The 57,671-nt window shown below is 23.2% G+C and carries 84 protein-coding genes and 1 pseudogene (1 of these 85 only partly in view); 30 read left to right on the top strand and 55 right to left on the bottom strand.

Annotated elements, in window-relative coordinates:
* Positions 1–46 precede the first annotated feature (46 nt).
* From AC6I4F_RS01170 to AC6I4F_RS01145, 6 genes are all read left to right on the top strand, one after another.
* On the top strand, positions 47–433 hold the full coding sequence (locus AC6I4F_RS01170; protein ID WP_497874007.1) for a hypothetical protein: 387 nt from the start codon (positions 47–49) through the stop codon (positions 431–433).
* Positions 408–1,178, top strand: coding sequence for a hypothetical protein (locus tag AC6I4F_RS01165; protein ID WP_497874006.1), 771 nt, complete (start codon positions 408–410; stop codon positions 1,176–1,178). Before AC6I4F_RS01170 ends, AC6I4F_RS01165 begins: the two co-directional genes overlap by 26 nt.
* Positions 1,147–1,587, top strand: a complete 441-nt coding sequence (locus AC6I4F_RS01160) for a hypothetical protein (protein ID WP_497874005.1) — start codon at positions 1,147–1,149, stop codon at positions 1,585–1,587. The genes AC6I4F_RS01165 and AC6I4F_RS01160 overlap by 32 nt, the downstream gene beginning before the upstream one ends.
* 330 nt (positions 1,588–1,917) lie before the next feature.
* Complete coding sequence (locus AC6I4F_RS01155) at positions 1,918–2,850, top strand: hypothetical protein (RefSeq protein ID WP_497874004.1); 933 nt, start codon at positions 1,918–1,920, stop codon at positions 2,848–2,850.
* A 177-nt stretch (positions 2,851–3,027) separates the two neighbouring features.
* On the top strand, positions 3,028–3,507 hold the full coding sequence (locus AC6I4F_RS01150; RefSeq protein ID WP_497874003.1) for a hypothetical protein: 480 nt from the start codon (positions 3,028–3,030) through the stop codon (positions 3,505–3,507).
* An 82-nt stretch (positions 3,508–3,589) separates the two neighbouring features.
* Positions 3,590–4,828, top strand: a complete 1,239-nt coding sequence (locus tag AC6I4F_RS01145; RefSeq protein ID WP_497874002.1) for an IS256 family transposase — start codon at positions 3,590–3,592, stop codon at positions 4,826–4,828.
* Positions 4,829–5,009: 181 nt separating this feature from the next.
* Here the strand turns inward: AC6I4F_RS01145 and AC6I4F_RS01140 are convergent, their stop codons facing one another.
* The 17 genes from AC6I4F_RS01140 to AC6I4F_RS01060 form a co-directional block, all read right to left on the bottom strand.
* Complete coding sequence (locus AC6I4F_RS01140) at positions 5,010–5,831, bottom strand: IS1595 family transposase (RefSeq protein WP_497874001.1); 822 nt, start codon at positions 5,829–5,831, stop codon at positions 5,010–5,012.
* An 81-nt stretch (positions 5,832–5,912) separates the two neighbouring features.
* Positions 5,913–6,155 (bottom strand): hypothetical protein, encoded by a 243-nt coding sequence (locus tag AC6I4F_RS01135; RefSeq protein WP_497874000.1) that lies wholly within the window; start codon positions 6,153–6,155, stop codon positions 5,913–5,915.
* A gap of 102 nt (positions 6,156–6,257) precedes the next feature.
* The gene (locus AC6I4F_RS01130) at positions 6,258–7,406 is read right to left on the bottom strand and encodes a hypothetical protein (RefSeq protein WP_497873999.1); all 1,149 of its coding nucleotides are present in this window, start codon (positions 7,404–7,406) and stop codon (positions 6,258–6,260) included.
* Positions 7,407–7,769: 363 nt separating this feature from the next.
* Complete coding sequence (locus AC6I4F_RS01125) at positions 7,770–8,684, bottom strand: hypothetical protein (RefSeq protein WP_497873998.1); 915 nt, start codon at positions 8,682–8,684, stop codon at positions 7,770–7,772.
* A complete protein-coding gene (locus tag AC6I4F_RS01120) occupies positions 8,617–9,096 on the bottom strand; it encodes a hypothetical protein (protein ID WP_497873997.1) in 480 nt (159 codons plus the stop codon). The genes AC6I4F_RS01125 and AC6I4F_RS01120 overlap by 68 nt, the downstream gene beginning before the upstream one ends.
* 71 nt (positions 9,097–9,167) lie before the next feature.
* Positions 9,168–10,085 (bottom strand): hypothetical protein, encoded by a 918-nt coding sequence (locus AC6I4F_RS01115; protein ID WP_497873996.1) that lies wholly within the window; start codon positions 10,083–10,085, stop codon positions 9,168–9,170.
* A 111-nt stretch (positions 10,086–10,196) separates the two neighbouring features.
* Entirely contained in the window at positions 10,197–10,646 is a 450-nt protein-coding gene (locus AC6I4F_RS01110) for a hypothetical protein (protein WP_497873995.1), read from the bottom strand.
* A 179-nt stretch (positions 10,647–10,825) separates the two neighbouring features.
* Complete coding sequence (locus AC6I4F_RS01105; RefSeq protein WP_497873994.1) at positions 10,826–11,200, bottom strand: hypothetical protein; 375 nt, start codon at positions 11,198–11,200, stop codon at positions 10,826–10,828.
* On the bottom strand, positions 11,175–11,534 hold the full coding sequence (locus AC6I4F_RS01100; RefSeq protein ID WP_497873993.1) for a hypothetical protein: 360 nt from the start codon (positions 11,532–11,534) through the stop codon (positions 11,175–11,177). Before AC6I4F_RS01100 ends, AC6I4F_RS01105 begins: the two co-directional genes overlap by 26 nt.
* A 116-nt stretch (positions 11,535–11,650) precedes the next feature.
* On the bottom strand, positions 11,651–11,842 hold the full coding sequence (locus tag AC6I4F_RS01095; protein ID WP_497873992.1) for a hypothetical protein: 192 nt from the start codon (positions 11,840–11,842) through the stop codon (positions 11,651–11,653).
* Positions 11,843–12,130: 288 nt separating this feature from the next.
* Positions 12,131–12,286 carry a hypothetical protein gene (locus AC6I4F_RS01090; protein WP_497873991.1) on the bottom strand — a complete coding sequence of 52 codons (156 nt, stop codon included), beginning with the start codon at positions 12,284–12,286 and terminating at the stop codon, positions 12,131–12,133.
* Positions 12,287–12,428: 142 nt separating this feature from the next.
* Positions 12,429–12,689, bottom strand: coding sequence for a hypothetical protein (locus AC6I4F_RS01085; RefSeq protein ID WP_338956747.1), 261 nt, complete (start codon positions 12,687–12,689; stop codon positions 12,429–12,431).
* Positions 12,690–12,723: 34 nt separating this feature from the next.
* Positions 12,724–12,924 (bottom strand): hypothetical protein, encoded by a 201-nt coding sequence (locus AC6I4F_RS01080; RefSeq protein ID WP_338956925.1) that lies wholly within the window; start codon positions 12,922–12,924, stop codon positions 12,724–12,726.
* A gap of 1 nt (position 12,925) precedes the next feature.
* Positions 12,926–13,096 (bottom strand): hypothetical protein, encoded by a 171-nt coding sequence (locus tag AC6I4F_RS01075; protein ID WP_497873990.1) that lies wholly within the window; start codon positions 13,094–13,096, stop codon positions 12,926–12,928.
* Between the two features lie 17 nt (positions 13,097–13,113).
* Positions 13,114–13,242: a hypothetical protein gene (locus AC6I4F_RS01070; protein WP_497873989.1), complete on the bottom strand. Its 129-nt coding sequence runs from the start codon at positions 13,240–13,242 to the stop codon at positions 13,114–13,116.
* Between the two features lie 16 nt (positions 13,243–13,258).
* On the bottom strand, positions 13,259–13,426 hold the full coding sequence (locus tag AC6I4F_RS01065) for a hypothetical protein (RefSeq protein ID WP_497873988.1): 168 nt from the start codon (positions 13,424–13,426) through the stop codon (positions 13,259–13,261).
* Positions 13,427–13,674: 248 nt separating this feature from the next.
* Positions 13,675–14,457, bottom strand: coding sequence for a hypothetical protein (locus AC6I4F_RS01060; RefSeq protein WP_497873987.1), 783 nt, complete (start codon positions 14,455–14,457; stop codon positions 13,675–13,677).
* Positions 14,458–14,577: 120 nt separating this feature from the next.
* Between AC6I4F_RS01060 and AC6I4F_RS01055 the strand changes: the two genes are divergently transcribed.
* Both AC6I4F_RS01055 and AC6I4F_RS01050 read left to right on the top strand, forming a co-directional pair.
* A complete protein-coding gene (locus tag AC6I4F_RS01055; protein ID WP_497873986.1) occupies positions 14,578–15,102 on the top strand; it encodes a transposase in 525 nt (174 codons plus the stop codon).
* Between the two features lie 11 nt (positions 15,103–15,113).
* Positions 15,114–15,440, top strand: a complete 327-nt coding sequence (locus AC6I4F_RS01050) for a transposase (protein WP_497873985.1) — start codon at positions 15,114–15,116, stop codon at positions 15,438–15,440.
* Positions 15,441–15,704: 264 nt separating this feature from the next.
* On the opposite strand, the gene AC6I4F_RS01045 is transcribed toward AC6I4F_RS01050, so the two are convergent.
* The 3 genes from AC6I4F_RS01045 to AC6I4F_RS01035 all read right to left on the bottom strand — a co-directional run bounded on the left by AC6I4F_RS01045 (position 15,705) and on the right by AC6I4F_RS01035 (position 17,162).
* Complete coding sequence (locus tag AC6I4F_RS01045; RefSeq protein ID WP_497873984.1) at positions 15,705–15,908, bottom strand: hypothetical protein; 204 nt, start codon at positions 15,906–15,908, stop codon at positions 15,705–15,707.
* A 24-nt stretch (positions 15,909–15,932) separates the two neighbouring features.
* Complete coding sequence (locus tag AC6I4F_RS01040; protein ID WP_497873983.1) at positions 15,933–16,244, bottom strand: hypothetical protein; 312 nt, start codon at positions 16,242–16,244, stop codon at positions 15,933–15,935.
* A 102-nt stretch (positions 16,245–16,346) separates the two neighbouring features.
* Complete coding sequence (locus tag AC6I4F_RS01035) at positions 16,347–17,162, bottom strand: IS3 family transposase (protein ID WP_497874636.1); 816 nt, start codon at positions 17,160–17,162, stop codon at positions 16,347–16,349.
* Here AC6I4F_RS01035 and AC6I4F_RS01030 point away from each other — a divergent pair.
* Positions 17,145–17,390, top strand: coding sequence for a hypothetical protein (locus AC6I4F_RS01030; RefSeq protein ID WP_497873982.1), 246 nt, complete (start codon positions 17,145–17,147; stop codon positions 17,388–17,390). The two genes, AC6I4F_RS01035 and AC6I4F_RS01030, sit on opposite strands and share 18 nt — an antisense overlap.
* Here the strand turns inward: AC6I4F_RS01030 and AC6I4F_RS01025 are convergent.
* Both AC6I4F_RS01025 and AC6I4F_RS01020 read right to left on the bottom strand, forming a co-directional pair.
* The gene (locus AC6I4F_RS01025; RefSeq protein ID WP_497873981.1) at positions 17,368–18,426 is read right to left on the bottom strand and encodes an IS1595 family transposase; all 1,059 of its coding nucleotides are present in this window, start codon (positions 18,424–18,426) and stop codon (positions 17,368–17,370) included. The genes AC6I4F_RS01030 and AC6I4F_RS01025 overlap by 23 nt on opposite strands.
* A gap of 218 nt (positions 18,427–18,644) precedes the next feature.
* Positions 18,645–19,433: a rolling circle replication-associated protein gene (locus tag AC6I4F_RS01020; protein ID WP_497873980.1), complete on the bottom strand. Its 789-nt coding sequence runs from the start codon at positions 19,431–19,433 to the stop codon at positions 18,645–18,647.
* 393 nt (positions 19,434–19,826) lie between these two features.
* On the opposite strand from AC6I4F_RS01020, the gene AC6I4F_RS01015 reads away from it, so the two are divergent.
* Positions 19,827–19,994, top strand: a complete 168-nt coding sequence (locus AC6I4F_RS01015) for a hypothetical protein (protein WP_497873979.1) — start codon at positions 19,827–19,829, stop codon at positions 19,992–19,994.
* Positions 19,995–20,056: 62 nt separating this feature from the next.
* Here AC6I4F_RS01015 and AC6I4F_RS01010 read toward each other — a convergent pair whose 3' ends face one another.
* The 3 genes from AC6I4F_RS01010 to rsmG all read right to left on the bottom strand — a co-directional run bounded on the left by AC6I4F_RS01010 (position 20,057) and on the right by rsmG (position 22,475).
* Complete coding sequence (locus AC6I4F_RS01010; protein ID WP_497873978.1) at positions 20,057–20,944, bottom strand: ParB/RepB/Spo0J family partition protein; 888 nt, start codon at positions 20,942–20,944, stop codon at positions 20,057–20,059.
* On the bottom strand, positions 20,937–21,701 hold the full coding sequence (locus AC6I4F_RS01005) for a ParA family protein (protein ID WP_497873977.1): 765 nt from the start codon (positions 21,699–21,701) through the stop codon (positions 20,937–20,939). The genes AC6I4F_RS01010 and AC6I4F_RS01005 overlap by 8 nt, the downstream gene beginning before the upstream one ends.
* A 78-nt stretch (positions 21,702–21,779) precedes the next feature.
* Complete coding sequence (rsmG, locus tag AC6I4F_RS01000; RefSeq protein ID WP_497873976.1) at positions 21,780–22,475, bottom strand: 16S rRNA (guanine(527)-N(7))-methyltransferase RsmG; 696 nt, start codon at positions 22,473–22,475, stop codon at positions 21,780–21,782.
* 376 nt (positions 22,476–22,851) lie between these two features.
* Between rsmG and AC6I4F_RS00995 the strand changes: the two genes are divergently transcribed.
* A complete protein-coding gene (locus AC6I4F_RS00995; protein WP_497873975.1) occupies positions 22,852–23,190 on the top strand; it encodes a hypothetical protein in 339 nt (112 codons plus the stop codon).
* A 132-nt stretch (positions 23,191–23,322) separates the two neighbouring features.
* A pseudogene (locus tag AC6I4F_RS00990) lies at positions 23,323–24,449 on the top strand (IS3 family transposase).
* A 202-nt stretch (positions 24,450–24,651) separates the two neighbouring features.
* Here the strand turns inward: AC6I4F_RS00990 and AC6I4F_RS00985 are convergent.
* From AC6I4F_RS00985 to AC6I4F_RS00955, 7 genes are all read right to left on the bottom strand, one after another.
* Positions 24,652–25,566, bottom strand: coding sequence for an ABC transporter permease subunit (locus AC6I4F_RS00985; protein ID WP_497873974.1), 915 nt, complete (start codon positions 25,564–25,566; stop codon positions 24,652–24,654).
* A 102-nt stretch (positions 25,567–25,668) separates the two neighbouring features.
* On the bottom strand, positions 25,669–26,769 hold the full coding sequence (locus AC6I4F_RS00980) for an ABC transporter permease subunit (protein ID WP_497873973.1): 1,101 nt from the start codon (positions 26,767–26,769) through the stop codon (positions 25,669–25,671).
* Between the two features lie 19 nt (positions 26,770–26,788).
* Entirely contained in the window at positions 26,789–27,058 is a 270-nt protein-coding gene (locus AC6I4F_RS00975; RefSeq protein ID WP_497873972.1) for a hypothetical protein, read from the bottom strand.
* A 135-nt stretch (positions 27,059–27,193) separates the two neighbouring features.
* Entirely contained in the window at positions 27,194–27,787 is a 594-nt protein-coding gene (locus AC6I4F_RS00970; RefSeq protein ID WP_497873971.1) for an ATP-binding cassette domain-containing protein, read from the bottom strand.
* Positions 27,787–28,467, bottom strand: coding sequence for an ATP-binding cassette domain-containing protein (locus AC6I4F_RS00965; RefSeq protein ID WP_497873970.1), 681 nt, complete (start codon positions 28,465–28,467; stop codon positions 27,787–27,789). The genes AC6I4F_RS00970 and AC6I4F_RS00965 overlap by 1 nt, the downstream gene beginning before the upstream one ends.
* Positions 28,468–28,469: 2 nt before the next feature.
* Positions 28,470–29,006, bottom strand: coding sequence for a hypothetical protein (locus AC6I4F_RS00960; RefSeq protein WP_497873969.1), 537 nt, complete (start codon positions 29,004–29,006; stop codon positions 28,470–28,472).
* 213 nt (positions 29,007–29,219) lie between these two features.
* The gene (locus AC6I4F_RS00955) at positions 29,220–29,588 is read right to left on the bottom strand and encodes a hypothetical protein (RefSeq protein ID WP_497873968.1); all 369 of its coding nucleotides are present in this window, start codon (positions 29,586–29,588) and stop codon (positions 29,220–29,222) included.
* 776 nt (positions 29,589–30,364) lie between these two features.
* Between AC6I4F_RS00955 and AC6I4F_RS00950 the strand changes: the two genes are divergently transcribed.
* Genes AC6I4F_RS00950 through AC6I4F_RS00940 form a run of 3 tightly spaced genes read left to right on the top strand, consistent with a single transcriptional unit; the run spans position 30,365 to position 31,156 of the window.
* The gene (locus AC6I4F_RS00950) at positions 30,365–30,757 is read left to right on the top strand and encodes an ATP-binding cassette domain-containing protein (RefSeq protein WP_497873967.1); all 393 of its coding nucleotides are present in this window, start codon (positions 30,365–30,367) and stop codon (positions 30,755–30,757) included.
* The gene (locus AC6I4F_RS00945) at positions 30,714–30,938 is read left to right on the top strand and encodes an ATP-binding cassette domain-containing protein (protein WP_497874635.1); all 225 of its coding nucleotides are present in this window, start codon (positions 30,714–30,716) and stop codon (positions 30,936–30,938) included. The genes AC6I4F_RS00950 and AC6I4F_RS00945 overlap by 44 nt, the downstream gene beginning before the upstream one ends.
* Positions 30,920–31,156: a hypothetical protein gene (locus tag AC6I4F_RS00940; RefSeq protein ID WP_497873966.1), complete on the top strand. Its 237-nt coding sequence runs from the start codon at positions 30,920–30,922 to the stop codon at positions 31,154–31,156. The genes AC6I4F_RS00945 and AC6I4F_RS00940 overlap by 19 nt, the downstream gene beginning before the upstream one ends.
* Here the strand turns inward: AC6I4F_RS00940 and AC6I4F_RS00935 are convergent.
* The 10 genes from AC6I4F_RS00935 to AC6I4F_RS00890 all read right to left on the bottom strand — a co-directional run bounded on the left by AC6I4F_RS00935 (position 31,142) and on the right by AC6I4F_RS00890 (position 41,293).
* Positions 31,142–31,417: a hypothetical protein gene (locus tag AC6I4F_RS00935; protein WP_497873965.1), complete on the bottom strand. Its 276-nt coding sequence runs from the start codon at positions 31,415–31,417 to the stop codon at positions 31,142–31,144. The genes AC6I4F_RS00940 and AC6I4F_RS00935 overlap by 15 nt on opposite strands.
* A 172-nt stretch (positions 31,418–31,589) precedes the next feature.
* Positions 31,590–33,473 carry a tRNA uridine-5-carboxymethylaminomethyl(34) synthesis enzyme MnmG gene (gene mnmG / locus AC6I4F_RS00930; RefSeq protein ID WP_497873964.1) on the bottom strand — a complete coding sequence of 628 codons (1,884 nt, stop codon included), beginning with the start codon at positions 33,471–33,473 and terminating at the stop codon, positions 31,590–31,592.
* A gap of 573 nt (positions 33,474–34,046) precedes the next feature.
* Positions 34,047–34,679, bottom strand: coding sequence for an exonuclease domain-containing protein (locus tag AC6I4F_RS00925; RefSeq protein WP_497873963.1), 633 nt, complete (start codon positions 34,677–34,679; stop codon positions 34,047–34,049).
* A gap of 381 nt (positions 34,680–35,060) precedes the next feature.
* On the bottom strand, positions 35,061–35,720 hold the full coding sequence (locus AC6I4F_RS00920) for a hypothetical protein (RefSeq protein WP_497873962.1): 660 nt from the start codon (positions 35,718–35,720) through the stop codon (positions 35,061–35,063).
* Positions 35,721–35,738: 18 nt separating this feature from the next.
* The gene (locus tag AC6I4F_RS00915; RefSeq protein ID WP_497873961.1) at positions 35,739–36,215 is read right to left on the bottom strand and encodes a hypothetical protein; all 477 of its coding nucleotides are present in this window, start codon (positions 36,213–36,215) and stop codon (positions 35,739–35,741) included.
* Positions 36,216–36,595: 380 nt separating this feature from the next.
* Positions 36,596–36,853 (bottom strand): hypothetical protein, encoded by a 258-nt coding sequence (locus AC6I4F_RS00910; RefSeq protein ID WP_497873960.1) that lies wholly within the window; start codon positions 36,851–36,853, stop codon positions 36,596–36,598.
* A 349-nt stretch (positions 36,854–37,202) separates the two neighbouring features.
* Positions 37,203–38,390: a hypothetical protein gene (locus AC6I4F_RS00905; protein WP_497873959.1), complete on the bottom strand. Its 1,188-nt coding sequence runs from the start codon at positions 38,388–38,390 to the stop codon at positions 37,203–37,205.
* Entirely contained in the window at positions 38,368–39,576 is a 1,209-nt protein-coding gene (locus tag AC6I4F_RS00900; RefSeq protein ID WP_497873958.1) for a DNA cytosine methyltransferase, read from the bottom strand. The genes AC6I4F_RS00905 and AC6I4F_RS00900 overlap by 23 nt, the downstream gene beginning before the upstream one ends.
* Positions 39,577–39,688: 112 nt before the next feature.
* On the bottom strand, positions 39,689–40,258 hold the full coding sequence (locus AC6I4F_RS00895; RefSeq protein ID WP_497873957.1) for a GNAT family N-acetyltransferase: 570 nt from the start codon (positions 40,256–40,258) through the stop codon (positions 39,689–39,691).
* A gap of 21 nt (positions 40,259–40,279) precedes the next feature.
* A complete protein-coding gene (locus tag AC6I4F_RS00890; RefSeq protein ID WP_497874804.1) occupies positions 40,280–41,293 on the bottom strand; it encodes a fructose-bisphosphatase class II in 1,014 nt (337 codons plus the stop codon).
* Positions 41,294–41,759: 466 nt separating this feature from the next.
* Between AC6I4F_RS00890 and AC6I4F_RS00885 the strand changes: the two genes are divergently transcribed.
* Genes AC6I4F_RS00885 through AC6I4F_RS00875 form a run of 3 tightly spaced genes read left to right on the top strand, consistent with a single transcriptional unit; the run spans position 41,760 to position 43,450 of the window.
* A complete protein-coding gene (locus tag AC6I4F_RS00885) occupies positions 41,760–42,059 on the top strand; it encodes a hypothetical protein (protein ID WP_497873955.1) in 300 nt (99 codons plus the stop codon).
* A 13-nt stretch (positions 42,060–42,072) separates the two neighbouring features.
* A complete protein-coding gene (locus AC6I4F_RS00880) occupies positions 42,073–42,858 on the top strand; it encodes a rolling circle replication-associated protein (RefSeq protein ID WP_497874634.1) in 786 nt (261 codons plus the stop codon).
* The gene (locus AC6I4F_RS00875) at positions 42,797–43,450 is read left to right on the top strand and encodes an IS1595 family transposase (protein ID WP_497873954.1); all 654 of its coding nucleotides are present in this window, start codon (positions 42,797–42,799) and stop codon (positions 43,448–43,450) included. Before AC6I4F_RS00880 ends, AC6I4F_RS00875 begins: the two co-directional genes overlap by 62 nt.
* Before the next feature lie 682 nt (positions 43,451–44,132).
* Here the strand turns inward: AC6I4F_RS00875 and AC6I4F_RS00870 are convergent.
* The gene (locus AC6I4F_RS00870; protein WP_497873953.1) at positions 44,133–44,348 is read right to left on the bottom strand and encodes a hypothetical protein; all 216 of its coding nucleotides are present in this window, start codon (positions 44,346–44,348) and stop codon (positions 44,133–44,135) included.
* A 421-nt stretch (positions 44,349–44,769) separates the two neighbouring features.
* On the opposite strand from AC6I4F_RS00870, the gene AC6I4F_RS00865 reads away from it, so the two are divergent.
* From AC6I4F_RS00865 to AC6I4F_RS00810, 12 genes are all read left to right on the top strand, one after another.
* Positions 44,770–44,952 (top strand): hypothetical protein, encoded by a 183-nt coding sequence (locus tag AC6I4F_RS00865; protein WP_497873952.1) that lies wholly within the window; start codon positions 44,770–44,772, stop codon positions 44,950–44,952.
* Positions 44,900–45,292, top strand: coding sequence for a hypothetical protein (locus AC6I4F_RS00860; protein WP_497873951.1), 393 nt, complete (start codon positions 44,900–44,902; stop codon positions 45,290–45,292). The genes AC6I4F_RS00865 and AC6I4F_RS00860 overlap by 53 nt, the downstream gene beginning before the upstream one ends.
* A 123-nt stretch (positions 45,293–45,415) precedes the next feature.
* Positions 45,416–45,571 carry a hypothetical protein gene (locus tag AC6I4F_RS00855; RefSeq protein WP_497873950.1) on the top strand — a complete coding sequence of 52 codons (156 nt, stop codon included), beginning with the start codon at positions 45,416–45,418 and terminating at the stop codon, positions 45,569–45,571.
* Positions 45,561–45,752 carry a hypothetical protein gene (locus AC6I4F_RS00850; RefSeq protein WP_497873949.1) on the top strand — a complete coding sequence of 64 codons (192 nt, stop codon included), beginning with the start codon at positions 45,561–45,563 and terminating at the stop codon, positions 45,750–45,752. The genes AC6I4F_RS00855 and AC6I4F_RS00850 overlap by 11 nt, the downstream gene beginning before the upstream one ends.
* 5 nt (positions 45,753–45,757) lie before the next feature.
* Positions 45,758–45,880 (top strand): hypothetical protein, encoded by a 123-nt coding sequence (locus tag AC6I4F_RS00845; RefSeq protein WP_497873948.1) that lies wholly within the window; start codon positions 45,758–45,760, stop codon positions 45,878–45,880.
* 2 nt (positions 45,881–45,882) lie between these two features.
* Positions 45,883–46,059 carry a hypothetical protein gene (locus AC6I4F_RS00840; protein ID WP_497873947.1) on the top strand — a complete coding sequence of 59 codons (177 nt, stop codon included), beginning with the start codon at positions 45,883–45,885 and terminating at the stop codon, positions 46,057–46,059.
* Positions 46,034–46,378, top strand: a complete 345-nt coding sequence (locus AC6I4F_RS00835) for a hypothetical protein (protein ID WP_497873946.1) — start codon at positions 46,034–46,036, stop codon at positions 46,376–46,378. The genes AC6I4F_RS00840 and AC6I4F_RS00835 overlap by 26 nt, the downstream gene beginning before the upstream one ends.
* A gap of 318 nt (positions 46,379–46,696) precedes the next feature.
* A complete protein-coding gene (locus tag AC6I4F_RS00830; protein ID WP_497873945.1) occupies positions 46,697–47,488 on the top strand; it encodes a recombinase RecT in 792 nt (263 codons plus the stop codon).
* Positions 47,489–47,589: 101 nt separating this feature from the next.
* Positions 47,590–47,769, top strand: a complete 180-nt coding sequence (locus AC6I4F_RS00825) for a hypothetical protein (protein WP_497873944.1) — start codon at positions 47,590–47,592, stop codon at positions 47,767–47,769.
* A complete protein-coding gene (locus AC6I4F_RS00820; protein ID WP_497873943.1) occupies positions 47,762–48,262 on the top strand; it encodes a RuvC family protein in 501 nt (166 codons plus the stop codon). Before AC6I4F_RS00825 ends, AC6I4F_RS00820 begins: the two co-directional genes overlap by 8 nt.
* Positions 48,262–48,594 carry a hypothetical protein gene (locus tag AC6I4F_RS00815; protein ID WP_497873942.1) on the top strand — a complete coding sequence of 111 codons (333 nt, stop codon included), beginning with the start codon at positions 48,262–48,264 and terminating at the stop codon, positions 48,592–48,594. The genes AC6I4F_RS00820 and AC6I4F_RS00815 overlap by 1 nt, the downstream gene beginning before the upstream one ends.
* 262 nt (positions 48,595–48,856) lie before the next feature.
* The gene (locus AC6I4F_RS00810; RefSeq protein WP_497873941.1) at positions 48,857–49,126 is read left to right on the top strand and encodes a hypothetical protein; all 270 of its coding nucleotides are present in this window, start codon (positions 48,857–48,859) and stop codon (positions 49,124–49,126) included.
* A gap of 234 nt (positions 49,127–49,360) precedes the next feature.
* Here the strand turns inward: AC6I4F_RS00810 and AC6I4F_RS00805 are convergent, their stop codons facing one another.
* The 12 genes from AC6I4F_RS00805 to AC6I4F_RS00750 all read right to left on the bottom strand — a co-directional run.
* Entirely contained in the window at positions 49,361–49,603 is a 243-nt protein-coding gene (locus AC6I4F_RS00805; RefSeq protein WP_497873940.1) for a hypothetical protein, read from the bottom strand.
* A 130-nt stretch (positions 49,604–49,733) separates the two neighbouring features.
* On the bottom strand, positions 49,734–50,078 hold the full coding sequence (locus AC6I4F_RS00800) for a Panacea domain-containing protein (RefSeq protein ID WP_497873939.1): 345 nt from the start codon (positions 50,076–50,078) through the stop codon (positions 49,734–49,736).
* 494 nt (positions 50,079–50,572) lie between these two features.
* Positions 50,573–50,830 (bottom strand): hypothetical protein, encoded by a 258-nt coding sequence (locus AC6I4F_RS00795; RefSeq protein ID WP_497873938.1) that lies wholly within the window; start codon positions 50,828–50,830, stop codon positions 50,573–50,575.
* A 546-nt stretch (positions 50,831–51,376) separates the two neighbouring features.
* Entirely contained in the window at positions 51,377–52,528 is a 1,152-nt protein-coding gene (locus tag AC6I4F_RS00790) for a hypothetical protein (protein ID WP_497873937.1), read from the bottom strand.
* Positions 52,529–52,600: 72 nt separating this feature from the next.
* Positions 52,601–53,794, bottom strand: a complete 1,194-nt coding sequence (locus AC6I4F_RS00785; protein WP_497873936.1) for a hypothetical protein — start codon at positions 53,792–53,794, stop codon at positions 52,601–52,603.
* Entirely contained in the window at positions 53,721–54,371 is a 651-nt protein-coding gene (locus AC6I4F_RS00780) for a hypothetical protein (protein ID WP_497873935.1), read from the bottom strand. Before AC6I4F_RS00780 ends, AC6I4F_RS00785 begins: the two co-directional genes overlap by 74 nt.
* A gap of 186 nt (positions 54,372–54,557) precedes the next feature.
* Entirely contained in the window at positions 54,558–55,091 is a 534-nt protein-coding gene (locus AC6I4F_RS00775) for a hypothetical protein (RefSeq protein WP_497873934.1), read from the bottom strand.
* On the bottom strand, positions 55,078–55,581 hold the full coding sequence (locus AC6I4F_RS00770; protein ID WP_497873933.1) for a hypothetical protein: 504 nt from the start codon (positions 55,579–55,581) through the stop codon (positions 55,078–55,080). Before AC6I4F_RS00770 ends, AC6I4F_RS00775 begins: the two co-directional genes overlap by 14 nt.
* A gap of 258 nt (positions 55,582–55,839) precedes the next feature.
* A complete protein-coding gene (locus tag AC6I4F_RS00765) occupies positions 55,840–56,217 on the bottom strand; it encodes a hypothetical protein (protein ID WP_497873932.1) in 378 nt (125 codons plus the stop codon).
* A 123-nt stretch (positions 56,218–56,340) separates the two neighbouring features.
* On the bottom strand, positions 56,341–56,556 hold the full coding sequence (locus AC6I4F_RS00760) for a hypothetical protein (RefSeq protein ID WP_497873931.1): 216 nt from the start codon (positions 56,554–56,556) through the stop codon (positions 56,341–56,343).
* A gap of 16 nt (positions 56,557–56,572) precedes the next feature.
* Complete coding sequence (locus AC6I4F_RS00755) at positions 56,573–57,169, bottom strand: hypothetical protein (protein ID WP_497873930.1); 597 nt, start codon at positions 57,167–57,169, stop codon at positions 56,573–56,575.
* Positions 57,170–57,490: 321 nt separating this feature from the next.
* Positions 57,491–57,671: the final stretch of a hypothetical protein gene (locus AC6I4F_RS00750; protein ID WP_497873929.1), read on the bottom strand. 293 nt of this gene lie beyond the right edge of the window; only the last 181 of its 474 coding nucleotides appear in the window; its start codon lies off the right edge, out of view; the stop codon is at positions 57,491–57,493.

Here is a 57,671-nt window from a genome sequence, read left to right as displayed (position 1 = left end):
AATCAAGAGTTGCAAGAGTATTAGAAGCTGAACAAGGTGCTAGTACTTGGTCAAGATACAATATGATGACCAAAGTATTTATGTTAAGATAACATATACTCCAAATCAAATAATTAGATATTTTACTAGCGATACTGTTACTTTAGATGGTTTACAAGAAAAAGTAAGTAAAGAATTACAATTATCTTTAATAGATAATCATAATTTAGGAATTATTCAAGTTAAATTCATGCAAAATTTACCTAAAAAGAATTTCTTTGGTGGAGTTATTGGTGATTATTATCCAGATACAACAGCAATTAAAGGTTTACAAAAATTATTAAATCATAATTTTATTCAATATGGTAAAAAAAATCGGCTTCTTATTCATAATTTAAATCATTGAGTTAAACCTTTAAATTTACGTTTTGAATTTAATTGAAGAAATTGATAAACCTTTAAGTTTTTATATTCAAGGTTTTATGTTTTATTTTAATTATGAGGCTTTTTCTACATTTACTGGTGATTTTGCTTTTAGTTTTTTAGATATTACTGCTCAAGAAATTAATGCAATGACTAAAAGTGATGACCCTAATACTCAAGCATCTGGTGGTGAACTTAAAAAATTAACTGGAGATATGATTTTACAAACAAATTTAAGAAGTTTAGGAAGTACTAGTGGTACACCACCAATTCCCACAATAATGGGTGCGCCAGTTTTAGATAAATATGCAGAATTTATTCAATTTATTATTGATAAAGCATATGAAGGCAGTGGATATAGTCCAGTAAATGATACTACAAGTCAAAAAACTGAAGCAGAAGTATTAATTACTAATTCAAGAGATATGGAAACTACAAGAATTAAAAGAACTTTAAATCAAAGTGATTGAAATGAAATATTTCAAAGATGTTTTATATTAATGGGATTAGATGGCGATAAATCTAAATGAACATTTGAAATTAAAGAAAATACTATTACAGATAGATTAAAATCACTTGAAATTGATGAAGCAGAATTAAGATTAGGAATTACTAATATTAAAAGAATTATTGTTAAGCGTTATGGTGTTAGTGAAGAAGAAGCACAACAAATTATTGATGAAAATAGAAAATATCAAAAAGAAGAAATTGAATTTAATAATACTTTTTTAGGAGAAACTAAAAATGATAACGAAAATAAATCATCAATTAATTAAAACAGTTTGAAAATCAACTGGGGAAATTGAAAAAGATTTTACACAAAATAAAGATTTACAATTTCGTGTATGTCCTTTTACTATTATTTTAGGTGCTATAAATTCAATAGAAACTGGCTATAAACCACCAACTAGTATTTCTAATGATTATACTTCATTTAGTAAAATCTTTACTGGAAGAGAAGCAATACAAGCAGTATGAGACCATTCTCATTATCCTATTCAAAATAAAGATAATCCAGATGAAGCATATAAACAATTACAAATTGGTGATGTATTTTATGGAAATATTTTAAGTGACCAATTAGGTATTACTTATTCAGCAACTACCAATGATAATAGTTTCATTCAAGAACAAGCAATTAAAAATGTAGTTATTAATATTCCAAATGAAAAACAAGAATTTTAGTTTTATTAATAATATTGTTTCAAATTTATATAAGTTATATATGATTCCAGAAATTAATAAAGTTATAAATACTGATAAATCAATTAAAGTTGATAGACAATGATATATTCTTGAAGTTGCTAGTAAAACTTATAATAATAAAAATAAAGAATTAGCATATATTCAATGTACTTTTAGTTCATTAAATGATAAATTAGCACATAGTGGATTAGCAATTAATCAATATGTACAATTAGGTGCCCTTGCTGACCCAGTTGCATTACCAGCATTAGATGAAAATAATAATATTATTTTAGATAGTAATTATTTAACACCATTACCAGTTACTCATTGTCAAATATTTTTTTATGGTTCAGTAAAAGAGGAAGAGATATTGATAATAATCCTATTAATACTAAACAACATAAATATCGACAATTTCCAAGTAAATTATTATTTCCTTGAGAATATCAATGTTCAACTTATGACCCAGTAAGTTTTCAAGCATTAACAGAAACTAATTATGTTTTAACTGTTCAAGGACAATCAACTATGGATGGTTATACAGAATGAAGAAAAGAAGTACTACCATTATATGATGATGGTGCAACTCAACATTATGAAAGTCATTTACTTACTAATTTAGAAAAAACTAAAAATACTAATAAAGTTGATGTTTCAAATAGATTAGTAAATTATTGAGATAATAATTTTTTAAATGGTGCTGAAATTGAAGATTATAATTATGCAACTGCTGGTAATCCATATTTTCAATATTATAATAAAAATAATAAAAAATTTATTGGTAATACTCATTATAATATGAATAATAATAAATTTAAGCAATTAAATACTATAAATGCATTACATTATTTTATTTATAATCCTATTAGCGAAATACATTTAAAAGTTAGAGAAACTATTAAAATTAATCTTAATACTATACCATTATTTGGTTCATTTATGAATGCTTTTGTTGGTAGTTTAGATATTGGTGCAAAGTTAAGTAGTAACTTGTTAATTCCACAATTTAATTATATAAATGGTTTAATATCTGCTGAATTTTATACTTTTTATACAACATTATTATATTCAACACTACCTAGTGGTAATCCTATACCACTTGATATGTTTAGAAATGATACACCAGATTCAATTCAATCAGCATTGGGTTCAGCAAGTCATATGACATCATTTACATTTAATTTAACTGATAAATTATCAATGGCAAGGTTTGATATTAATAATCAATCATTTAATGATATACTGTACAAGAAACAGTAAATTTAGCCCAATTAGATATTAAAAATAAAAATTTAGTTAATTTATTAGCAAAAGATGATATTGATACATCATTATTACAACCACCAGATTTTACTAATACAAATATAATAAAATGAGCAATTGATATGATTGATATTAAAGTTGTAGGTAAAAGTAATTTTAAAATAACATTATAGTATGCCTGATAATAGAAATGGTGCTGTTAATGATAATTTTAGTATTTGAAGTGGTACTTATCAAACAGTTGGTAAAGCAAGTAATAATAGTAGATTAATTCAAAATACATTTATTTTAGCAAATAATACTTTTAAATTTAACCAACCATTTAATTATCCACAATCAATTCATCCAGCACGAATAATAGAGAGAGCGCATTCTATATTTATTGATTTAAGTAATCAAAATAAATATGGAATTAATAATAATATTTCTGAACCATTATCAAGTAAAGATATACATTACTATAGAATGAAACCAAATTGAAGAGAAAATCAAGAAATCGGTAAATTTTTAAACTATATACATATTAATGTTAAAGATTATGGATATGAAAATATTGATAAATTTAAAGATGATTATGAAATTATCACATTTAATTTTAATTTTAATATGAATGCAATATATTCAAATAAATATTTAGGATTAGGTAATGTTTAGTAATCTGTGTAACTTACAAAAATAACTATGTTTAATTAATTCTAGTAAATAAAATTAAATAACTAGAAAGAGTGAGTTACGTATGTCTAAAAAACAAAATATTAATAATAATGATCCAATATCAAAAGCAGTAGATTTATTATTAGAAAATACTGAGGATTTAACAACCGTATTTAAAGAGGGAGGTTTATATAAAGAATTAACAAAAAGATTAGTTGAAAAAATGTTGAATTCTGAAATGCAAAATTATTTAGGATATGAAAAAAATGAACATAATAATAGTGATAATGCTCGCAATGGTATAAATTCAAAAAAATTAATAACCCAACAAGGTAAAATTGAGATTAATGTACCACGAGATCGTAATAGTAATTTTGAGCCAGTAATAGTTGCAAAAAGACAAAGAAGATTTGATGGTTTTGATCAACAAGTTCTTTCATTATATGCCAAAGGCATGACTTTATCAGATATTAGAATGCAGTTACAAGAGTTATATCATGGTGCTGATATTAGTGAAAGTGTTATTAGTCAAATTACTTATGATGTTATTGATGATGTTAAAGCATGACAAAATCGGCCATTAGAAAGTGTTTATCCGATTGTTTATTTTGATTGTATAGTAGTTAAAGTACGACAAGATAAACGAATTATTAACAAATCAGTTTATATAGCACTAGGAGTTGATTTAGAAGGTAAAAAAAATTTTTTAGGTTTATGAATTAGTGAAAATGAAGGTTCTAATTTTTGATTATCTAATTTCACAGAAATGAAAAATCGAGGCTTAAATGATATTCTTATTGCTTGTAGTGACAATTTAACAGGAATGTCAGAAGCAATACAATCAGTTTATCCTAAAACCGAACATCAATTATGCATAGTTCATCAAATTAGAAATAGTTTAAAATATGTTTCATACAAACATAGAAAATCACTAGTTACAGATTTAAAACCAATTTATAGTGCATGTAGTGAAGAACAAGCAATGCAAGCTTTAGAAAATTTTGAAAGTAAATGAAATAAACAATATCCTCAAATTGCTAAATCGTGATATAAAAATTGAGATAATTTAATGGTTTTTATTAGTTATCCTGCAGAAATCAAAAGAGTGATTTATACAACAAATGATATTGAATCTGTTAATAGTCAATTACGAAAAGTTATTATAAATAAAAAAGTTTTTCCAAATGATATGGCAGTTTTCAAAATATTTTACTTAGCAATTGAAAATATAACAAAAAAATGAACAACGCCCATTCAAAATTGAAATACAGCAATTGCTCATTTTATGATAAAATTTGAAGATAGAATTAATCTAAACTAGTAACTTTGTAAAACAAAGATACACAGATTATTAAAAAGCCTCTAGGATTAAATTATACTAATTCTAAAAACTGATTTACACCTATTATTATTAAAGGCTTTTATCCCTTTATGTACTATTTTTAAATTTTATCACATAAATGGAGATAAAAGCCTATCTAGGAAATTATCCCCGCATGTATCTAAATCAAACACAAAATTATAGTTTCAAAACTAGGTATCTTATTGAATTTATATGCAGTTTCTTTTGCATATAAATGAATATTGTGTTTTGAAGCTTTTATGTGTGTTCGGAAAGTTCGTCGGATGTGTTTTCATGCAGATTCAATCTGGTTTGTGTTTACACCTGTTGATGACACATACCCAACTTCATTATTTACGATTTCATGTTTGTGATAGAAGTTTTTGAAACTTCCATATTCTTTCCAAGAATCCGTAAATAGACAACACCAAGTAGAAATGTGTTTCAATGCAAATCATAAAAGGTTTTTCTCATCTGCTTTTTTCAATACTTTCACAATTAGTTTGTTGCTGGTTTTCTCATAAACTCCAACAATCAAGGTTTTATTCAGCAAGGATCTTCCTTGTTTTTTAAAACCTACATGTGAAATATACATTTCATCCATTTGTGCTGTGCCATCATCAATGAACCCTGCATCTTTATTCCAAATTATAGTTATGATTTCATGACCCATTCTTCAAGCTGTTTTATATGTCACACCCAATTCTTTTGCAACATCTGTTGATGGTATACCATGATTTGTGTTTATTCATCTAAAGATGAGATAAAACCAAGATGTCAAAGGTGTTTGTGACTTGTGAAAAATGGTGTCATGAAGAATACTAAATGTTTGATGACATTTCAAACATCTCGTTCTTATCAAATCAGAAACATTCAAACTAGAAGAAGCACACCTGATACATTTCATTACTTTCAACTTCGCTATATATTTCAAACAATCGTTTTCATTTTGAAATATGCTATTGAATTCATTTCAATTCATTTTTTCCTCCACACTAGTACATGTGGGGATAATTTCCTTATTAAATTAAATGATATTGGTAATATTGCTGATAGTGAAGGTTTAAATGCAAGTTTTCAAGATTATAACTCCATTACTTGTAGGATTTCATTGACAATCTTTATCTTCATTTGTAAATGGTGAAGCAATATCTAAAAATTCAGTATCTTCTGCTAAAATATAAACTTTATTATTTTTCTTTTGTGATAAATCAACTGTACTTATTTGTTCTTTTATAGTTAATTTCTGACCAGTAGTAGGGTCTCATGGATAAACACTTACTCTATCACTTAATTTCATAGTCATAGCAGTTGTTGAAACATTAGCACCTAATAATTTACCAATAGTAAAATCATTATCATTTGTAAAAGCATTTAAGGGAATTAAACCACCATTACCAATAATACTTTATAAATTAATTGTAAAAAATGCTGACATAAAACCATTAAAATATAACATTTTTTTATATTGTTGAACATTTTGAGTAATAACTCAACTACTTCAAATACCTAATGTTAAAGCATTTAATAATTTACCAATTAAAGGAATATCACTTAAAGCAAAAGGTAATCATTGATTTGAATCATAAGGCATTTGTATTAAAGGACTAAATACAACTGAATTAAAATTTAATATTGTTGACATATATTTTTGTGTTATTTTACTATAATCAACAGTTGGACTTCCTATAATTAAATGTGTATCTGGGTCTTTATATTTAAAATTACTACTCATATCAACATTATAATTACCCGTTAAATTATTTATATTTCATTCACTATCTCAAAATAATTTAGCTTCTCCTACTGATGTACCATTACTTAATCTTGCTTTATCTTTATCAAAAGAAAGCATACCTTTAAAATCTTTTGTTACAAATAAATTATCTTGAAAATTTAATGAAGTTTTTAATCATTCTGTAAAATTTTTAAAATTAGTAAATCCAGTAGGTTTAGCATCCATAATATTATAAAATGTTGTTTCTGGATGACTACTTGTTGTTATTTTATCATTTATACCAGCAAGTAAACCACCATTATTTTTAATATTAGTTGTATATTTTTCATTATTACCAGCAATAAATAATCTTCTTGAAGCAAATACTTTACTTTCAAATATTTCTTCATTATTTTGTTGTATTGGTTCTTGACCTTGTATTATTGGTCTTCCATAATAATAACAACTTGATAATAATTCTAATCCATAACTTTGTCTATGACTATATCTTACTCCTATATCTTTCATTAAAGTACGATTTAATGTTACTTTTCCTTTTTGAATAGTAGGAAAAGCATAACCACTACCCGGGCTTGCATATTGTACAAAATCAAGTGTATTTTGACCACTACTAATTACTCTATCATTTAAACTACTAAAAGTTAAAACTTGCATACTAAATGCAGCATTATAAGGACTATAATAATTTGTTACATTTGAAATATATAATAATTGTCTATCTTGATTTTTTCCGCTATTACCACCAATATTTTCATTTTCATCATTAAATAAAACAAAAAAATGTAAATAATCATCAATTGTAATATGTTCTTCAAACATTACTAAAGTATATTGTCTTTTAGTTTGTACTGTTTTAAATATTTGATTATTTGGTAAATTACTAAAATCAACACCACTTGTATCATCAATTAAATAAGCATTTCAATAATCACCAATTTTATATTGTTTTGTATAAAATTCATCTTGACCACTAGGTTTATGAGTTATAGGGTCAATAATTCCTTTGTTTTTTTGATATATTTTTGTACTATTTTTTCAAATACAAACAACTGGAGTATTACCAGTTAAAATTAATTCATATTGTCCAAAATCACTTATTTTACTATTAATTGGTTTATAACCAGTTTCACAGTTAAAGGTATAGTACCATTATTTATAATAAATGAAAATATTTTTCAATAACTACATCTCTTTATTAATTGTTGAGTTTGCTTTAATTCTAGATGTGCTTGTTTCATTAATTAAATTTTCATTGCGTTGCTCATTATCATTTGTGTTTTCTCCAATTTCATTATTTATTTTTTTAGTTTCTTTAATAATATGTTTTAATTTATTTTCAGCCATTAAATGGTCAATATTATCATATTCACCAATTGCTTCTTCTTGTGACATTGTGCCATTATTTAATCTTGAATTAATAATTTGGTCTTGTACAATTTGGTGAGTCATAGCAATTGGAATAAATTTAAAACTATAAGGTCTTTCTCTAATTCCATTTCAATAATTTTGACCACTTTCTTTTTTTGAATAAGTAACTAAAATATCAAGTATTCTATAAATATAAGGAGTATAATGTGCAATTTTTGTTTCTGTAGTTTCCATATCATATTTATTATTAAAAATACTTTGAGTTTTATTAGTATAAACATCACTACCATGTTCATCATAATCATAACCAGCACCTTTAAATATTAATTTAGCAGTATTATTAATATCTAATCAATAATTATCAAATTTAGGGTCACCTTGAATAATAACCATACTTGAATTACCATTTTTATTATAAATTTCTACACCAACATCAATAAGAAAATCATCAGCAAATTCACTAATATCAATTTCATTATTTTTTAATTTTAATATTTGTTCTGGTTTTAATTTACCTAATGCTCTAGTTCTATTTAATACTCTTTCTTTTTGTTTTTGTGTAAATGCTTTATTAACATCATGAATTAATTTATAAACATTTTGACAATCTGGATAAGTATTTAATTGTGTTGAATTACCATATAAATTTAAATACGGTAAATTAGTTATTTCTACAATTGGTAAATAATCAAATGAATTTTTTAATTCATATTCTTCAATTTGGTTCAATATCTGGTTTCATTTTAGTTTTTGTAGAACCTAAAATAATTTCTTTTGAACCACTAAATACTTCAACTTTTACTTTTCCATTTTGCATTGTTACTCAAGTTAATTTTGCACTATCACTTTGTTCTTGTTGAAAAAATAATTCTGTTGATTGTTCTTGCTCATTAAATTTAGCAACTCTATACATAAAACTTGGTGTTGGAACAAGTAATGCTAATTCATTATTTTTAGTTAACATTCACATTAAAAATGATTTTCCTAATAAACTTTCTTGTAAACCAAATTTATATAATCTTTCAAATCATTTATCTTTATCTTTTAATTTATTTAAAAAATCTAATAAATTTTTATCTTTACTTTGAAATAATAAACCTTTACCTAATCATAATTTAGTTGATTTTTGAGCAATAATCATAGGTATATCTAAAAATCATTCTACTTTATCAAAAGTATCTAAATATTAATATGGATTATTATTTATCATTTTTATCACTCCTTATTAAATAAATTAAATTTATTTTTATTAATTAATAATTCATTATTTATTTGTTCAATTAATCATTTCATATCATTCATTAATGCATAACAATCACTATCTCAAGTATCATCATGTAAATCTAACATTTGTGGTTCATTATTAATATTATCTAATTTAGTTTTAGATAATCATTGAATTAAATTATATTGAAGTTTAGTATTAGGACAACGTTCTCAATTATAACTAAGAAATTGTTTTATTAATCCAGTAGTAGTAAAATCTATTCTATCTTTTAAAAACATTATTGATTTATCAACTGGTTCAAAATTTAATAATTTCATATTTTTTTTATTTTTTTCTACATTTAAAACATCAATAAATGCTTGAACACCATTACCATAATCAACATAACAAGTAAAACCAGAAAACATAACATGATATTTTTGTGCTTCATGTAAATAATAATCAATAATACTATTTGCTAATTCATAAGTATTTTTAAATTGCATAGTATTATTACTATGATAAAATTCACTTAATTTATGTGCTTTAGTTTTACTTTGATTTAAACATCATAAACTTCCTGCTGTAGGATGACCGTTTGGACTTGTAGCATAACCAATATCTAAACCTGCTCTAAAATAATATGGTTGAAATTCTAATTTAGTATTAACTTTATCTAAAAATCTTGCAAAAATAGCACCAGTTAAAATACTAGGTACACCATAATATCAACTTTGTGCTTTAATAGGGTCTAATACTTTTAATTCTTCTAAATCATTAATCATATCTAATGTCAAATTATGAGCATTTACTTTTCAATTTGAATAATGAAATAATTTAAAAATATTATTATCAAAGACTGATTTAATTTGTTCATTATTTTTTTTCATAATTTCTAAATTAAATGGAACAATATTATTCATATATTCAATAAAATATTGATAAATATTATCTGGATTACAACTTTTTATTTTTATTCTTTTTTTAGCATTACCTAATGCAAATGTAATTGCTTGAAATTCTTGTTGACTAAATTAATTTGCTTCTTCACATCATTTAATTGCTAAATCAAAACCTTTTATTTCACTACGAGAAAGTTCTTTTAAAGGTATTCTATCATTTGAATTACTATATACACCCATAACTCTAATAAATGATTTACTACCTTTAAAACGAAAATCTGCTTGTTTATTTGGATATTTTAGACTAAAATCTTTATAATCATTTAATCCAATTATTAATAAAGCATTATATATTTCTTTAACTAAATCATTAATATCTTTATTTAATTTCCTAAAACAATATATAGCAATTGATTTATTAACTTTAATTGAAATTGCAATTAATATTGCTAATTCTTCTACAATACTATATGTTTTACTTGAATATCTACTTCCACTTAAATTATATTCACTATGAGTAAAATCACTTTTATTTAATAATCAATAACTAATTTCATGTAAATAAGTAAATTCTTTATTCATAATATTATTCCTGTAATTCTTCTAATTTTCATACATTACCTTTTAAATTACCTTTTCCAGTATAAATAGTAATCAATTTTGCATGTTGAACTGATAAAATTACTATATTAGCACTATCATTAATGGTTTGTATTTGTACACCAGCAATTTTTTATGGATGGGTTACGCTTTATTGGACACTAATTACGTAGACAAGTGAACAAAGGACTATTTGGTGGTACTGGTACAACTTTCTCACTTGAAAAAATATTAATTTGACTAAATGAAACCTCCGGTGGAATAGTTAAATTTGTAGTTCCATGAATATCAAAAAATACAGTTAAATGTCTTAAATTTGGAACACGAACCGGCATAGTAACAAAATTATACAAATCTTGCATATAAACATCATTACCAATTTTTCCTTTAAAAACATATTTTGTATCACCAACATAATCTAAAAAACTAAAAGCAAAATCACCAGTAAATGTAGAAAAAGCCTCATAATTAAAATAAAACATAAAACCTTGAATATAAAAACTTAAAGGTTTATCAATTTCTTCAATTAAATTCAAAACGTAAATTTAAAGGTTTAACTCAATGATTTAAATTATGAATAAGAAGCCGATTTTTTTTACCATATTGAATAAAATTATGATTGAACATAATACGGGAAATATCATCTAACTGATATCTCCTAAAAGAATAAACACCAGTTCCAGTATTAAGTGTTGTCTTTTTAACACCTACAACATCACTTTGATATTCAAAATCCAAATCATTATCTACACCACCTATAATTTCACCACTAACTAATTTTAAATCCGGTTGGTCAATGTCAAAATAAGCAGAATTTCATGGAATTGTTGCTCAATCATTAAAATCATTATACTTAACGTGTTTAATCATTTATTTTTTAATATCATAATTAACAACATTAGGGTCATTTGAAACAATTAAAGAAGTTGGTGCTTGAACAGAAGTATTTACAACAAAAAATAATTTAGCAAACTTAAATCACATAATTATTTACCAAAAAAACATCTTAAAACTCACCATAAACCATAAAATATAATAAATCCAATAAAAAACTGTGGCCCATAAACTACTAAATTTCATAAAATAGTAGTAAATTGGTCAACTGGACTTCCTATAAACATAGTTCAGTAATCAACTATACATTTATGAATTTGATTATAAATATCTCAAACACTCATATTTAACACCTACCCAAATAATGACCTAAAAATAAATTTAATACTACGATAAACAAAATTAAAAAATACACCTAATACCAATCAAAAAGTCAAATTAAACAAAATATAAACTTCATCAGTAATATTTGATTGATTTAAAAATATTGAAATATCTTTATTAGAAAATATAAAAATTAAATGCAATATACTATTTACAAAATCACTCATAACTAATTACCAACTCCTCAACCACTAGATGTTCCAGTAAATTTGTTACCACCATCACCACCTTTAAATTTACCTTGTTTTTTATTTTTTTTTTAATTTATCAATACGTTTACTATGAACCTTAGCAATTTTTTTACCAACAAATTTTGAACTGCCTTTAATATTTCTATAACTTTGCTTTACATTCCCAGATGTAGAAACTGGCTGAATATCAATATTTAAAAACTGACATTGCAAACTTTATTAAAAGAATAAAAACAACAAAAGTTCCCAAATTAAAACCTAAATCTGCTATTGGCAAATTTCAAAATTTCATAAAAATTTGTCCAAATAGTTCTAAAACTTTTGAAATAAAAGCAACACCCATAATAAACTACTACTATATTATTTTTAATAATTTTAAAATTAATGAAAAAGTAAAAAGCACTAAAATAATTGCTAACAATGGTGCTGGCATTGAAACTATTTGCTGTGAACTATCACCAAAAATAAAACTTTTAATAACCAAAGACAAATTATGTAAACCAGAAAAATCAGTAATATAACTTTGCAAAATATTTTGCACAATATTATTTAAAGAAGGTAAAAGTTTACCTAATAAAGGAAAAACAAAAATTATTGCAAAAAATAATTTAATCATAACTATTACCTCCTAAAAACAACTTTAATTTTTTCTATCTAAATCCACGAATAATATGTCCAATAAATTCTTTAATAAATACTAAAACCATCATAAATATTGGAATTAAAACCGGTCAATTTGTCATTATTGAATCACCAGCAAATACTCAGTTAAAAACATAACTAAAAGATTCTAATAATTTTTGGCCAATACCTCCAATCATTTCTATTAAAGCACTTAATCCTTTTGGCATACTAATCACCTCCCTCCTCTAACTCTTTTCTTGCTCTTTCTTTACGCTTTTGTTCTTTACAATATCAACAATCTGGGTCAACTACATTGTGTTTTCTATGTTTAAATTTTCAAACTAACTTTTTAATAGTACCTTTAAAAGCCGAAGAAGTACCAAGCACAGCAATTATCACAACTATTCACTTAACGATTATTTTTTACCCCCTAATAAAAAATCATCATAATTCATATTTTCACTTAATTTTTGGTCAAAATTTCTTTTTGCTTTTTTCTTATGCAATTTTTGTCTTGGCATATTTTTTCATTTATCTTTTTTCATAAAATTAATTCACTCCTTATAAAATAAATGTTATTATAGTTTTATTTTGTTCATTATTTCTTAAATTTTCATTATTAATTTCTAATAATTTACTTTGAAATTCTAATGTTTGTTTTAATTCTTTTACTTTATTATTTAAATTTTGAAATTTTCTTTCTAATTTTTGTTTTTGATTTTCTTTCAACTTTTAAATCATTCTTTTTAATAAATTTATTTTCTTTTCTCTTAAAAAATCAATTTGTTATTTTATTTTTAATATTATTTCATGGAATACCAATATAACCCACAACAATACCAATTAAGATAGATACTGGTTTAGTTGAAACAATTCCTAAAAATATAATGCTAGGAATTAATCCTAAAAATATACTAAATGTAATACATCCAGTTAATGCCATAAATTTTAAAATTCATCACATATATATTTTCACTTTAAACACCACCTAGTGTATAAGCATAAGAATAATCTCGATTTAAACTTGCTCTATCTAAATTAATCTCTGACATACTATCATCATTTAAATCAACATCAACCACCATACCGTCATCTGTACTTTGATAATCATTAACACTGCCATTAATTAATCTTGCTCTTTCATCAGTAAATACTTCTTGTAATTCTGTATTATTATGTGTATATCCTAACGGTAACAATAAAGTATTTATAATCTCACTTGCTCCCGCAATAATCGTAGGAATAGCAAAATAATTACTAAAATCATTATTAATACCCATAGCAATACCACTACTAATCAAAAATCCACCAGTAGCCATATTTGCTATCTTTCTTATATTTTGAAATCTATTAGGTATTAATTTAGTTAAACCACTAATAACATTTGCTATACCAAAACTATTTAAAGATATATAAGTATCTCAATCTACAAAAGGATTATCAACTACTGGCTTAGGTGTTGGTATTGGATTAGGAATTGGGGGTTCAGTAGGGCAAGGTGGTCAAAAACATGGTTCATCTCTTAATAAAGAAACTGACTTATCTACATAATGAACAAACTTAGCATAATTAATTAAATCAATTGTTCCTAAACCTAAAAATATCTTTTTATAACTATTAATAACTTTATTTCTAGTAGTTAGTCTTTGATTAATATTCCATATATCAATTCCTAACTTTTTACTAAATAACAAAGAATTAATAGAACCTAATACTGGGTCTTTTAAATATTGACCATAATATGCACTAACTCCAACCATAGCACTTAATGGACTTATTCCAGTTCTTAATATTTTAGTTAAAGTATAATTACTAGTTTGTTATAACTCATTAGGCATAAATAAAACTCCTTACTTTATATACTAATAAGAAGCTTATTTATGAACGAAATTATCCCCACATGTACTAGTGTGGAGGAAAAAATGAATTGAAATGAATTCAATAGCATATTTCAAAATGAAAACGATTGTTTGAAATATATAGCGAAGTTGAAAGTAATGAAATGTATCAGGTGTGCTTCTTCTAGTTTTAATGTTTCTGATTTGAGAAGAATAAGATGTTTGAAATGTCATCAAACATTTAGTATTCTTCATGACACCATTTTTCACAAGTCACAAACACCTTTGACATCTTGGTTTTATCTCATCTTTAGATGAATAAACACAAAGCATGGTATACTATCAACAGATGTTGCAAGGGAATTGGGTGTGACATATAAAACAGCTTGAAGAATGGGTCATGAAATCAGAACTAGAATTTGGAATCAAGATGCAGGGTTCATTGATGATGGCACAGCACAGATGGATGAAATGTATCTTTCACATGTAGGTTTTATTCAACAAGGAAGATCCTTGTTGAATAAAACCTTGATTATTGGAATTTATCAAAAAAAACCAATAATTTAATTGTAAAAGTATTGAAAAACGCAAATAGTAAAAATCTTTTGCAGTTTGCAAGAAACCACATTTCTACTGGGTGTTGTTTGTTTACGGATTCTTGGAAGGGATATGGAAGTTTCAAAAACTTCTATCACAAACATGAAATCGTAAATCATGAAGTTGGGTATGTGTCATCAACAGGTGTAAACACAAACCAGATTGAATCTGCATGAAAACACATCCGACGAACTTTTCGAACACACATAAAAGTTTCAAAACACAATATTCATTTATATGCAAAAGAAGTTGCATATAAATTCAATAAGATACCTAGTTTTGAAACTATAATTTTGTGTTTGATTTAGATACATGTGGGGATAATTTCCTAGATAGGATTTTATCTCCATTTATGTGATAAAATTTAAAAATAGTACATAAAGGGATAAAAGCCTTTATGAATTATAATCTAATCCATTAGGGCTTAATGAAATATATATAATCCATATATAAGCCCCTTATTCAATTTTTACTTATTTCTTTTATTCTCTTTTCTTATTCGTTCCATTTCATTAGCAACTCTATAACACATTTCACAACCATATACTCGCTCATAAGTCCAATCACTACACTTATGTCTCATAATTTAACTTACTTTCTTGTTGTCTCATTGATTTATTTAAAGCAATATCTAATATACAATTTGGACAATAATATTTTCTAGTATATAAGTTTTGTAAAACTCTTTTAGGACAAATAACTTGGTCACAAAGTTTACACATATAAATCGCTAAATGAAATGCTTGTTCACATGAACGATTATCATTTTTAGCCATAATTTAAAATTAACTCCTAACATATTAATAATTATTTAAAATTACCCTTTTAATAAATAAATATTTTCAATTAGAAAATTTTTTAATATTACCGCTTAAATCAAGTTCAAGTGAATAAAAATTACCAACTTTTAAATCAACAATAGATAAACAATTATTAAAATCACTAGCAAATTCCGGATTATATCATTTATCACGTGTTTGACCAGTTGGCACGCTTCTTTGTTTATTTATTTCTACAAACTTCAAAACATCAAACTTTAATGTTTGACCTTTATTATTTTTATCGGTAATAATAGGCCCTTTTTCAATATTAACTAACTGTACTTTAAACATAAAAAAACTTAACCTCCTTAGCAAACGGTTAATTAAAACCAAGTTAAGATGTGGGTAAAACCATCTTAGTTATAAATATACAGATTGGAATGGCAACCTTTTTTAGGACTGTTTTTTGGTAGACATTTGTGCTTGGTGTTTTATGGGGGTTCAGTAGTTTAGAGTGCTGTGGATTCTTATGTTGTTGTATCAATTGATATAATCAAATAATTCTAATTTTAATTGGATTAATGATGTAAAATTTTTATCATTAATAAACTCTGTTTTGAAAGTTTTGAAAGTTGCTTCAGCAACAGCCTTATCATAATGACAACCTTTTTTGCTTAAAGAGCGGGTAATATTGAAGGCTAATAAAAGTTTATCAATAGTTTTATTATTAAATTCATTACCGCGATCGCTATGAAATATTTGAATATTTTTTAAACAACGATTTGAGCACATAAATGCTTGATATAATAATGATGCATCTTTTTTAGTACCTACACTATGTCCAATAATTTCGCGATTGTACAGGTCGATTAATAATCAAATATAGTTTCATTTACCATTAAATTGAACATAAGTTAAATCACTAACAATAACTTCATTTTTAAGCATATTATTAAAGTCTCTATTAACAAGATTAGTAATTTGACTATCATTGACTTTATTATGATAATTTTTGTATGATAATTTAGTGTATTTTGATATTAAATTATGTTTATTCATAATTTTTTTAATTTTTCGTCTTGATAAATTAATTTTCTTTTCTTTTAGAAAAACTTTTAATCTTCTTGTTCCATAAGTTTCTTTATTTTCTTTAAAAGCACTAATAACAACTTCATCATACATATTATTTTGAATTTTATCTTCTTTTTTCTTGAAATTAAAATAATATGTTGATTTAGAGATTTTTAAAAAATGAGACATTGTACGAATTTTATATTTAACTTTATTTTTAGTAATAATTTCTATTTTCTGCCTATTATTAGTGCTGCTTGCTTTAAAATATCATTTTCCGTTCTTAATTGTTTTAATTCTTTTCTTAATTTAATTAAAAATTTTATCTCTTTATGTACTATTTTTAAATTTTATCACATAAATGGAGATAAAATTCTATCTAGGAAATTATCCCCACATGTATCTAAATCAAACACAAAATTATAGTTTCAAAACTAGGTATCTTATTGAATTTATATGCAAAAGAAGCTGTATATAAATGAATATTGTGTTTTGAAACTTTTATGTGTGTTCGGAAAGTTCGTCGGATGTGTTTTCATGCAGATTCAATCTGGTTTGTGTTTACACCTGTTGATGACACATACCCAACTTCATGATTTACGATTTCATGTTTGTGATAGAAGTTTTTGAAAATTCTATATCCCTTCCAAGAATCCGTAAATAGACAACACCCAGTAGAAATGTGTTTCAATGCAAATCATAAAAGGTTTTTCTCATCTGCTTTTTTCAATACTTTCAAAATTAGTTTGTTGCTGGTTTTCTCATAAACTCCAACAATCAAGTTTTTATTCAACAAGGATCTTCCTTGTTTTTTAAAACCTACATGTGAAAGATACATTTCATCTATCTGTGCTGTGCCATCATCAATGAACCCTGCATCTTGATTCCAAATTCTAGTTCTGATTTCATGACCCATTCTTCAAACTGTTTTATATGTCACACCCAATTCCCTTGCAACATCTGTTGATGGTATACCATGCTTTGTGTTTATTCATCTAAAGATGAAATAAAACCAAGATGTCAAAGGTGTTTGTGACTTGTGAAAAATGGTGTCATGAAGAATACTAAATGTTTGATGACATTTCAAACATCTTATTCTTCTAAAATCAGAAACATTCAAAATAGAAGAAGCACACCTGATACATTTTATTACTTTCAACTTCGCTATATATTTCAAACAATCGTTTTCATGTTGAAATATGCTATTGAATTCATTTCAATTCATTTTTTCCTCCACACTAGTACATGTGGGGATAATTTCCTTAATTAATTCATTTTCATCAACAAAACGGTTATCTTTGGTTTTAAAACTGCCTGAATTAGTAAATTGCTTAATTCAATTATAAGTAGCTGCTCTTGTAACATTGTACTCTTTAGCAAGACAAGACACTGACTTACCACTTTGATATAAAGTTACTATTTGTTTTTTTAATTCATTTGAATATGAATTAATATTGGCCATAATTATAATTCCTTTTTTTTAACTAATTTGTTCACTTGTCTACGTAATTAGTGTCCAATAAAGTGTAACCCATCCAGATATTTATATATATTTCAAGTAAAAACAAAAAATGCCAAAATAAAGTAAGGTCTGCTAAGGTAACTTTAAATTATTTTGACAATAACAATTATATATATATATATATATACAAGTAAAAATATAAAAAAATAGTTTTTTTTCTAGTGCAAAACTCTTTTCTTAAAATCTATTATCTCAACTTTATTACCAAAAACTTTATCTACCCAAGTCAAAACATCTTTATCTTTTTGAATTAAATAACCTATTTCACTAGTCCGTAAATAATGTTTATGCGATAAAGCACTTAAATATACATATTTTTCATAATCTTCATAATCTTTAAAATAATCATTTACAACAGTACTTTCGATAATAACCCCAATCATAACAGTTTCACCACTACTATCTCTTTGAGATTTAAAATAAAATACATTTGTAGCATTAAAACTTGCATTAATTATATCTTGAATTCTCATCTTTTTAATACCACGAACTACAATAGGATTTTTACAATTACGACTAAAAGCATATGATTTTATACCTATATCTGCTTGATTTAAAGATTTAACATCATCTAACGCTTTTGTAACATATTTTCCCAAATATTTAATTACAAATTCATTTGTACCTTTCTTAACAACAATTAAATTAATACCTTGTTTCTCAGCATGTGGTCATCAATCAATTATCATACTATAAGGTATTTTGCGATTAAATAATATATGAAAATGAACTGCTCCACGAGTTTGATATTCATAAACATAAAAATGTTTTAATTCACCTAAATATTTAGAAAGTTTAGGGTCATTTCATCATTTCTTTAATTTAAGAAAAAATAAGCGAATATCTTTTTTTGCTTTTCTAATATCTTGCATATTATCTTTATAAGTTAAAGTAAGAAAACTTAACATTTGACTATCATAAAAATTATGTAATGCTTTTTGTATCAAATTAGTTTTAGTACGAGAAGTATTATTTCTTAATTTCTGTTTATTACAAACATAAGATTTACCCCTAATATTTCCAAAATTATTTAAAAAAGAAATAGGCAAAACAACGTTTTTAACATAACAAGCATAAAAAAATCTTTTTGATATAAAAATCTTGTTGAGTATCCATATAAAAAATCTTTAGCAACACTATTATAAAAATAGCAAATTTTATATTTTAATAACAAACAAATCTTAAAATAAAAAAATTATAAAAGCAAACACAAAACAAAAATGATACTTAATTTAATAAATAACATTATAACATCAAATATAATGATAAAAACTTTTACAATAGTATATAATTATAAATAAGTAAGGCTTAAAAATAAATATAACTTTTAGGAGGAAAATATGGAAAAGAAACTTTTAACTTATCCTCATGATATATCAAAAAAATTATTAATCATACTAAGTATAAGTAAAATTGCAATTGGTTTGTCTATCTTATTTGTTTTTATTACAAACTTAATTATCTATATTAATTCAGGATTAATATTTCCTTTTAGAGAAATAACATAAAATAAATTTACAAAATAAAAAATGAGTATAAATGTTTTAAAGCATTTATACTCATTTTAAATTTATATTGATTTTAAAAATTCTAAAATTCGATTTAATTCTTTGTGATTACTATAATTGATGATTAGTTGTTTTTTATTGATTTTTACTTTAGTATCTAAAGTTCTTGATAAAGTATTTTCTAATGCTACTAAATGAAGATCTGACTTTTTATTAACATTTTGTTTTTGATTTAAACTTAATTGTTGCATCTTAATAACATCTTCAACCTTACGAACACTTCATTGTTCACTATATGCCCTTTTAGCAATAGTTACCATTAAATTAAGATTAGTACCTAAACTTAATAATGGTTTAACATGACCCATTGTTAATTCATTGCGTTGAAGCATTTGTAAAATCTCTACTGGCAATTGCAAAATTCGTAAAGTATTAGCAATGTGACTACGTGATTTATTAACTTTTTGTGAGAGTTGTTCTTGAGTTCATTTCATTTTACTAATTAAAGTTTGATATGCCTGTGCTTCTTCAAAAGCATTCAAATCAACACGTTGAATATTTTCAATCAAAGCAAATTCCATTAATTGTTGATCTGTTACTTCAATAGTTACTGCAGAGATCTCTGTTAAACCTGCTAATTTTGCAGCTTTAGTTCTACGTTCACCAGCAACTAATTGAAAAACACCATCTGTTATCGTTTTTTTAACAATAATTGGTTGAATTAAACCATGAACTTTAATTGAATCACTTAGTTCTTTAATTTCTTGTTCATTAAATACTAAACGTGGTTGATATGGATTAGGAATAATTTTAGCAAGAGAAATAGTTTGTGAAAAAGTTTTAGCAATTTCTGGTGAACTTTCAATGTTAGTTATCAAATCATTTAAACCTTCACCAAAAATTGATGCTAAGCCTTTAGCAGAAATACGATTTTTTTTATCATTAGACATTATTTAACACCTCATTCACTAAACTTTGATAAGCAATAGCACCACTGCAACGTGGCCGATAACTAAAAATATTTTTACCATGACTTGGTGCTTCACTTAGGGTTACATTTCTTGGAATATAATTTTTATAAACTTTTTCTCTAAAATTTTTTTGAATTTCTTTGATAACTTCAACAGAAGAAGTTGTTCTAATATTAACCATAGTTAATAAAATGCCTTCAATTTCTAAATTGGGATTAAATAATTGTTGTACTAAACGAATAGTAGATAATAATTGTACCAAACCAACTAATGCATAAAACTCAGCTTGTAACGGAATAATAACTGAATTAGCTGAACCTAAAGCATTACGATTAACTAATCCTAAACTAGGCGGACAGTCAATAATAATAAAATCATATACTTCCTTTACGGGTTCTAATTTTTCTAATAAAATATTTCTTTTATTACGAGATTGCTCTAATAAAAATATTTCGGCTCCCGCCAAAGAAATGGTCGATGGTAATAAATCTACTCCTTGACAAACTTCAGTTTTAATGACTTTTTCCAATGGAACATCATGTACTAAAAAATCATATATATCTTGTTCAACTTTATCAGCAGCAAAACCCATTGAAATAGTAGCACTACCTTGTGGATCCAAATCAATAAGTAACACTTTTTTATTTTTTATACCTAAACCTGCAGCAAGATTAGTAGCAGTAGTTGTTTTTCCAACTCCACCTTTTTGATTAGCAATTGCAATAATTTTGCCCATAATAATTACCTTTCTAAATTAATAGACTAATATTTTATCCTACTAATTAAGTTTAACACTAATTTTAATTAATATTATTTACAAAGGTTTACTTTTAATTTGTTGATAAGGTCTTGGATATTTTAAAGCACATAATTTATATTTTTGAAAATGAAGGATTGTTCTTTGACCATAGTTGTTTGGTAATTGAACAGTAAATTGATTAATTAACTTTGCACCCATTGTGTTAATACTATTTTGTGCCAACGCAAGTTCTTCTTCAACTTTAAGACCCTTATAGGCAATAAATAATCCTTCAACTTTTACTAATCCTAAACATAATTCACTTAAAATATTTAGCGGTGCTAATGCTCTTGCTGTTACAATATCAAATGTTTCACGATATTGATGAGCAAATGCTTCTGCTCTTTGATTAATTATATAAACGTTTTCTAAGTTTAATTCAGTAATTACTGTTTTTAGAAATTGACATTTCTTTGTATTTGATTCAATAATAGTTAATTGTAATTTGGGAAAAAAAATTTTTAAAATTATTCCTGGTATACCAGCACCACTACCAACATCACAAATATTTTGATCATCCAAAGTGATGTTATTACTAATTAAAAGAGCATCATAGAAATGTTTATAATAAACTTCTACTTCTTCAATAATTGTTGTTAAGTTATATTTTTTATTTTCAGCAATTAAAATTTTATAATACCGACTTAATTGTTGTTCCATTATTGGTGTTAAAGTTAAATTAGTTAAACCTATAGTTCAATCTTTATTCATTGCTTACTCCTAAATCAATCTTTTAATAAAATACTTTATTTAAAGTAGACTATAAATATAATGCTTTAAATAATTAAATATAATTTAATTATAATTTTATATTTAATTATAATGTTTTTTTTATTATATGCTTGAAATTTTATCACATAACTACTATCATTCAAAATTTAATGTTATTTTTAATTAATAATTAATTAAATAATTTAAAATGCTTAAAATATCATTTTCGTTGTATTTTCTTTAAACTCAAATATAATTAACACATATAATAATTATTATTAAAAAAATTATAAAAGTTTTTTTTAACTCATTGCTTAATTTAAAGTAAATGAGTTTTTATGTTTTAATTGATACCATTGAAAGGAAAAATAAAAAAATGAAAATTTTACTTAATTTTTCAAACGAACTAACAAAATCTATTAATAATAGTTCATTAAATACAATTATAGAAATTAACAATTGAACAAATACTATCAAAGAATATAAAAATAAACTTGACCAAATATATCAAAATTTTCTAAAATCACAAGAATTATCAAAGGCTTTATTTAATAAATGAATAAATATATATAAACCATATTTCATAAATAGAATGAAAAGAGAAATACTATTTATTAAAACAAATGAAGAAAAAATAAATATAAATCTACAAAATATAAATAAATTGAATAAACACGAAATTGAAATACTCACAAAAAAAGAAGTTCAAAGATAGAAAACTGTAGAAATAGTAATTTTAACACCAAGACAAATACACACTGGAATGGAAACTGGATGGGTTACACTTTATTGGACACTAATTACGTAGACAAGTGAACAAATTAGTTAAAAGAAAGAAATTATAATTATGGCCAATATTAACTCATATTCAGATGAATTTAAAAAACAAATAGTAGTTTTATATCAAAGTGGTAAGTCAGTGTCTTGTCTTGCTAAAGAGTACAATGTTACAAGAGCAGCTACTTATAATTGAATTAAGCAATTTACTAATTCAGGCAGTTTTAAAACCAAAGATAACCGTTCTGTTGAAGAAAATGAATTAATTAAATTAAGAAAAGAATTAAAACAATTAAGAATGGAAAATGATATTTTAAAGCAAGCAGCACTAATAATAGGCAGAAAATAGAAATTATTACTAAAAATAAAGTTAAATATAAAATTCGTACAATGTGTCGTTTTTTAAAAATCTCTAAATCAACATATTATTTTAATTTCAAGAAAAAAAAGATAAAATTCAAAATAATATGTATGATGAAGCTGTTATTAGTGCTTTTAAAGAAAATAAAGAAACTTATGGAACAAGAAGATTAAAAGTTGTTCTAAAAGAAAAGAAAATTAATTTATCAAGACGAAAAATTAAAAAAATTATGAATAAACATAATTTAATATCAAAATACACTAAATTATCATACAAAAATTATCATAATAAAGTCAATGATAGTCAAATTACTAATCTTGTTAATAGAGACTTTAATAATAGGCTTAAAAATGAAGTTATTGTTAGTGATTTAACTTATGTTCAAGTTAATGGTAAATGAAAATATATTTGCTTATTAATCAACCTGTACAATCGCGAAATTATTGAACATAGTGTAGGTACTAAAAAAGATGCATCATTAGTATATCAAGCATTTATGTGCTCAAATCGTTGTTTAAAAAATATTCAAATATTTCATAGCGATCGCGGTAATGAATTTAATAATAAAACTATTGATAAAATTTTATTAGCCTTCAATATTACCCGCTCTTTAAGCAAAAAAAGGTTGTCCTTATGATAACGCTGTTGCTGAAGCAACTTTCAAAACTTTCAAAACAGAATTTATTAATGATAAAAATTTTACATCATTAATCCAATTAAAATTAGAATTATTTGCTTATATCAATTGATACAACAACATAAGAATCCACAGCACTCTAAACTACTTAACCCCCATAAAACACCAAGCACAAATGTCTACCAAAAAACAGTCCTAAAAAAAGTTGCCATTCCAGTTCTGTTCAGCCAATTTCTCAAAACTGTCATTTAAGTTTTTTACCATAATTTAAATTTCCCCTTTTTTCATTGTTTAATAAATTTATTATACACAATAAAAATAAAAAATGAATTTATTAAAAACATTTAAAATATTATATTTATTAAACTGATAAAGGTTTTAAAACATTGTTAGCATATAATTTATTGTCATTTTCTACTTGCTTTAACATAAGGTTGCGCTCAACTTTTTACCAATTCTGTATTAGGGCGAAAAATCATTAATGATACTAATGCTATTAAATATGGAAACATACCTCATAATCAACTTGGAATATTATTACTAATAACTATAAATGTTTGTGAAGCATTTATATACTGATATAAAAAAGAAAAAATAAAACAAATAATAGAAGTTAAAAAAAATCTACTGTGTGCCATCATTCATAAAGCAATTGCCAAAAAACCAATACCAGCAAAATTATTACTATAAATAAAAGTACTTGGAAGTACATAAACAAATAAAGCACCTGAAAAAAAAGCTAAAGAACTAGAAAATAGCGAAATATAAAATCGAGAACGACGAACATGAATATAATTTAAAGCTACTGCGGTTGGATTCTCACCAATTCCTCTAATGTATAATCCAAGCTTAGTCAAAAATAAAATAGCTGCAAAAATATAAATTGCTAAAAAGGTTACCAAAATTGCAATTCAAGAAAATTGATAAATATAAATACTTGCTAATGCATAATTTATTTCTCCAGTAAATGTTAATGGTAAAATTACTGCTAATCCATAACCAAAGTAATTAATAACCATTGATACTAAAAATTGATTAGTTCTAAATAATAAGGTTGCTAAACTATGAATTAAGCCAAATACAATTCCAATGATAATAGTGATAAAAAATGCCAAAATTGCAAATCCACCACCCAAATTATTTTTTAATTGTGAAACAATTATACAATATATGGCAGCACCAGTACACATAATACCATCAAAACCAAAATTAACAATTCCTGCTCTATTATTTAAAATTCCACCTGTACATAACAACAATAATGGACAAGCAAATAATAATGTATTAACTAAAATTGTTGAAAATGAGAGTAACATAATTATTTTTTTCTCCTTTTCCTTTTAAATATTTTATTTTTTTTAAAAATTTTTGAAGATTTTGATTCAACATTAACAATTTTAACATTTTGTTGTTCATTCTTAATTAATTTTTTTTCATATTAACTTCTTTTTTAGTCTTATTAAATATTCTTTAATAGCAATAGAATGAGTTAAGTAATGCCAAATAAAAGGATAAATACCAATAATGTAAATGGTTATTGATAATACTATTATTGCAATTTCTGGATTTTTCAAATACATAAAAGCATTATTTTCAATAGGACTAATAAATAAACTCATAAAAAATGATGAAAATAAAATAACTCCTGGCGTATATCCCGCTAAAGCAGCTACTACTACCGCATAAAATCCTTCTTGAATTGGAGCAGAAAGCGAAGGTAAATTATTATTAACTCCTAAAAAATAAAGATAACCAGCAATTCCTGCTATCGCTCCTGAAATTGGTAAAATTATTAAACCCTGATATTGGGTATTTAATCTGGCATATTTTGCAGCAACGGGGTTTTTAGCAATTGCATTTAATTTAAAACCAAGAGTGCGATTATTAAAAATAATAATTGCGATTAATAAGACAATAATAGCAATAATAATACCAGCAGAAAATGAATTACTAATGCTAAAAGGTCCACTAATTAATGAAAATCTAAGATTAGTAATTTGTGTTGGAATTTTTAAGCTATGATAAACATTACTGGTTATTAAACCTTTATATCCTTCTCAAGCAATAAAATTAAATAAAATAGTGCTAATAATTTCATGAATTTTAAAATAATTTTTTAAAATTGCAACAATTAAACCAACTAAAGCACCAATTAAAACTGCAATTAATAAAAGAAAAGGAGTAATTCATTGACTATGACCAACACTTTTATAAATAGCTACTGCCAATACATATGTTATCATAGCACTAAATAACATTTGACCACTAACTCCAAAGTTATAAATACGATACTTAAAAGTAATAGCTACTGCTAATCCTGTTAATATTAATACACTATATGTTTCAATTAAATTACTAAAACTTACTAAATTAGTTAAAGGATTAATAAAAATAGTTTTCCAAAATGATAATGGATTAACTTGTAAACATAATATTAATAAACTAACAAAAAATAGAGTTATTAGTAATAATAATGCACCCACTAATCAAAAATTTCATTTTTTAATATTTTCCAACATCTTTTAACCCAACCTTGACCTAATATTTTCCGTTTTTTTTATTAATTCAACTAGTAATTTTGACAAATGGTCTTTTCAAATAATTAATTGTTCTGATTATTTTTTTCTTTTTCAAACTTCACTTTGTTTGTGGCAATTGATACATTTTATCAGTTTTAACAATTATTTCATTTGTAATAGGATAATCATTCCATAGTGCTGGATTGTTCATTATTTCAACTTTAACATTTTTATTTTCCAATTTACAAACAAATTGTTTGTGATAAATAAATGCTACTCGTTGACACAATAATTGTAATAAGTACGGATCAGTATCAATAATTAAAATACTTGAACCACTTTCGCGTAACTCTATTATCTTTTTAATAATTAATAACGAAGAATTTTCATCTAAATCAGAAAATGGATTAGATAAAATTAATAATTATGGTTGCTCTTCAATACTTCTTGCTAATACAAATTTCTGTATTTCTCCTTTTGATAATTTATTAATTTTAATAAAAATATTATTATCGTTAAATATTTGATATTTTTTAATAATTTCTCGTACCTTTTTATTAACAACGGCTGTTTTGACAACTCCGGATTTAGTTACATATTTTTCTTTATTATAATTTAAAAAGGTAAAATTTTCAAATAAAGTGGCATCAGGAATTATAGCAGTATTACTATAATTTCCAGATATTCAATCAATTCCTAAATTACTAATTTCTTGCGGTTTAAAATAAGTTACTTCTTGTTCTTGAAAAAAAATGCGTCCTGTTTGCGTTTTAATCATACGTACTATACTTTCAAGTAAAACCTCGCTATAAAGGTTTTCATAATCATAAATACCATATATTTCACCAGGGCGAATTGCAAATTCAATTTTATGAAAATTTGAAATATTAGGTTTATTCAAAGAAAGATTATCAATATAAAGCATTGGTACTGAATTTATCGATTTTTGTTTTTTATAATTAAAAATCTTACCTCAATAATTAGTTGTAAACAATTTAGTATTTTCTTCTAATTTCATTACTTTTTTTTACCAATATTTAAGTTTTCAATTCAAGATACTCGGTTAGCAACTATTTTAGCAAATTCTTCATCTCTAGTTGTGAAAAGGACCGTTATTTCTTCATTACGAAATGTTTTAAAAATAATTCAAAACTCTACTTTTTGACTATCAGATAAACCAACATTTGGTTCATCTAACAACAATATTTTAGGTTCTTTGAATAAAGCACGAAGTAAAGATAATTTTTTTAATTCTTCAATCGCAATTGTTGATAATCTCTTATTTAAATTAAGCTTAATTTTATATTTTTCCATTAAATTATTAATTTTAAATTCAGCTTCTTTTCAATTAGGAAAAATTTTGGCAATAGTTGGTTCATTACCAAGTATAATATTTTGTTTAACAGTAAGATTGTCTAAGAAAAAATCATCTTGACCAGCATAAGCCATTCTAAAATAAAGCATTTCACTAGGATCACGAGGAAAATAACATCCTTTTCTTAAACTATTAATAACAATTTTTCCTTTAGAAGGTTGTTCAAAACCAGCAAGCATTTTAATTAATGTTGATTTACCAACGCTATTATTACCAAAAATGGCATGAATTTCTTGTGTTATTTCTAAATTAACATTTTCAAATATAACACGAGTATCATAATATTTACTAATTTTTTGTAACTTCAATATTGTTTTTTCCATAATTATATATCTCCATACTGATTAGTAAAATCAATGTTATTAACACCATAAGTTTTGATTTTACTTTCTGAAGCACTAGGTATAATTTTAAAATTAGGATTAATCTCTTCTTTAAATGTTTCATCAATAATTTTCAAATCAGGCATAAAACCAAAAACTAAATAATTAATATTATCATAAACATAGTCATTATTATTAATAATATTCGATCCAACAAAACTAATAGTTTTACTATAGGTTGGACGTGAATATATTAACCTAGCAGTATAGGCAATAATACTGTTATATCAATAATTAGTATTAATAATAAAATTAACACCATGTGTCTCATATAATGATTGGGCAATCTGACCAACACCGGCAACACTATCAGCACTATAAATATTACTTGTTACAAAACTATCATGAGGATTAGCATAAATAATTTTATATGTAATTTTTGGGTTATCAATACCATTAATTATCTCAGCAAATTGATTCAAAATAGTTTGATCATAATCAATGCCAATATTATTAATAATACCAATTCTAACTATCAATTTACCGTTGTCATCAACATCAAAGTTATAATTTTTATTTATTATTCTATCCTGAACATTTTGTTGAAAATGTTCAGAAATTTTACTGCCATAATTTAAATGGCTACTAGTTACGTTATAAATATTATATCTAATATCATAAATATTATTAGTGACTTTAACCGTATCAGCAATAATATTATTAAAAAAATAAAATTTAACATTCTGAAATTGTTATAATAATCTAATTAAGTTTTTAGTAGAATAACTACTAGTTTCACTATGATGTGGAATATACTTTTGAAAACTAGGATTTAAAATATAAACTTTTTTGATATTATATGTAGATAAAAAGTTTCTCAACATTAATGCATAATAATTATCATCTTGAGAACTAAACAATGTTACTACATGATCTTTACCATAAAAAGTTTGTAACTTTTGATAAACAAGTCGGTCATAAATGTTTTGATTTTGTGCTTGTTGATAACTTGTTATTAATAAAACTGTTGGTTGTAAATTTCAAGTACAAGCATAAATACTACTACTAATAGTAGTTATTGTTGGCAAAATTATAGTAAATAATAGAAAACGTCGAAACATAAAAACCACCTACTAATAATACTTATTTATAATTATACAAGAAATCTTAGATTAATATCAAACAATCAATTTATTGCAAATTAATTAAACAGTTTATTAAAAAAGAAAAAAGAATATAAATAAAAAGGATTTATGACAATTAATTTTATTAATAGTAATATTTGGTTTGTTATTATTTTCAAAGTTATTTTCTTTTGTTATTTCTAAAATGTAATGATGAGGAATTTTAATTTTATTTTTAGTCCCATTTACGTTCTTATTTATATCTTTTGCTAGATCATTTATTTGAAAATCTAATTTTTCAATGATTTTAAAAAACAAAAAAATAAATCATTTACTATTAACTTTAACTTATTTATATAAATTTTACATACTTTAAATTTATTTTTAATAAAAACTTAATTAATTGTAAAATACATAAAATTTGATAATATACAATTGTTATATACTATACATAAATTTTAACCAATTACTTTTATAGGAATGGAATGGCAACTGTGAACAAATTATATGGGATTTTATGGTAATTTTTGATTTAAACCATTAGCTTTATCAAGTATTGATTTTAATGTTCAAAAAAATACTTTATTTAGTTATCCTGATTTTACTTTTCATTTAAATAGCTAATATAAAATTGATGTTAATAATACTACAAGCATACAAAATAATTTGATTGTTATTTTATTTTACGGTGTGTTGTGTATTGTTTTATTTTTCTTATCATTTTGTTTTTTCTTAAAAAAAGAATATTGGATAAGTTAGTTAGGAGAGTATTTATGTCAACAAATGATAAAAATAAAATTTTAATTAATGTTCAAAACTATAGTAAAAAATTTAAGAAATTTCACATGAATAATATTAGATTTACTGTATTTGAAGGAACTATTCATGATTTAGTTGGCCGTTCAGGAAGTGGTAAATCAGTACTGTTGAAATCAATTATTGGTGCTATTCCAAAAAGTAATTACGAAGGATTAATTACCATTAATGGCTATAAAGCGGGAACAACTTTTTCAAAAAATAGTTTAGGCTATTCTTTGAATATAGAAAATTTTCCTCAGGGATTAAGTGCTTATAATTTTTTGAAATTTTTAGGTAAAACAACAATAATTTCAAAAAGTAAATTTAGAAAGATTATTAAAAATTTTTGGTTTATGAGAATCACGTAATAAATCTTTAAATTCATTTTCTTCAGGAATGAAAAATAAAATTATGTTAATTGTTGCCCTAGCACATGATCCAAACCTAGTTATTTTAGATGAACCAGGAGCTAATTTAGATTCAGAATCAAGAAAATTTTTTACTTCTGTTTTACAAGATTTAAAAAAAGAATGACAAATATTTTATTAACAACTCATATGATTGATGAAAAAAAAGATATTATTGATAATTTTAATATTATTGAATATGGTAAATTAATTTATACTGGGCCAATTGATAAATTTGGAGTTGGTAAATTTTTTGTTTTAAAAACAAGCAATAATCTTGTAGCATCATCACTTTTAAGTTTATATAATTTTCAATTTAAATATAATAAAGATACTGATAGTATTTTAATTAAATTGTAATTCTTGTTTTGTTTTTTTAGTTTTTTGATATCTTTTTTGGTCATATTTTTTCTTTTTTGCTTTTACCTCAAATTTTTGCTCATATTTTTGCTTTTTTGTCTTCACTTCTGGCTTTTGAGCATATTCTTTCATTTTTTCTTTATTTTTTTTATATCACTCTTGATTATATTTTCTCTTTCTTGCTTTCACTTCAGGTCTTTGAGTATATTCTTTTTTTCTTTTTTTGATATCACTTTTTCTTATACTATTTTTGTTTTTCATTATTCATAAATTTATCACCCCTTAAATCTGGGTCATTGTTTCAGATTTACGATTTTTATTATTGTTTATTTTTTTTGGTCATCACAAATTAAAATCTTCTTTAAACTTTAAAATGCAAGTAAAATATTTAATATATAAAATTAGCGAACTTAATTAAAAAATCGCTAATTTATTAAATATTTAAATTTGGATATTTGCGCTTTAAAAAAAATAATAAAACTTGAATATCAGCAGGACTAACACCAGAAATTCTTGTAGCATGACCAATTGTTAATGGTCTAACACGCTTTAATTTTTCTCTAGCTTCACCAGTAATACTTTCTACTAAATCATAATCAATATCACTAGGAATTTGTTTTTTTTCTAAACTATTAGTTTGTTGCGCCATTTTTAGTTGTTGATTAATATACCCCGAATATTTAATTGTAATTTCTAATTCCATTAATTCATGATATTGTAAATCATTTATTAAAGGTAACTGTGAAGTAAACATTGATAATTTGACACGTGGACGTTTTAATAATTCATAAGCAATAATATGATTATTTGGAATTGAACCTAAATTATTATTAATAATATACTTAGCAACTTCTGAATTGGGACTAATTTTAATAGTTTTTAATTTTTCAACAATATTAGACATTAATGTTTGTTGAATATTAAATTGTGATCAACGTTGTTCACTAACTAAGCCAACTTGATAACCATATTTAATTAATCTTGTTTGAGCATTATCGTTTCGTAATAATAAACGATTTTCAGCTAAAGAAGTTAATAAACGATAAGGTTCAACTGTTCCTTTTGTTACTAAATCATCAATTAAAACTCCGATATATGCTTCATCACGCTTTAAAATTAATGGTTTTTCTTTTTTTATTTTTAAATGTGCGTTAATTCCGGCCATTAAACCTTGACAAGCTGCTTCTTCATAACCACTAGTACCATTAATTTGACCAGCACTAAATAAGTTTTTAATTAATTTAGTTTCCAATGTTGGTCATAATTGTGTTGGTTCAAAAGCATCATATTCAATAGCATATGCTCATTTTAATACTTCACAATTTTCTAATCCAGGTAATGTTCTCAACATTTTATCTTGCACATCAATTGGCATCGATGTTGAAAAACCTTGGACATAAATTGAATCCAAAGCAAGTGATTCTGGTTCTAAGAAAATTTGATGACGAGGCTTATCAGCAAAACGTACTACTTTATCCTCAATACTTGGACAATAACGTGGTCCAGTACCTTGTGCTTCACCATTATACATTGGTGATTTATCTAAATTATTATTAATAATGGTATGAGTTTTATCATTTGTATAAAGTAAATAGCAAGGTAATTGTTTTGCTAATGGTAAAAAAAATTTAGTTTCATGTGAAAACGCTAAAGGTAAATCACTACCTAGTTCAATATTAGTTTTGTCAAAATCAATACTATTTTTTTTAATACGAGGTGGTGTCCCTGTTTTTAAACGTATCATATTAAAGCCTACAATTTTTAATTGTTCAGAAATACCATTACTTGTTCTTTGACCATCTGGTCCTTCTGATTTTTTATTATGACCTTGTAAAGTTAAAGCTGTCATATAAGTGCCAGTAGTTAAAATCACAATTTCACTTGTAATTTTTTCGCCATTCTCTAAAATAACACCCTTAGCAGTGTTTTCTTCAATTATTAATGATTGTACCATAACTTCTAAAATTGTTAAATTTTCTTGTTTATTTATTGCATTTTGCATATATTGTGAATAAGCAATTTTATCAGATTGAGCACGAATAGTTCAAACTGCTGGACCACGTGAATGATTTAATAGTTTCATTTGCAAAGCAGTAGCATCTGCTGCTTTAGCCATTTCGCCACCAAGTGCATCAATTTCACGAACCACAACTCCTTTGGCGGGTCCACCAATAGAAGGATTACATGGCATTAATGCAATTTTAGTTTTATCAAGAGTAATAATAGCGGTTTTATGACCTGCTCGGGCAGAAGATAATGCCGCTTCAACACCAGCATGACCAGCACCAATTACAATAATTTCATAGTCATATTTCATTGATTTCACCTCCATTTCATAAAATATTACATATCAAAATTAATAACATCAAAAATAAGAAATTTTATTTTTAATTTCTTTAGTAATTTTATCATAAAAAAGCAAAATATTCATGTACTTTTTAGACTTTTATTAAATAAAATTGAATTTTAGTTAATAATCTTCTCGATTATAATTCATTATATTTTATACAAGATATAAATATTATTCAAAGAATTAGTGTTGCACCTAAAAATAGCAACTGTTTTAATTAATAATCATTAATACTAATTAAAAACCAGTAATTACTTACTTTTAAGTATTTTATTTATTAGCACAAGATGTGTTTTTATTGAAAAGACACTTTTGTCATTAACATTAGTGACTGTATCCAATGGTGATAAAACATATGCAACATCTATTTCTTTTTCCATAACTGTAACCTCTTTTGTATACAATTTGACTTAAATAATTTATCTTAATATCTCTACATAAGTATAATTATAATGTTAATTTTTAAATTTGCAAATTTTTATTTACTATACCTTTAAACTTAAAAAGTATTTTTATATATAAAAATACATCTTATATTAATTAAGATAAAGAATCACCAAATAATCTCCCCGTTTTAATATTAAGATTATTACATAAATTTTTTAAATGGTAATGTTTACTGAAATGTATATTAATTAATTTATGTAAAGTGGTAACATCTGCCAATGGATCATGATGATCAAATTTAATTTGATTACTATGAGCAAAAGCACTTAAACGGTTATTAGAATAATCATATGTTCTTCTAAATAGATTAACTGAACAAATGTAAAAAAAATTAGGACATTTTAAATCATAATGGTTAATTAATGATCTTAAGATATTAATGTTAAAGTTAGCATGATGAGCAATAACAACAGTATTTTCAGTAAAAAAAGCAACGATGTCTACTCATAATTCTTTAAAATTTGACATTAAAGATACACTTTCACTTGTAATTCCATGAAAATGAGAAAAAGTAAATTCTTCAGGATGTGGTTTAATTAACGAACTATAAGTTTTGACAATTTTACCTTGTGTTACTTTTATCATAATTAATTGACAAGCACTTGTTTTATTCGAATTTGCAATTTCAAAATCAATAAAAACATAATTAGTATTATCAATCCCTCAATCATGAACACTAAATTTTTTCTTACTATTTAATTTTGATTGTTTTCTTTTTAATAACATTTTTTTAGCAAAAAGATTTTTACTATCTTTACTTTTATACTGTTTAAAAGGTGTAATTATTTCTTGTTTTCCTTCTATATTACCTTTTGATTAAGAATTATCATCTGTTTCAAAATCATCATTTGTCTTCTTGAATTTTACACTTTTAAAAAACATATTAATGGCAATAGCACCTTTCTATCTAAATTTTCATAAATTAATATTAGTTATTCCTTTGATAAATTATAACATTGATAAGTTAGAGTAACTATATTTTTACTTATAAAACTTCATTTTTTGCAAAATTCATTAATTAATTATCATTCTTTAACAACTAACTTAATATAATTTATAAAAATAATATTATGAATAAAATATTATATTGTTGACAATAAAAAAATATTATAATGAACATGAAGGTGAAGAATTATATCTAGTAATTAATGGTTCACTATCATTTACTTCATTTTGAAAATTATTAATTTTTTTTAACTTTTTAGCTATTTTAACTTGTTTATTAAGTTCTTTTTCTTCTAATTTTTGATTTTTTGCTTTTAAATTTTTTAATTTATTTTCTGCGTCTTGCAGTTTATCTTCTCTTTTTTTAATTTTATTTTTACTTTTTACAATTTTATCACTAAGTGTTCCTAATAAAGGACTATTTTTTTTATTAAGTTTTCTTTGACGTTGTGTATCTTTAAGATTCATTCGTACTAGTTTATCTTTTTGTAGTTTAGTTATTACCTTATAAATCTTGACAATTATTGCAGCAGCAATTGCTCCTCCAATAACTATTGGTACAACATAAAGTAAAAAGTCTAATCCTTCAAATAAATCACTAAAAAATGATTCTATCCCTTGTCAACCTTTTTCAAAAAAATTTCCTATGTCTTTTGTAAAATTCTCAAATCCTTTTGAAATATCTTCTCAAATGCCACTAATATCTGAGTCAATATCTTCTACACCCGAACCAATATCTGATATAACACCTTCTACACCTTTACCAATATCATTTCCAATATCTTCTATACCTTTAGCAATATCATCTAATCATCCAAACATAATTTTTCTACCTGTCCTTTAATCTAAACTTGGTCTTAATGTTGTTTTATCACTATTATTTATATTTGCTTCTAAACTATTAGCACCTAATACTATTTTATTATTAAACTGATTAATATTGGGATTTAATTTAGACAACGGTTCTCTATTAGATTTATTATTTAGTTTTTCTAAATGATCATCTAACATTTTTAATTCAATTTTTAATTTTTTGTTTTCTACTTCTTTTTCAAGCAGTCCCACTTCAAATGTTTTTCTTTCATAATCATATTGTGTTTTTTGACTTGCTAATTTTGATTTGAAACATTCCATTTGTTCTTCTTTAAATATTTCATTTTTTTGTTTATTTTCTTTTTTTGCTTTATTAGTTTCTAGTTTTTTATCAGCAATAGAAGCGACAACAGCAGTTGATGCTGTTGCTGCTAGTGCTCCTATTACAGGAGCACCTGTTAATAGTAATCCTCCACCAACTGCAACAGGTCCTATAATAGGCATATTTTTTTAAATTGTTTTTCAACATTAGTTGCAATTTTCTTTAGTGATGGTATTCTACTAGACTTCTTTACTTTTTTATTATCATTAATTTCTTGTTCAGATGATGAAGACACATTTGAATTCAATCTTTTAAAATCAGGCATTTTTATTTCTCTCTTTCTAATCTATAAAATATTTTTTAAAGTCTTGCTACTGATTCAGTACGTAAAAGAGGTGTTGCATTAGTTTCTAAATTATTAACAACTGATAACATATCATTATTAAAATTATTAATGTTTGGATTTAATTCAGATAATGGTTGTCTATTAGAACGATTATTTAGATTTTCTTGTTCTTCTCTTTTTTGATTTTTTTAACTTTCTTTTTTGTTTTATTATTTCTTATTTTTTTTCAATAGCAGTATTTGCAACAACAGAAGAACCTGTTGCTGCACTACCACCTGTTAATATTATTGTTGTTGCAACAATGGGAGGAACTATAAAAATTAAGTTTTTTTTAACTGTTTTACCAACATTTTTTGTAACATCTTTATCTTTCTTGGGAGATTCTGGTTTCATATTATTTTCTAGTTCACTATTATTAATTTCTAACTCAGATAAAGGTAAATTAGATTTTTTTTCTTTTTTGTTATTAGGCATTTTTATTTCTCTCTTTCTAATCTATAAAATAAAATATGTTTATTTAACTAAATAATTTAATAAAAAAACTAATATAAATAAATAATAAAATCTATATTAGTAATGAACATTTATTAAATTAATAACAATATAACATATTTTTTGTTGAATATCAGAATCATACATATATGACTATTAAATGGTGAAAACAATAGTTAATAATTATTAATAATGTGTGAAAATAATTTCTTTTATAAAAAAAAGTAACACAAAGTTACTGTTAATTAATTTTTATTTATTTTAATTTAAAAACATAAAATTACAAATTTTTGTTGAATATTAATTATAAAATTCCATTTTAAATAAATAACTAAATGGCATTTAAAAATTTCCGATAAATAACAAAATTTTCAAAATCTTTATTGTCAATCTTTATTTTAGGTTTTCTTATTGATTTATTTATACCGCTATTTTTCCCTTGATTAAAAATCTTTAAATACTTTTGATTTTCTTTTGTTATTTCTAAAACTAAAATTTTTGATAATAATGTTCTATTTTTCATCTTATCTTTATAACTATCTAAATTTTCCTTATTTTGTAAAATATTTCAAAATTTACTTAACTGATAATTATATTCTTTATCATAAATTGGATTATGAAATAAAGTTATTAATCATATTTTTCCATATTTTTTTATAGCATCTGTGACTGTTTTGCCGTCATTACCTAAAATAGCATTTGAATTTAATGAATGAGTTTTTAAATCTCCATAAAATGAATTTAAAATTCATAAATCAAAAATTTCAGAATTATTTTTAATATTTAAATATTTAAATATTTTTTCCGAAATATTATTTTTAATTAAAAAATCATAAAATAAATACTCAAAATAAAACCCAATTCATTCTGGTTGAAATTTATCTTTAAAATTATTACTAATCATTTCTCCATAACATAATTTTCCATATCATGTTTGTACAGTATTAAGTTTTTCTTCTACAAAGTTCTCTAAAATTTTTATGGGATAATTTTTATATACAAATTTACCAGTAATAATAAAATCTAATAACTCACCTATTTCCTGAAATAAATAAATGGTATTATTTTTTCTATCAGTTTTTTTAAAATTACCAAATTTTAAACTTTCTACTAAATCAATAGTATTGACATATGCTATTGAAGAATTATTTCACTTTCTAACATCAATTTTATTTAACTTTGGAAAAATAAAAGTTAAATTATTATCATAATAATAAATTCCAATAATATATAACTTTCCTAACTTAAAATCTTTTAATTCTTCTTCATTTAAATCAATTTGAATTCTTTTTATATGTTTATGATGTGGATTTCCTACATAGGTTAAATTTTTAAAATATATATTTATAGTTTCGTTTTTATAATAAATACTAAAATATTTATTTTTAAGATTAATTGAAATGTCATTAAATTTATTTATATCTTTATTAAGAATATTGAGTATATCTAACTTTGACTTTAAAACATTATCATAGTTCATAACTACAATACCATTCTTAGTCGCTTGTTCTATTTTCATCATAAAACTTCAATAAACCTTTCAAAATTATTTTGGCTACAGTTATAGTTATTGTATTACCTAATTGCTTTCTAGAAATATTATCATTATCTATTAACTTAAAGTCTTTAGGAAAACCCTGAAATGATTTAATTTCATCTGGAGTAATATATCTCTTATATTTTCCAATAATTTGAGGGTGATTCATTGCTACAAGAGTAGATAATACATCAGATTTTTTTACTCTTACTCCCGAAGGTCTAAATTGAATAATTCCTTCTCAAATTGAATTAATATTTTCACCTGCTTGTCATTCAAATTTTTTATGTGAAGAATTTTTAATTCAATTTAAATTATCATATTTTTTTAGCCAATTAATAATAAACAATTTATTTCTTTCATATAAATTTAAATTTTTTATAATAATCTTTTGTTTTCAATCTGGAAAAGTTGCTAAAGTCATTTTATAAAAATTATACTTACTAAATATATCTGTTCAAATTGGAAATCCAATAATTTTAATATCAATATTTTTATAAAATTCATCTCACATATTTAATAAATTTAATTGATACTCTTCTAAATAATATTTATCATCAACTTTTGTTTTATATATAAAATCTCAAATACTAAGGTTTAACTTTGATTTATTTGCTATATCCAAAATATATTTACCTAAATTTTTATCAGAGTTTATAAAATCTTTTCTAATGCCTGGAATATATATTCTTTTTCTATACATTGGTATTCCTAAATCTAAACTATCAATAATTAATGGGTTTTCTGGTATTAAATAACCCAATTTTTCTAACTCACTGGTTATTACTTTAAAAGTGCTACCATTATCATGTGTAACTAAACTACTAACATTTTCTAAAATAATAAATTTAGGTTTTTTTGTTATTAAAATTCTAACTACTTCAAAAAATAAAGTTCCTCTATTATCATTAAAACCTTTTTGAAAACCACCTTTTGAAAAAGGTTGACAGGGAAAACCAGCACATAATAAATCAAAATCAGGAATCTTATTTTCATCAATTTCTCTAATATCACTGAGAATACTTATCGGATTAAAATTATCTATATAAACTTTTTTACAATATGGATCTATATCACATGCTAAAACTAATTCTGATGATCAGTCTTGTAAAGCTAAATGAAAACCACCAATGCCAGAAAATAAATCTATAAATTTTATAGTTTTCATAATTTCCACCTACTAAGAATTTTATATTGTTTTAAATAATATAACAATTTAATAATTGTAATTATTTTAAAAAAAAACTCTATAAAGCTACTCTTTAAATAATATTAAAATATTATTTAAAATACTCACTACGAATAATACTAAATATTTTACAATCACTGACTTTACCATCTTTAATAAAATTACTACAGGAAAATCCTTCAAACTTCATACCAACACTTTCCATCGTTTTCGCTGAAGCAATGTTCTCTTTAACACAACTGCCTTCAATTCTAATACTATCAGTATTTTCAAATCCGTACTTAATAGCAGTTAACAATGCCTCTTTGGCATAACCTTTACCCCCTTCTTTTGGATTAAAAGCATAACCTATTTCCAAACATTTAGTGTGAGCAAAATATCTAATAAAACCACAAGTACCAATCATCGTATTAGTTTTATCATTTTTTAATTGCACTGCTCACATTAAAGAACTTAATTGTTTATATTCTTGTAATAAAGAATTAATAAAACCAATACTATCATTAATACTTTTATGAGCTTTTCACGGTACATATTTTGTCATATTTTCATTCTTTGCATAATTAAATAATGCTTGTGCATCATTTAAAGTAATAGGACGTAGTTTTAAACGTTGACTTTCTAAAACTGGGATAGCAGGTAAATGATCAATATCATTCATAATTTTCTCCTTTAAATATTTTTAAACATATTTATTATATATTTTCATAATTTTTTCAACACTTGGCAATAGTTTATTAACCTGACTAACACTATAAGTAACTTCCATATTTCTAGCAACACCATGCGATACAAAAAAAGTATTTAAATAATATGTACCATAATAATATTTAATTGCTTTTAAACTTCCACCAGCTGTTAAGCCTGTAGCAACAAAACGGACATTTTCATCTTTTACTAAATCTTTAGTAAAATAATATTTATTATATGATAATTTATATTTTTTAATAGCAATATCTTCAATATTAACACGAATCTTAGTATCTTCATCAGTATGTCATATTGTTTGATAGGAAATTAACTTAGTTTTAATATTGCCACCAGCACTTAATGCTAATGCTGCCATTAATGCTCCTTCAGGAGCACCACCAATACCATAAACAAAATCTGCTTCCTTGTTAATAACATCAATAGCAGCAAGCACATCACCATCACCAATTAAACGAACAATAATACCTAAATCATGCAACTTTTCAATTATTTTTTGATGTCTTGGTTTATCTAAAATAATACCAATTAAATCATTATGTTTTTTCATTTTTTGCATAGTTTTAATATTAGTAATAAAATCATCTTCATTGTTAATAGCATCTTGTAAATCGGGTCCAACAAATAATTTTTTCATATACATTTCTGGTAACTTTAAAATAGTATTGGGTGTTGCTGCTGCTAAACAAGCAATACTACCAGCAATATTATAAGCAGCAGGATAAGTACCTTCTACTGGATCAACTGCTAAATCATAAGTTAAAGTTTTTCCTTTTCCTAGTTCTTGATTAACAAATAACATTGGGGCTTGATCTAACTCACCTTCACCAACGATAATACGACATTTAATAGGGACATTATCTAACATAATTGTCATTGCTTCAACAGCAGCAAAGTCAACAGCGTTCTTATCTTTACGACCAATAAATTTATAAGCAGCAATTGTTGCCATTTCTACTGCTCTAATTAAATACATATCCTTATTCATATTTTTCTCCATAATTAAAATGTTCATTGTTAATTATATGATAATTTTTAACAAAAAACTTAATTATTAAATCTCTTTTTTATTACTTTTAAATATTAACGCTATTGATACTTAGTTTTACAAAAAATTTATGCACAAAATTTTGAATTTAAAAAACAATGCCTAAAAAATATGAAAAACTTTAATAATTTCCAAAAGTTATTTCATGAAAAATTATTTTAAAGTTTTATAATTTAAAATAAAGATTTTGACAGATTAAATAGATTAAATCTAGTAAGAAAATAAAAAAGAATTAATTAGTTAAGTATTATTTTTCACTGCAAGTGTAAACTTTGATACTTTTTTTATTATTTTATGATAAGATATATAAAGATTTATATTAATTTATATTGATTTATAAATCATTCAATTTTATTAAAAATTATTGCACAGGATGTTTTATAAATGAATATTTCATATAATTTTTATGTTAAAAAAAATTTTTTATGCTTGTTATGTTAAAAATGTTGTTTTACCTATTGATATGTTAAAAAATGAAAGAAATAAGTTAGGTATAAAGAATATTGGTAATATTACTAAATTAAGAAATAATAATGTTCGTACTAAGTCTAAATTAATTCAAAAAGCATTACATAATTTTTATAATGCAAGGATTTTAAGTTTTTTAACTTTAACTTATCACAAAAATGAAACTGATATTAGAAAAGCAAAACATGATTTACAATTATTTTTTAAACGTTTAAAAAAGTTGATGAAATGACCCTAAACGTTCTAAACATTTAGGTGAATTAAGATATTTTTATGTTTATGAATATCAAAAACGTGGTGCAGTTCATTTTCACATATTATTTAATCGTAAAATACCATATAGTATGATTACTACATGATGAACACATGCGGGTAATAATAAAGGTATTGATTTAAAGGTTGTACATAAAGGAACAAATGAATTTGTTGTTAAATATTTAAGTAAATATGTAACAAAAGTACAAGAAAATAATAAATCATTAAATCAAAAAGATGTTGGTGTTCAAGCATATTCTTTTAGTAGAAATTGTAGAAATCCGCTTGTAGTTCGTGTTACTAAGACTTTAAGTTTACAAGAATTAGTACAAGCATGTGAAAAAGCAAAAGAATTTTATTTATTTAAAAGTAAACCAGATGAGCAAGGTAATACTCAATTAATTGGTGGAAGTTATGATTATGTTGCTAATAGTGATTATTTTAAAGATTTTAATTATTATGTAAGTTTAGAAAGTTTGCGATTTAGGTATTGATTAAAAAATAAATTTAATAAGGAAATTATCCCCACATGTACTAGTGTGGAGGAAAAAATGAATTGAAATGAATTCAATAGCATATTTCAAAATGAAAACGATTGTTTGAAATATATAGCGAAGTTGAAAGTAATGAAATGTATCAGGTGTGCTTCTTCTAGTTTGAATGTTTCTGATTTAAGAAGAATAAGATGTTTGAAATGTCATCAAACATTTAGTATTCTTCATGACACCCATTTTTCACAAGTCACAAACACCTTTGACATCTTGGTTTTATCTCATCTTTAGATGAATAAACACCAAACATGGAATTCCATCAACAGATGTTGCAAAAGAATTGGGAGTGACTTTGAAAACTGCCTGAAGAATGGGTCATGAAATCAGAACTAGAATTTGGAATCAAGATGCAGGGTTCATTGATGATGGAACAGCACAGATGGATGAAATGTATCTTTCACATGTAGGTTTTAAAAAACAAGGAAGATCCTTGGTGAATAAAACCTTGATTGTTGGAGTTTATGAGAAAACCAGCAACAAACTAATTGTGAAAGTATTGAAAAAAGCAGATGAGAAAAACCTTTTATGATTTGCATTGAAACACATTTCTACTGGGTGTTGTCTATTTACGGATTCTTGGAAGGGATATGGAAGTTTCAAAAAATTCTATCACAAACATGAAATCGTAAATCATGAAGTTGGGTATGTGTCATCAACAGGTGTAAACACAAACCAGATTGAATCTGCATGAAAACACATCCGACGAACTTTTCGAACACACATAAAAGTTTCAAAACACAATATTCATTTATATGCAAAAGAAGCTGCATATAAATTCAATAAGATACCTAGTTTTGAAACTATAATTTTGTGTTTGATTTAGATACATGTGGGGATAATTTCCTAGATAGGGTTTTATCTCCATTTATGTGATAAAATTTAAAAATAGTACATAAAGGGAGAAAAGCCTTTAATAAAAATGATGTTTTAGATTTTCTTTATAAAGTTTTTTTTGATAAAAGTAAAATTAAAAAAGTATTTTTACAAAAAAGAATTTTACATTAATTATATTTTTAATATTTTTTGTAATATTTGTATTTTTTTGTGTTTTTGTTATACTTTATTTGTAGTAAGTATTATTGTTGTCCGTGCAAGGAATGATAATGCTTACTTTTTGTTTGTATATTTATTGATATTTTGATGAATTATGTTATTATATATTTATAAGTAAATATGTTTTAGATTAGTTTTTAAATAGTATTTAACTTATTTGAATTGGTAACAATTCCTTGCACGGGATAGTTAAATATTAATATTAAAAACTTTTTATTTATTAAATTAATTGGGAGCATACCGATGTTGTCAATAATATTTAAATTTGTCTTAAAATTATGAATTTAGACGAGAATAATTTTTAATTCAATATGCAATTGTATGTTAATCTTAACACTTACTAAATATTAGTCAACAATAATACTTAATTTTATAATTCAAAAATTCTTATTAAGGTTTACGTTAATAAGTTTTAATTTATTTTTAGTTATTTTTAAATTCAAGTAGTTAATTTATAATAATTGGATGGCAGTATTTATTTGATAGCATTTAAAATTAACCATTTTTGTATACATATCAATGTTATAAGTTCTATCACCAATCATATGCTTTAAAATTTGTTTAATATGAGTTTCAGTAAAGCAAACAATATTTTCGACTAATGCTTGGTTTAATACACCATCTTTTGCATTAATAAAATAACCAACTTTTATTTTTTTATATTGCAAAGTTAATGACTGTAAAGAATCAATTAATTCATAATATTGACCTTTTTCAGGGCGTATTTCGTTAATAGTTAGATTTAGTAAAAACGTAAATGAGAGATAAAACTCTCATTTTTAATTGTTTAACAATTATAATTAATTATTTTATTAAACCAGCACTTTATTAAAGTAATTAATTATTACATAAATTAATAAAAATTATTTAGGCTATTGTGCTGGAATTAACCAATAGTAATTTTTGTGTTGCTCTTTTAAAATTTCAGAAATTTTGGTTCCCTTCCCCTAGAACCCCTACCCTCCAAGGCTTTGCTACTTACAGTAGCATAAGCCTTACGTATAGTAAGTAGTAGAAGTATTAGTTAGTAGTATATAATCCTTTTATCACCTACAGTGATAAAAGGATTATACGTAGAAAGGAATTTATATGACAACTGTTAATTTTGACATTAAAAGTAAAGTTGGAGAATCATATAAAAATGAAAAAAATAAAGGTGGTATATTATTAGAAATTGGTGAATATGAAACATGATTTCCTAAACAATATACTACTATTGATGAAAAAAATAAAAAAAATAGCATTAAAAATATTTGAAAATTTTGATTATAAATTAGGTGAAAAATGAGTACAAGAAAATATTGAAAGAAATATTGAAAGTATTAAAGGTAGTGATATTTTAAAATATATAAAAAATATTCCAGATATTACTACTAATGAAAATGAATTAATATCTTGTACATTTTATGAACAATATAATGGTTATTATATTTTTACAGATAAGAAAAATCAAAAATGTTTTGAATATAACGTTACATGAGAACAAGATAATAATGGTTTTAAGATAAATAATCCCTATAAATATAATGATAAAGTTAAAAATTATATTGTTAAACCCATAAAAGATATAAATACTCATAATGAAAAAATATTTTATTTAAAAGGAAATTAATATGTTATTAAATATTGAAAAAATAGAATTAATTAAAAATTTATGTAATGAAAAATTACTTAAAAATAAAAAATATATTGAAATACAAGAAATATTAAAAATTATAGAAAGAGAGAATTAATTATGTTGAATTTAAAAGAAGATAAAAGAATATATATAAAATATCAAGAAGAAAAAATATTTGGTTCATGTGATATTTGTAATAAAAATTCATCATTTGCAAATAGAACTTGTAATAAATGTTTTTATAAATTAATGAGTAATAATGATGAAATGTAATATACATAATGAAAAATATATATGATTTTCTGAATTACATGAAATTGAAAATACATATTATTGTAATAAATGTATTAATGACATGATTGAAGAAGATATGTATTTAACATCAAATAATTGAGATTACTTATATGAATATTATATTAATGAATTACAATTAGAAAATTTTAAAGGAGTGTAAAAATAATGAAAAATAAAAGTTTTCAAGAAATAAAAAATAATTATCAACAATTTTTTCAAGATATTGAAAATGGTAAATATGTTGAAAGAATTAAAGAATTATTTATGAAAGAAGAAAGTAGTGAATAAATATGGTAGCAGCAGCACTTAAAAAACATGAAGATAAATTATTAATTAAAAATTTAAAAATTCGTCTTACTAAAAATGACCATTATGAATTAAAAACATATTGTTATGAAAGAAATATAACTATGAATGATTTTGTTAGGTATTTAATTAAAAATGCAATTAAACAATCAAAAAAATAATTTAATTTTTAAAAAAGAAACACATCAATATTTTATTCAAAATAAAGAATTAATATCAGTAAGTAAAATATTAGATTATTATTTAGGTAATTCATATTGTAAATGTAATAACTGTAAATATTGTTTTAATATTTATAATGCAAGAATTCGAGGTAATGCAGTTCATAAAGTAGCAAAATTATATTTTAAAAATATAACTATTAAAAATATAAATAATCAAATTAAAAATATTATTAAAGATTTATTTCCAGAAAATTATTTAAATTATTGTTATATATTATTAGAATATTTACCTTCAAAATTTATTGATAATGCTTAATATATTATTGAACAAGCATTTAATTATGATATTGTTGCAGGAACTCCAGATTTAATATTTAAAAATGAAAAATTAAATTTATATACAATAATTGATTTTAAAACTTATAAAGTTTTAAGTAAAGAATTATTAGAAAAATCAAAATTACAAATAATAGCATATTATTGATTATTAAAAAATAATAATTATGAATTATCAAATATACATTTTATATGTTGAGTTAAAGAAAATGAAATTGAATTAATAAAAATAGAAATAACTAATGAATTATTAATTGAATGAGAAAAAGCAATTTGAACATGAAAGGAAATGAAATAAATGAATGATTTAAATAAAAATAATCAAAATGTTTTAAATGTTAAAGAAGTACAAAGATTTAAAAGTAATGTATTAGCAGTAAAAAATCAATTAGGTTTAGCAGATTCAAGTTTAAGAACAGTATTAGAAGCATGTTATCAAGCAACATTATTACAATTACCATTAGAAAAGAATTTTGGTTATTGTTGAATAGTACCTTTTAATCTTAAATATAAAGATGAAAAAGGTGATTGAGTAGTTTTTAAAGAAGCACAGTTTCAAATGGGATATAAATTTTATATTCAATTAGCACAAAGAAGTCAACAATATAAAAGAATTAATGTAATTGAAATTAAAAATAATGAATTGGAAAAAATTGATTATTTAAAAGATGAAATAAAATTTAAATTTATTGAAAATCCAATTGAAAGATTAAAAGCAAAAACAATAGGTTATTGTGCTTATTTTAAATTAAAAAATGGTTATGAAAAAACTATTTATTGAAGTAAAGAACAAGTAGAAGAAAATTTTAATAATTATTCAAAAACTTATTCAAAAAATAAAGAATTTACAATTGCTAGTTTTGATGATATGGCAAGTAAAACAGTATTAACTCAATTATTAAGAAAACGAGGAATTATGAGTACTGAAATGAAAATTGCATATGAAAATGACCAAGCAATTATTACTGAAACAGAAAAAATATATATTGATAATCCAAATACTAATAATGTAATTGAAAATAATACAAATTTTCAACAATTAGAAGAAAATATAAATAAATTAAGTGAAATGACATTTAAAAATGAATAAATGTAAGTATTGTAATAAAAGAATTTGATTAACAAATTATTGATGTATGAATTGTTTAAAAATATTAGTTATTAATATAAATAAAAATAAGGAGAAAAAATATGAATAAAGAAATTAAGGAAGTTAAATGTTATAAAGACAAATCACTTTATAAAGATATAGAAAAATGATTTATTGATTGTTTAGGTTGTAAATTTGGTATCAGTATCTCTTGTTTATGTGATTTACATTTAATGTGTAATGCTTGTTGTGAAAATTGTTTTGGTGAGTATAATGACTAATTATTTACTTTCAATTGACCCAATTATTAAAAATACTGGATTTACTTTATGAGAAAATAAAAATCCAATATGAATAACTAGTTATAGTTTTAAAAAATATGAAAGAGTAGATTTTTATTTTGAATTAGATTTTTTAATAAAAAACAAAATTTGAATTTCTACTTTTGATGAAATTAATTTAATTATTGAACGTGGTACTTTTCATAGTAAAAATGGTATTGGTTATGAAACTCAAGAACATTTAAGAGGTTTTATTGCTGGACAATTTAATAAATTATTAACAAAAAATATGTTAATAAGTCCTAGTGAATGAAAAAAATGATATGTAAAAATATTTTGATATGCAAAAGATAAAACATGAGATAAAGAATTATCAATAAAATTAGCAAATCAAGTAATTCAAGAACAAGGTTGAAATATAACAATATCAAATCATGATGAAGCTGATAGTTTATTAATTGGTTGATATTATTTAAATAAGGAAAATAAATAATGTTTATAGTAACTGGATGACAATATGATTATTATGAAAATAATATAAGATGTGAAGAATATAGTAAAATTCAACCACATAAAGATTTTAATAATAATAGAGTTTATTGTGAAAATCATTGAAAAATAGTTAATAAAATAAATCAAGAAAGAAAAGAATTTGCTATAAAACAATATAAACAAAAATTAATTGATTATTTAAAGTTATGTATTGATATGGATGATAAAAGATTACAAACTAAACTTTATAATGAAAATCATATAAAAGGTTCAATAAAAAAAACTGCTTTAATATTAGAATTAATAAAGAATGGAGTATTTAATAATGACTAAACAAGATATTTTAGAAATAATAGATAAATTAAAATAATTAAAAAATTTAGATGGAATAACTATTAATATAAATATTGATGATATTAATATTGAAAATAATTAAGGAGAATTTTATTAATTAAATGTTGTGAATGTTTTAGAAGAGCTTCAATTAAATTAACTAATCGTATTATAAAAAGTAATATAAATAAAAATGATGATTTAACATTTGAAATTTATTATTGTTCAAAACATTTAATTAAACAAATTAAGGAAGTAAAAAATGAAACATATAATTAAATGTATGGCTAAAAATTGTAATATTAAAATTGAAATTGAATTAAAACGTACTTGATATTTAAATGATAATAATAAAAGAATTTATACATATGTAAGAGAAAATAAATTATCTTTTTGTAGTTTTCATACAAAACAATTTAATAATTCTTTAAATGAAATGAAAGAAAATATATCAAAAGAAAATATACAAAAAATATTAAAAGAAAATATTAATAATAATGTAAATAAAGAATTAAATAAATATAAGGAGTAAATAATTAATTGATGAGAAATATTAACTATAGTATCAGTATCAGTAATTTTATTTTTAATGATAATTTCAACAATTACTAATATTATAACTAAAATAATTACTGAATGATAATATAACTAAATTATCTATATTTAATATAGAAAATATGATATAATTTTAATATATTAGTATGGTATTCATTTGAAATAATAATGAACTAAGTACATTAGTGTTGCCTTACTAATATTTTTTTTATTATAAATTTCTATCATCATGATCTGGATTAATTTCTAAAAGATAAAATATATATTTTTCTAAAACTCCATAAGCACGCATACCTTTCTTTTCTCTATAAATATCATATATAATCTTTAAAGATGAATTATATTTTTCTTCTAAATAAAAGATATATTTGTGATGTTTTTTTATCATATTTTTATCATTTATTCTATTTTCTTTTTTAATACCAGAATAACTTTTAAATTGTTTTATAGTCATTTTAGAATAATCACTAATAATTTTATTAAAAATTTTTTTATAATGAGATGTGTCTAATTTTTTTTCAATTAAAGTAAATCTAAAATTAAATAACAAATGTTCATTATCTCATATATTTAACGATGGTGTATTATTTAATTTCTGGAACATCTTTTTTAAATCATTTCTTAATTAATTTATTATCAATAATTTGTGAATGAGGAGTTTTTAATCATGGTTCTGTATCATGTGAAGCACTAACTAACTTCATTGTAGAAAATTGACTTAAATGATTTAATATTTTTTCAAATATTTTTTTATCGTATTTAGGACTATCAAATTCTTGAAATCTATTAATATCTACTTCATTAGAACCACAATCTTTTAAAAAATTATATAATGGTTTAATTACTGGTCCATATGTTCATGCTTCAAAATTAATATTAATTATTTCTTTATTTGTTTCTTTTCAATAATATCCATAAAGAAAAAACAAGATTTTTTGTAATCTTAAATTACTGATTTTTTCTTTAACTTCTGGTGGTATAAATTCATTATCTTGTTCTTTATCATAAAAATTTATTATTTATTTACATAATCCTTTTATTTTATTAATTTCCATATTTTTCGCCTACTTATTTATTCTTGCATTTTAATACTAACATATTTAAAAAAATGATTAAAATAATATATAAAAATATAAAAAAAAGTTATCAATTAAGGTAACTTTTTAATTAGGTGCCAACCTAATTTATTTAGAACTAATATTAATTTGAAAAAATTTTGATATTATCATCATTATATACTTACATAAGTAAGTAATTTGATTATATATTAATATTCTAAAATTTAAAAGTATTTTTTAAAATAAAAAGTTACTAAAACAGTAACTTTTTATCTAAATCTAACTATGAGATGAGTATACATATAATTTATAACTTACCTTTCTCTATAACCCTTGGTAAGTATTTTTATATTATACATTAATATTTAAGATTGTGGGGAAATATTATTTTGTTTAGATTTGCTTTTGAAAATATCTAAAAATTTAAAATTTGGATTTTCTTTTTTAAATATTTTATTTGCTCAAAATAAACCAATAATATTTAATGAAATAAACATAAAAAATATACCAATTTTTTTTTGTCTATGACATAAATCATGACCTTTACATGTAATTAATAATAAAAATACTAATCCAAACATTACTGAAAGTATTATTACATCTGCTAATCATAGTTCAATCATATTTAAACTTCTCCATATCATAATATTTTAAATTATTATAATTATATACTATTTTTATCTTGCATTTCAAATTATTTTATAAATACTTGCTACTTCTTGATTTGTATATATTTTAGCATAAGAATTTTCACCAAAATCTATAATAGTTTCAACATGGCCTTTACAGGGTGTAACAAAAATATTAATTTTTCAATTTAAATTATCTTTTGAATTACTTAATATATCAAATCCAATCGGATTATTATTATTAAATTTTGATTCAATACCAGCAATTACTGTGAATTCATAAGTTACTAAATTATATTGTGATTTATTACCTTGATAATAAGCATAAGCATATCCAGAAGAATGATTACCAATTTTACCTTTTTCAAAATGTTTCTTTTTATCAATATTAGGTATTGACTTTGAAAATATTAAATCATTTAAATTAATTTCAGTTGAACTTGTTAATTATTTTGCTGGATTAAAACTTTCTTTAGTATCATAAACACCACCATGTGTATCACTTACAGAATTTATATTATAATTAAAATAAATAGTTACTTATTTGTAAAATCTTTTTAAATCATTAAAAGTATTAATTAATAATGTTGGGTCTAGTTTTGATTTAATATCAATATCTATATTTTTTGAAACTGGACTATTATTATTAAATCATTCATTAGTATTATCAATAATAGAATTGTTAGTTGTGGAAACTAATGGTATATCTTTATAAGATAATTCTACTTTTAAATTCGGAATAATAATTATTGATTTTGCTATATTTTGTGGACTTGGTGGTAATATTTTTGCAGGATATGAAAATGTTGTTTCTTCAGTTTCTTCATATTCATCATGATTTAATTTATATAAAGTTGTTCAATTAAAAGCATTTCCAGTTAAAGCACCCATATTATTATAACGAAATTGTGCAACTGATATTTCATTATAATCACCTTGATAAGTAAAAGGATTATCACTATAAAATGTATGTCTTTCTTCTCCTTGATGAAGTGATTGAGTTACAATTGTATCAATAATATAAGCATAATTTGAACCATCAATAACTCCATTACTTGTAGGATTTCATTGACAATTAGTATCTTCATTTGTAAATGGTGAAGCAATATCTAAAAACTCAGTATCTTCTGCTAAAATATAAACTTTATTATTTTTCTTTTGTGATAAATCAACAGTTGATATTTGTTCTTTAATTTCTAATTTCTTACCAGTAGTAGGGTTTCATGGATAAACACTTATTCTATCACTTAATTTCATTGTCATAGCAGTTGTTGAAACATTAGCACCTAATAATTTACCAATAGTAAAATCATTATTATTTGTAAATACATTTAATGGAATTAAACCACCATTACCAATAATACTTTCTAAATTACTTGTAAAAAATGCACTCATAAAACCATTAAAATATAACATTTTTTTATATTGTTGAATATTTTGAGTAATAACTCAACTACTTCATATACCTAATGTTAAAGAATTTAATAATTTACCAATTAAAGGAATATCACTTAATGCAAAAGGTAATCATTGATTACTATCATAAGGCATTTGTATTAATGGAGAAAATACAACACTATTAAAATTTAATATTGCTGACATATATTTTTGTGTTATTTTACTATAATCTACAGTTGGACTTCCTATAATTAAATGAGTATCTGGGTCTTTATATTTAAAATTACTTGACATATCAACATTATAATTACCCGTTAAATTATTTATATTTCATTCACTATCTCAAAATAATTTAGATTCTCTTACTTATGTACCATTACTTAATCTTGCTTTATCTTTATCAAAAGAAAGCATACCTTTAAAATCTTTTGTTACAAATAAATTATCTTGAAAATTTAATGAAGTTTTTAATCATTCTGTAAAATTTTTAAAATTAGTAAATCCAGTTGGTTTAGCGTCCATAATATTATAAAATGTAGTTTCAGGATGACTACTTGTTGTTATTTTATCATTTATTCCAGAAAGTAAACCACCATTACTTTTATTATCAGTTGTACATAAATTATTATTACCAGCAATAAATAATCTTCTTGAAGCAAATATTTTACTTTCAAATATTTCTTCATTTCCTTGTTTTATAGGTTCTTGACCTTGAATTATTGGTCTACCATAATAATAACAACTTGTTAATAATTCTAATCCATAACTTTGTCTATGACTATAACGTACACCAATATCACGCATTAAAGTACGATTTAACGTTACTTTTCCTTGTTGAATAGTAGGGAAAGCATAACCACTACCAGGACTTGCATATTGTACAAAATCAAGTGTATTTTGACCACTTGCAACTACTCTATCATTTAAACTACTAAAAGTTAATACTTGCATACTAAATGCACCATTATAAGGACTATAATAATTTGTTACATTTGAAATAAATAATAATTGTCTATCTTGATTTTTACCACTATTACCACCAATATTTTCATTTTCATCATTAAATACACAAAAGAATTGTAAATAATCATCAATTGTAATATGTTCTTCAAACATTACTAAAGTATATTGTCTTTTAGTTTGTACTGTTTTAAATATTTGATTATTTGGTAAACCACTAAAATCAACACCACTTGTATCATCAATTAAATAAGCATTTCAATAATCACCAATTTTATATTGTTTTGTATAATATTGGTCTTGACCACTAGATTTATGAGTTACTGGGTCAATTTTACCTTTATTTTTTTGATATATTTTTGTACTATTTTTTCAAATACATACAACTGGAGTATTACCAGTTAATATTAATTCATATTGTCCAAAATCACTTATTTTACTATTAATAGGTTTATAACCAGTTTCAGTTAAAGGAATTGCACCATTATTAATAACAAATGGAAATATTTTTCAATAACTACATCTTTTAATCAGAAGTTGTTGTTTTTTCAATTGTAGATGAAGATGTTTCATTAATTGAATTTGTTGATGTCTGTTCATTTTTATTTTCTCCTAATAATTTTATTTTTTCATCTTCTTTATCTTCTTTATCTTCTTTATTTACTTCTTTTAAGATATTTTTTGCTTGTAATAAATTAACATTTCTTAATTTACCAATTGCTTCTTTTTTACTCATTAATCCATAAGTTAATTGAAATTCAATTAATTCTTTTTCTTGTAATTGGTCAGTCATAGCAATAGGTATAAAATCAAAACTATAAGTTCTTTCACCAATCATATTTCAATGACCATAATAATACATTCACATATCCATTAAACGTAATATATAAGGTTTATAATGTGCTATTTTATATTCTGTAGTTTCCATATCAAATTTATTATTAAACATTGATTGAGTTTTATTTGTATATTGTTGACCATTATAATCTTCAATATCATATCCAGCACCATTAAATATTTGTTTAATAATACCATTATAATCAAGTCAATATTCACTAAATTTAGGATTACCTTGAATAAAATTAATTCCACCATTACCAGTTTTATCATATGGAGTACTACTAACATTCATAAAAAAATCTTCTACATATTCACCAATATCAGATTTACCAGTCATTAATTCAAGTAATTGTTCATTTGATAATTGACCAAATGCTCGTGTTTGATTTAATATTCTTTCTTTTTTTTTGTTTAATATTATGATTTAAATATTAAATTAATTGATATACTGGCATACAATCAGGATAACCATTTAATGTAGTACTTTGACCAAATAATAAAGGATTTGGTAAATTTGTTATTTCTACAATTGGTAAAAACCAAATGGATTTTTTAATGTATAACTTGTTTTTGCTAAATTTTCTGGTTTTGTTTTTGATTTTGTTGTACCTAAAATTGTCTCTTCACCAACATTATTAAATATTTCAACATGTACTATTTTTGGTGTAATTGTAATTCATGTTAAAGTTTGATTATCTGCTTGATTATTTGTAAAAAATAATTCTGCTGATTGTTCTTGTTCATTAATTTTTGCAACTATTGACATAAATGTTGGAGTTGGTACAACTAATGTTAATTCACCAGTTTTAGTAATCATTCATAATAAAATACATCTACCTAATAAACTATTTTGAATACCAAATTTTTCTAATTTTTCAAATATTTTATCTTTATAATAAAAATTATTTCAATTATCTAATAATTTTTTATCTTTACTTTGTAATAATATTCCTTTACCTAATCATAATCTTGTTGATTTTTGAGCAATAATTATAGGTATATCTAAATATCAATTTTGTTTATTTTCTAAATAAAAATTAATATTATACAAATCCATTTAAAACACCTCTTTTCTTTGTAATTAATAATTCATTACCAATTGCATTAATTAAATCTTTCATATCATTCATTAATGCAAAACAATCACTATCTCATGTATCATCATGTAAATCAAGCATTTGAGGTTCCATATTTGAACTTAATGATTTTTTAGTATTATCTAATCATTGAATTAATGAATATTGTTTTTTAGTATAAGGGCAATTATTTCAATCATAACTTAATATATTTTTAATTAATCCAGCAGTTGGAAAATCAATTCTATCTCTTAAATAAAATATTTCTTTATTAACTGGTTGAAATATTAATCAATAAATATTTCTATCTTTTCTTTGTTTTTCTAAAATATCAATAAATGCTTGACCACCATTACCATAATCAACATTTACATATAATTTTTTAATTATTAATTGTGTATATTTTTGACCTTGAATTAAATAATAATCAATAATAATATTTGCTAATTCATAACTATTTTTAAATTGCATTGTTACATTACTATGATAAAATTCACTTAATTTATGTGCTTTAGTTTTACTTTGATTTAAACATCATAAACTTCCTGCTGTAGGATGACCGTTTGGACTTGTAGCATAACCAATATCTAAACCTGCTCTAAAATAATATGGTTGAAATTCTAATTTAGTATTAACTTTATCTAAAAATCTTGCAAAAATAGCACCAGTTAAAATACTAGGTACACCATAATATCAACTTTGTGCTTTAATTGGGTAAAGTATTTTTAATTATTCTAAATCATTAATTTTATCTTGTAATAAATTATGTTCATTAATTTTTCAATCTGAATAATGAAATAATTTAAAAATATTATTTTCAAATATTGATTTAATTTGTTCATTATTAATTTTCATTATTTCTAAATTAAAAGGTACTCTATTATTAATATATTCAATAAAATATTGATAAATATTATCTGGATTACAACTTCTAATTTTAATTATTTTTTTAGCATTACCTAATGCAAATGTAATTGCTTGAAATTCAGCTTGACTAAATTCATTTGCTTCTTCACATCATTCAATTGCTAAATCAAAACCTTTTATTTCACTTCTAGAAAGCCCTTTTAAAGGTATTCTATCATTACTATTACTATATACACCCATAACTCTAATAAATGATTTTGAACCTTTAAAACGAAAATCTGCTTGTTTATTTGGATATTTTAAAATAAAATCTTTATAATCAAAACCAATATTAATTAAAGCTTCATTAATTTCTTTAGTTAATTAATTAATATCTTTATTTAATTTTCTAAAACAATATATAGCAATTAATTTATTAATTTTAATTGAAATTGCAATTAACATTGCTAATTCTTCTGCAATACTATATGTTTTACTTGAATATCTACTTCCACTTAAATTATATTCACTATGAGTAAAATCACTTTTATTTAATAATCAATAACTAATTTCATGTAAATAAGTAAATTCTTTATTCATAATATTATCCTTGTAATTATTCTAATTTTAAAAGTTGACCATATCTTGTAGGGTCACTAACAATAGCAATTGTATCATTTTGCATTTGTAAAGAAACCATTATTCTATCATTAACTTTATCTCAATATAATGTTTGAACATCAGTATTCAACTCACCATATAAAAATTCTTTAGACATAAAAGCAAATTTTTTAATACTTGATTGACTTTCAAAATTATAATAAATTTTATATTTAGTATTTGATTTAAAAGTATATTTAATATGATTTATATTTATTTTTGTTCCTACTTCTTTTCACTTCTCTTTATTTATCATATTTTGTTCATTATTTGTTAATCTAGTTAATAAATCATCAACTCTTAATGCTAATTCATTAATAGCAGTAACAATATTTTTATCAGTAGTTTCTAAATTAGAAATTTCAGTACCAATGGTATTTAAAACAAAAGCATATTGAAATTGATTTTTATCAATTTTATCTTTTAATTTTTTATCTACTTCTTCTTTTTTATAATAATCAGTTAAATCAGTTTTACCACCAGTAGCACTAATAACATCATTTTCAATTTTAATATTTTCACCTGCAGTTAATTTATCTTGTTTTAATAACAATTTATTATCAGTTTCTTCTTTTTTATAATAATTATCTAAATTAGGTATTTTATTATCAACATATTCTTTAGTTGTAGCATCACTTAAAAAGGTAGGTGTACCAACATCAATAATTATTTTACCATTAACATCAATACCTTTATCATCTTTTGGTTGAATAAAATTAGGATTATCTTTATCAACTTCTCATAATGAATTATCAATATCATTTTTAATACCACGTGTATCAATATCAATTATTACTCCGTTAATATTTTTTTGATGTATTTTTTTAATTTCAACTCTTGGGTCACTTGAATTTAAAAGTTTACTATTTACATATTATTCAAGTATATTTTCATTATCACCATTACCCATAAAAGTATTAGATTTATAAGGTGCTACTGGTAAAGAAAATCCTTTAAATGTTAAATAATGTTTAATTTTTCTTAAAAAAATAAATACTTCTGGAACAATAAAATAAGGGTCATCTGGATTATTTTCACTATAAGTAATACCACCT

This window comes from Spiroplasma ixodetis (assembly GCF_059729505.1).
The sequence above is the reverse complement of the archived record's forward strand: the minus strand, read 5'-3'. Positions and strand labels throughout refer to the sequence as shown.